Annotated in this window: 52 protein-coding genes and 1 tRNA gene (1 of these 53 running past the window's edge); 31 read left to right on the top strand and 22 right to left on the bottom strand. The window is 57.7% G+C overall.

Annotation, left to right across the window (positions count from 1 at the left end):
- The 9 genes from ACR0B0_RS11415 to ACR0B0_RS11375 form a co-directional block, all read right to left on the bottom strand.
- Positions 1–402 carry the beginning of a TRAP transporter large permease gene (locus tag ACR0B0_RS11415; protein ID WP_170350193.1) on the bottom strand. The gene continues 999 nt to the left of window position 1, outside the view, so only the first 402 of its 1401 coding nucleotides appear in the window; it begins with the start codon at positions 400–402; the stop codon falls past the left edge of the window.
- Positions 403–413: 11 nt separating this feature from the next.
- Positions 414–1046 (bottom strand): TRAP transporter small permease subunit, encoded by a 633-nt coding sequence (locus tag ACR0B0_RS11410; protein WP_170350192.1) that lies wholly within the window; start codon positions 1044–1046, stop codon positions 414–416.
- Positions 1047–1113: 67 nt separating this feature from the next.
- The gene (dctP, locus tag ACR0B0_RS11405; protein WP_170350191.1) at positions 1114–2124 is read right to left on the bottom strand and encodes a TRAP transporter substrate-binding protein DctP; all 1011 of its coding nucleotides are present in this window, start codon (positions 2122–2124) and stop codon (positions 1114–1116) included.
- 125 nt (positions 2125–2249) lie between these two features.
- On the bottom strand, positions 2250–3590 hold the full coding sequence (locus tag ACR0B0_RS11400) for a sigma-54-dependent transcriptional regulator (protein ID WP_170350190.1): 1341 nt from the start codon (positions 3588–3590) through the stop codon (positions 2250–2252).
- Positions 3587–5317, bottom strand: coding sequence for a sensor histidine kinase (locus ACR0B0_RS11395; RefSeq protein ID WP_480647854.1), 1731 nt, complete (start codon positions 5315–5317; stop codon positions 3587–3589). Before ACR0B0_RS11395 ends, ACR0B0_RS11400 begins: the two co-directional genes overlap by 4 nt.
- A gap of 358 nt (positions 5318–5675) precedes the next feature.
- Complete coding sequence (locus ACR0B0_RS11390; RefSeq protein ID WP_480647852.1) at positions 5676–7193, bottom strand: AMP-binding protein; 1518 nt, start codon at positions 7191–7193, stop codon at positions 5676–5678.
- 426 nt (positions 7194–7619) lie between these two features.
- The gene (locus tag ACR0B0_RS11385; protein ID WP_170350186.1) at positions 7620–8015 is read right to left on the bottom strand and encodes a hypothetical protein; all 396 of its coding nucleotides are present in this window, start codon (positions 8013–8015) and stop codon (positions 7620–7622) included.
- A 942-nt stretch (positions 8016–8957) separates the two neighbouring features.
- Positions 8958–9527: a chloramphenicol phosphotransferase CPT family protein gene (locus ACR0B0_RS11380; RefSeq protein WP_480647850.1), complete on the bottom strand. Its 570-nt coding sequence runs from the start codon at positions 9525–9527 to the stop codon at positions 8958–8960.
- Between the two features lie 35 nt (positions 9528–9562).
- Entirely contained in the window at positions 9563–10288 is a 726-nt protein-coding gene (locus ACR0B0_RS11375) for a TetR/AcrR family transcriptional regulator (RefSeq protein WP_480647848.1), read from the bottom strand.
- Between the two features lie 402 nt (positions 10289–10690).
- Between ACR0B0_RS11375 and ACR0B0_RS11370 the strand changes: the two genes are divergently transcribed.
- The 4 genes from ACR0B0_RS11370 to ACR0B0_RS11355 all read left to right on the top strand — a co-directional run bounded on the left by ACR0B0_RS11370 (position 10691) and on the right by ACR0B0_RS11355 (position 13604).
- Positions 10691–11884 carry an NAD(P)-dependent alcohol dehydrogenase gene (locus ACR0B0_RS11370; RefSeq protein ID WP_480647846.1) on the top strand — a complete coding sequence of 398 codons (1194 nt, stop codon included), beginning with the start codon at positions 10691–10693 and terminating at the stop codon, positions 11882–11884.
- 191 nt (positions 11885–12075) lie between these two features.
- The gene (locus ACR0B0_RS11365) at positions 12076–12378 is read left to right on the top strand and encodes a hypothetical protein (protein ID WP_480647844.1); all 303 of its coding nucleotides are present in this window, start codon (positions 12076–12078) and stop codon (positions 12376–12378) included.
- A 143-nt stretch (positions 12379–12521) separates the two neighbouring features.
- Positions 12522–13025 carry an outer membrane protein gene (locus ACR0B0_RS11360; protein WP_480647842.1) on the top strand — a complete coding sequence of 168 codons (504 nt, stop codon included), beginning with the start codon at positions 12522–12524 and terminating at the stop codon, positions 13023–13025.
- A gap of 81 nt (positions 13026–13106) precedes the next feature.
- A complete protein-coding gene (locus ACR0B0_RS11355; RefSeq protein ID WP_480647840.1) occupies positions 13107–13604 on the top strand; it encodes a GNAT family N-acetyltransferase in 498 nt (165 codons plus the stop codon).
- Positions 13605–13875: 271 nt separating this feature from the next.
- On the opposite strand, the gene ACR0B0_RS11350 is transcribed toward ACR0B0_RS11355, so the two are convergent.
- The gene (locus ACR0B0_RS11350; protein WP_170350179.1) at positions 13876–14568 is read right to left on the bottom strand and encodes a Crp/Fnr family transcriptional regulator; all 693 of its coding nucleotides are present in this window, start codon (positions 14566–14568) and stop codon (positions 13876–13878) included.
- A gap of 178 nt (positions 14569–14746) precedes the next feature.
- Between ACR0B0_RS11350 and hemA the strand changes: the two genes are divergently transcribed.
- Entirely contained in the window at positions 14747–15970 is a 1224-nt protein-coding gene (gene hemA / locus ACR0B0_RS11345; RefSeq protein WP_480647838.1) for a 5-aminolevulinate synthase, read from the top strand.
- A 56-nt stretch (positions 15971–16026) separates the two neighbouring features.
- Here hemA and ACR0B0_RS11340 read toward each other — a convergent pair whose 3' ends face one another.
- The 7 genes from ACR0B0_RS11340 to ACR0B0_RS11310 form a co-directional block, all read right to left on the bottom strand.
- The gene (locus tag ACR0B0_RS11340) at positions 16027–16275 is read right to left on the bottom strand and encodes a cytochrome C oxidase subunit IV family protein (protein ID WP_226688857.1); all 249 of its coding nucleotides are present in this window, start codon (positions 16273–16275) and stop codon (positions 16027–16029) included.
- Positions 16276–16280: 5 nt separating this feature from the next.
- Positions 16281–16829, bottom strand: coding sequence for a cytochrome c oxidase subunit 3 (locus ACR0B0_RS11335; RefSeq protein WP_170399987.1), 549 nt, complete (start codon positions 16827–16829; stop codon positions 16281–16283).
- Complete coding sequence (locus ACR0B0_RS11330) at positions 16826–18748, bottom strand: nitric oxide reductase activation protein NorD (protein WP_480647836.1); 1923 nt, start codon at positions 18746–18748, stop codon at positions 16826–16828. Before ACR0B0_RS11330 ends, ACR0B0_RS11335 begins: the two co-directional genes overlap by 4 nt.
- A 9-nt stretch (positions 18749–18757) precedes the next feature.
- Positions 18758–19567, bottom strand: a complete 810-nt coding sequence (locus tag ACR0B0_RS11325) for a CbbQ/NirQ/NorQ/GpvN family protein (RefSeq protein WP_170350174.1) — start codon at positions 19565–19567, stop codon at positions 18758–18760.
- A 5-nt stretch (positions 19568–19572) separates the two neighbouring features.
- Positions 19573–20940 carry a cbb3-type cytochrome c oxidase subunit I gene (locus ACR0B0_RS11320; RefSeq protein WP_170350173.1) on the bottom strand — a complete coding sequence of 456 codons (1368 nt, stop codon included), beginning with the start codon at positions 20938–20940 and terminating at the stop codon, positions 19573–19575.
- A gap of 16 nt (positions 20941–20956) precedes the next feature.
- The gene (locus tag ACR0B0_RS11315; protein ID WP_170350172.1) at positions 20957–21406 is read right to left on the bottom strand and encodes a c-type cytochrome; all 450 of its coding nucleotides are present in this window, start codon (positions 21404–21406) and stop codon (positions 20957–20959) included.
- Positions 21407–21505: 99 nt separating this feature from the next.
- Positions 21506–22687 (bottom strand): NnrS family protein, encoded by a 1182-nt coding sequence (locus ACR0B0_RS11310; protein ID WP_170377215.1) that lies wholly within the window; start codon positions 22685–22687, stop codon positions 21506–21508.
- Between the two features lie 237 nt (positions 22688–22924).
- Between ACR0B0_RS11310 and ACR0B0_RS11305 the strand changes: the two genes are divergently transcribed.
- From ACR0B0_RS11305 to ACR0B0_RS11210, 20 genes are all read left to right on the top strand, one after another.
- Positions 22925–24601, top strand: a complete 1677-nt coding sequence (locus ACR0B0_RS11305) for a cytochrome D1 domain-containing protein (RefSeq protein WP_170377212.1) — start codon at positions 22925–22927, stop codon at positions 24599–24601.
- A gap of 123 nt (positions 24602–24724) precedes the next feature.
- Positions 24725–26509 carry a NapC/NirT family cytochrome c gene (locus ACR0B0_RS11300; RefSeq protein ID WP_480647834.1) on the top strand — a complete coding sequence of 595 codons (1785 nt, stop codon included), beginning with the start codon at positions 24725–24727 and terminating at the stop codon, positions 26507–26509.
- A 56-nt stretch (positions 26510–26565) separates the two neighbouring features.
- Entirely contained in the window at positions 26566–26967 is a 402-nt protein-coding gene (locus tag ACR0B0_RS11295) for a cupredoxin domain-containing protein (protein ID WP_480647832.1), read from the top strand.
- Positions 26968–27155: 188 nt separating this feature from the next.
- Positions 27156–27917 carry a uroporphyrinogen-III C-methyltransferase gene (cobA, locus tag ACR0B0_RS11290; protein WP_425082366.1) on the top strand — a complete coding sequence of 254 codons (762 nt, stop codon included), beginning with the start codon at positions 27156–27158 and terminating at the stop codon, positions 27915–27917.
- A 46-nt stretch (positions 27918–27963) separates the two neighbouring features.
- The gene (locus tag ACR0B0_RS11285) at positions 27964–28272 is read left to right on the top strand and encodes a c-type cytochrome (RefSeq protein ID WP_254428531.1); all 309 of its coding nucleotides are present in this window, start codon (positions 27964–27966) and stop codon (positions 28270–28272) included.
- Positions 28269–29414, top strand: a complete 1146-nt coding sequence (locus ACR0B0_RS11280; protein ID WP_480647830.1) for a cytochrome D1 domain-containing protein — start codon at positions 28269–28271, stop codon at positions 29412–29414. Before ACR0B0_RS11285 ends, ACR0B0_RS11280 begins: the two co-directional genes overlap by 4 nt.
- 4 nt (positions 29415–29418) lie before the next feature.
- A complete protein-coding gene (gene ahbB / locus ACR0B0_RS11275) occupies positions 29419–30408 on the top strand; it encodes a siroheme decarboxylase subunit beta (protein ID WP_480647828.1) in 990 nt (329 codons plus the stop codon).
- Positions 30405–30854 (top strand): Lrp/AsnC family transcriptional regulator, encoded by a 450-nt coding sequence (locus ACR0B0_RS11270; protein ID WP_170377198.1) that lies wholly within the window; start codon positions 30405–30407, stop codon positions 30852–30854. The genes ahbB (ACR0B0_RS11275) and ACR0B0_RS11270 overlap by 4 nt, the downstream gene beginning before the upstream one ends.
- A complete protein-coding gene (gene ahbB, locus ACR0B0_RS11265; protein WP_170400006.1) occupies positions 30851–31333 on the top strand; it encodes a siroheme decarboxylase subunit beta in 483 nt (160 codons plus the stop codon). The genes ACR0B0_RS11270 and ahbB (ACR0B0_RS11265) overlap by 4 nt, the downstream gene beginning before the upstream one ends.
- 3 nt (positions 31334–31336) lie before the next feature.
- The gene (gene nirJ, locus ACR0B0_RS11260; protein WP_480647826.1) at positions 31337–32551 is read left to right on the top strand and encodes a heme d1 biosynthesis radical SAM protein NirJ; all 1215 of its coding nucleotides are present in this window, start codon (positions 31337–31339) and stop codon (positions 32549–32551) included.
- Positions 32526–34079, top strand: a complete 1554-nt coding sequence (locus tag ACR0B0_RS11255) for a cytochrome D1 domain-containing protein (RefSeq protein WP_480647823.1) — start codon at positions 32526–32528, stop codon at positions 34077–34079. The genes nirJ and ACR0B0_RS11255 overlap by 26 nt, the downstream gene beginning before the upstream one ends.
- Entirely contained in the window at positions 34036–34299 is a 264-nt protein-coding gene (locus ACR0B0_RS11250; protein WP_170350160.1) for a hypothetical protein, read from the top strand. Before ACR0B0_RS11255 ends, ACR0B0_RS11250 begins: the two co-directional genes overlap by 44 nt.
- A gap of 148 nt (positions 34300–34447) precedes the next feature.
- Entirely contained in the window at positions 34448–34852 is a 405-nt protein-coding gene (locus ACR0B0_RS11245) for a hypothetical protein (protein ID WP_480647821.1), read from the top strand.
- Between the two features lie 44 nt (positions 34853–34896).
- Positions 34897–37020, top strand: coding sequence for a NosR/NirI family protein (locus ACR0B0_RS11240; protein WP_174821517.1), 2124 nt, complete (start codon positions 34897–34899; stop codon positions 37018–37020).
- Between the two features lie 16 nt (positions 37021–37036).
- Positions 37037–38944 (top strand): TAT-dependent nitrous-oxide reductase, encoded by a 1908-nt coding sequence (gene nosZ, locus ACR0B0_RS11235; protein ID WP_170350157.1) that lies wholly within the window; start codon positions 37037–37039, stop codon positions 38942–38944.
- A gap of 3 nt (positions 38945–38947) precedes the next feature.
- Positions 38948–40204, top strand: a complete 1257-nt coding sequence (locus tag ACR0B0_RS11230; protein ID WP_170350156.1) for a nitrous oxide reductase family maturation protein NosD — start codon at positions 38948–38950, stop codon at positions 40202–40204.
- On the top strand, positions 40194–41087 hold the full coding sequence (locus ACR0B0_RS11225; RefSeq protein WP_170350155.1) for an ABC transporter ATP-binding protein: 894 nt from the start codon (positions 40194–40196) through the stop codon (positions 41085–41087). Before ACR0B0_RS11230 ends, ACR0B0_RS11225 begins: the two co-directional genes overlap by 11 nt.
- Complete coding sequence (locus ACR0B0_RS11220; RefSeq protein WP_170350154.1) at positions 41084–41905, top strand: ABC transporter permease; 822 nt, start codon at positions 41084–41086, stop codon at positions 41903–41905. Before ACR0B0_RS11225 ends, ACR0B0_RS11220 begins: the two co-directional genes overlap by 4 nt.
- The gene (locus tag ACR0B0_RS11215; protein WP_480647819.1) at positions 41902–42417 is read left to right on the top strand and encodes a nitrous oxide reductase accessory protein NosL; all 516 of its coding nucleotides are present in this window, start codon (positions 41902–41904) and stop codon (positions 42415–42417) included. Before ACR0B0_RS11220 ends, ACR0B0_RS11215 begins: the two co-directional genes overlap by 4 nt.
- Positions 42414–43316 (top strand): FAD:protein FMN transferase, encoded by a 903-nt coding sequence (locus ACR0B0_RS11210; RefSeq protein ID WP_170350152.1) that lies wholly within the window; start codon positions 42414–42416, stop codon positions 43314–43316. The genes ACR0B0_RS11215 and ACR0B0_RS11210 overlap by 4 nt, the downstream gene beginning before the upstream one ends.
- Positions 43317–43437: 121 nt before the next feature.
- On the opposite strand, the gene ACR0B0_RS11205 is transcribed toward ACR0B0_RS11210, so the two are convergent.
- Positions 43438–43527 (bottom strand) — tRNA-Ser (locus ACR0B0_RS11205).
- Positions 43528–44001: 474 nt separating this feature from the next.
- Between ACR0B0_RS11205 and ACR0B0_RS11200 the strand changes: the two genes are divergently transcribed.
- Positions 44002–44874 carry a FecR family protein gene (locus ACR0B0_RS11200; protein ID WP_170359384.1) on the top strand — a complete coding sequence of 291 codons (873 nt, stop codon included), beginning with the start codon at positions 44002–44004 and terminating at the stop codon, positions 44872–44874.
- 106 nt (positions 44875–44980) lie between these two features.
- Positions 44981–47215 (top strand): CHASE2 domain-containing protein, encoded by a 2235-nt coding sequence (locus ACR0B0_RS11195; RefSeq protein WP_480647817.1) that lies wholly within the window; start codon positions 44981–44983, stop codon positions 47213–47215.
- A gap of 18 nt (positions 47216–47233) precedes the next feature.
- Here ACR0B0_RS11195 and ACR0B0_RS11190 read toward each other — a convergent pair whose 3' ends face one another.
- From ACR0B0_RS11190 to ACR0B0_RS11180, 3 genes are all read right to left on the bottom strand, one after another.
- The gene (locus tag ACR0B0_RS11190; RefSeq protein WP_480647815.1) at positions 47234–50419 is read right to left on the bottom strand and encodes an ATP-binding protein; all 3186 of its coding nucleotides are present in this window, start codon (positions 50417–50419) and stop codon (positions 47234–47236) included.
- 136 nt (positions 50420–50555) lie between these two features.
- Positions 50556–51326, bottom strand: a complete 771-nt coding sequence (locus ACR0B0_RS11185; RefSeq protein WP_480647813.1) for a pyridoxine 5'-phosphate synthase — start codon at positions 51324–51326, stop codon at positions 50556–50558.
- Between the two features lie 9 nt (positions 51327–51335).
- Entirely contained in the window at positions 51336–51986 is a 651-nt protein-coding gene (locus ACR0B0_RS11180; protein ID WP_170350148.1) for a pyridoxamine 5'-phosphate oxidase family protein, read from the bottom strand.
- A 60-nt stretch (positions 51987–52046) separates the two neighbouring features.
- Between ACR0B0_RS11180 and pdxR the strand changes: the two genes are divergently transcribed.
- From pdxR to ACR0B0_RS11160, 4 genes are all read left to right on the top strand, one after another.
- Positions 52047–53483, top strand: coding sequence for a MocR-like pyridoxine biosynthesis transcription factor PdxR (gene pdxR, locus ACR0B0_RS11175; RefSeq protein ID WP_480647811.1), 1437 nt, complete (start codon positions 52047–52049; stop codon positions 53481–53483).
- A 139-nt stretch (positions 53484–53622) separates the two neighbouring features.
- The gene (locus ACR0B0_RS11170) at positions 53623–55542 is read left to right on the top strand and encodes a DUF3604 domain-containing protein (RefSeq protein WP_480647809.1); all 1920 of its coding nucleotides are present in this window, start codon (positions 53623–53625) and stop codon (positions 55540–55542) included.
- 126 nt (positions 55543–55668) lie between these two features.
- Entirely contained in the window at positions 55669–56490 is an 822-nt protein-coding gene (locus ACR0B0_RS11165) for a peptidyl-prolyl cis-trans isomerase (RefSeq protein ID WP_480647807.1), read from the top strand.
- Entirely contained in the window at positions 56487–57488 is a 1002-nt protein-coding gene (locus ACR0B0_RS11160) for a HupE/UreJ family protein (protein WP_480647805.1), read from the top strand. The genes ACR0B0_RS11165 and ACR0B0_RS11160 overlap by 4 nt, the downstream gene beginning before the upstream one ends.
- Here ACR0B0_RS11160 and ACR0B0_RS11155 read toward each other — a convergent pair.
- On the bottom strand, positions 57485–57671 hold a 187-nt coding region (locus ACR0B0_RS11155; protein WP_480647803.1), incomplete at its 5' end, for a hypothetical protein. The genes ACR0B0_RS11160 and ACR0B0_RS11155 overlap by 4 nt on opposite strands.

Genomic DNA, 57671 nt, shown 5'->3' with positions numbered 1-57671 from the left:
GGAAGTCGCGACCGAGGCTCCGGATACCGCAGCAAACCCAGCGGTTGCGAAAACGGTCGAAACCGCCAGCCCACCGGGGACCCAAGCCAGCCAACGCTTTGCGGCTTCGAACAGTGCTTTGGTCAGGCCCGCGTAATAGGCGAGGTAGCCAATTAGGATGAAAGTCGGGATAAGGCTCAACGCTTGGCTTGAAATCTTGGAGTGCGGCACCTGCCCCGCTGTTTTGACGGCCACAGTCACAGCCTTGCCGAACCGCGCCGGGTCATAACCAAACTTGGCCCAGAAGATCCAGATTAGACCAACCATGCCAGCTGTCGCGGCGGCGAAGGCCACGCGCATCCCCAGCACCACAAGAACAAGCATACCGCCCGAGACGATCAGACCAATATCAATGGGTTCCATCAGATTTAACCTCAGTTATCGTGGCCCGAGACGTGCTCGGCTTCCATTGCAGCTTGAGTGGCTGCGTCAGCTATCAGCGGGACGGCAATAGGTGCTTGATCGGGGTGCCGGATCGCGCGCCCGTAGGCCCAGAGCTGCAAAGAAAGCCTTAGGCAAAGCACGCTAAAGGCAACGGGGGCCAACAGCTTTGCGGGCCACAGCGGGATACCTATGTCGATGGAGCTGTCGCGGCTCCAGAGTGGGGCACCAAAGTCAAAGCTGCGTGCGAAATGCGCCCAGCTCCCCCAGATCAGCAAGACGATCAGCGCCAGAATGACAGCGGTTGTAATGAACTCAACGATATAGAGCGTCCGGCCTCTAAGCGCTCCAACAACCATGTCCATTCGGATATGACCGCCATCACGCTGCGCATAGGAAATCCCCATGAAGGCGATTAACGGCATGGCCTGCTCGATCCAATCCACGTAGCCGGGAAGTGGCGCATTGGCGAAATTCCGACCACCAACGGAGACTACGGCCATGACCATCAGCGAGAAAACCGCAAGACCGCTGATCAGGGCCAGAAAGCTTTCCAGTTTGTAGAGGTGTTGATCGAGAATGCTGAGACGGCTGTCGTCAGACAGCACCAGGGATGACCCGGCCATCGTTTTGCTCCGCTGTCAGGGGGAAAGGCACCCGACGCCAGGTAGGCGACGCCGGGCAGTGAGTGGATTAGCTGCCGTTTGCGATCTTCCCAGTCACAAGGTCATAAAGCTCTTGTGCTGGCAGGCCACGCTCGGTGTTTTCTGCAATCCAGGCCTCGGCCGCGGGGGCGGCAGCGGCTTCTTTGAACGCTGCGATTTCTTCATCGCTGAAAGTGACCCGTTCGATGCCGCGTTGATCCAGTTCAGGGCCCCACGCTTCCATCGTTTTGGTCTGGTAGTGGCTCACGTAGTGATCCAGTGCCTCATCCACCGACCCCAGCAGAACTTCGCGGTGTTCGTCAGACAGATCTTCCAGTGCCAGCGTGTTCACCACGACAGGGCAGTTGACGGTGCCGGGATTGAGGTTCGTCGTCCACCACGTGCCATTCTCAATGGTGCCGAAGGACATATGCGCGTGAGGCGCAAAGCTGACCGCTTTGACGATGCCGCTGTCCATTGCCTGACGCACTTCGGATGCAGACATCGAGGTCGGAACTGCTCCAACCGTCTCCATCGCCTTGCCGATGCCACCTGTCGCCCGAACGCTCAGACCTTCAAAATCGGTTAGGGATTTGGGTGCTTCACCGACACCAACAAGGTTGTACTGCGGCAGCGGAGACGGCATCAGCAGAGTCGCGTCCCAGCGGGCCAGATCTTCGACAACGGCCGGATGTTGATAAACGGCCATCGACAGGTCGACTTCCTGTTCAAGGGATGTCACGCCCAAAAACGGCAGTTCCAAGACAGTGATCGAAGGGTTCTTATCGCGGTGATAGCCAGCGCAGAACTGCGCCATTTCAAACGCACCAATCGAAATCCCATCGAGGTTTTCTTTGTTCTTCGACAGGCCACCATAGCTGATGTTGAGCGTGAACTCACCGCCCGTCTTTTCGTTCACCAACTCCGCAAGTTTCTCGACGTGTTCGGTAAAGGCGCGACGCTTGCCCCACAGGGAAACGTTCCATTCGACAGCCAGTGCTTCGGATGCAACGGTCAGCGACAAAGCTGCAATGGCCGCCCGGTTAAGATGTTTGCGCATAGTGGCTCCTCCCAGATCACGCAATGTGTTTGGGCAGAGTATTCAGGATGTGCAGCAGCCTGCCTATGAAGGAAAATGCGCGAGGAATTTCTGTTTCCCTGCGGATATCCGCAGAGTGGTTTCGCTTACAACAGCGCCTCTTTATCGAGACCGAGTTTGACGATCTTTTCGTTGAGCGTCCGTCGGCCGATTCCAAGCGCTTCGGCGGCGGCATCCATGCGGCCTTTATGCGCCTTGATGGCTTTGCCGATGAGCTCGCGTTCAAAAGCAGCAACCGCTTCGCGTAGGGTATCCGGCACTTCGTCGAAGTGCTGATCGCTTTGGATGGCCTGCGCCACCGACCCTCCTCCGCGTCGGGCCGCCAAAATGCGCCGTTCGCAGACATGGCGCAATTCACGCACATTGCCGGGCCAGCTATGTGAAAGCAGAGCGGCCAAATCGTCCTGATCGAGTTCTGGCGCGTCTATCTCATAAACCTTTGCGTATTCGTTCAAGAAATGCGTTGCCAAAAGAACCAGATCATCCCGTCTTTGACGTAGCGGAGGTAGAGACAGGACGACAGTATTCAATCGAAACAAAAGGTCCTGACGCAAGCGGCCTTCGTCTGCTGCCAGTACAACGTCTTCGTTGGTTGCTGACACGACTCTGAAGCTTACCGGCACCGGTGACACAGCCCCCACCGGCAGCACCTGCTGATCTTCGATGACCCTTAGTAGCTTGGCCTGCGCCGCTGGTGGGCACGAGCAGATTTCGTCCAGAAACAAGGTCCCTCCCGACGCCGCCGCAAGCCTTCCGTCGGATTCACCCGCGATGCCGAACATTTCCGCTTCAAACGTATCGGCCGACAATGCAGCGCAATTCAGTGCCAGAAACGGTGCCTCCGGCGAGCGGCCCAAATCATGTAAAGCGTGAGCAACCAGCTCTTTCCCGGTGCCCGTATCTCCCTGCAACAAAACCGCAACCGATGTATCAGCAAGATCAAGTACTTCTTGTCGCAAGTCTGTAATGGCGTCTGTTTGGCCCAGCAGGATGCGGTCAAGGCCTGACAGTTTGAACAGCCGGTCTTTGAGGCGGGCATTGCTTCTCCGCATTCTGTTTTGTTCAGCTGCGTGCCTCAGGACCGTAAGCAATCGCCGTGGTTCATATGGCTTTTCGATGAACCCGTACGCCCCGTCCTGTATGGCCTGAACCGCCATCGGGATGTCACCATGTGCCGAAATCAATACCACCGGAGGCGCCACTTGTCTGTCCAGACTGGCCAGCAAATCAAGCCCCGACATACCCGGCATACGCACATCGGACAGAATGACATCGGGCGACGCGCTGGCCAGATACTCCATCACGTGGGTCGCGCGCGACAGGGCGCTAACAGTCCAGCCGGCGGCTTCGAGCAACTCGAGAAGAGACTGTCTCATTGATTTGTCATCATCGACGACCAGAACTTTAAAGGGTTGCCGCTGGGTCATTCGTTCGTTTCGTTAGTAATTGAGGCCATCGGGAAGGTGACACGAAAAACTGTTCCGCCGCCATCACGATTTCGGGCCGTCATCTTGCCATCGTGATCTTTGACAATGCTGGTGGAAATGGCCAGTCCCAAGCCCATGCCTCTCCCGCTCTCTCTTGTGGTTACAAATGGCTCTTGCAACTCAGCCAGCGTTGCCTCACCCAACCCGTGACCGTTGTCCTGAATTTCCAACACCGCTTCATCATAAGTAGCTATGACAGCGATATGGATTTCAGGTGCATCCGCTTCGTCCATCGCGTCAATCGCATTGCGCAAAAGATTAGTGATGACCTGTTCGATCCGCAGTGCACTGCCCCGGATAAAAACCGGACCGGTCGGCGCATCAACTGAGATTTTCACCTTGCCCTGCTCGATGTTTGGCGCAACCAGAGCCAACGCAGCATTGACCGAAGTGCATAAGTCTACGTCGTCGAACGCCTCGCTCTCTGAGCGCGCGAAGAACCGCAATTGGCGCGTGATCCCTTCCATCCTGTCGACCAGACTTCCAATTTTTTGGGGTAGCTTGGACTCACCGGAAGATGAAATCTCTTCTGCCACCAGGTGATTGCGCATCGCAGCGATGGGCTGGCCCAGTTCATGCGTGACCGACGCGGATAATTGCCCCAGAGCCGCCAATCGGCTTGCGCGCTCCAACTCGCCCTGAGTGCGTTGGAGGCTCCGCTCGGCTGTCTTGCGGTCGTCGATTTCGATAGCGAGCCTTTCATTTGCCTCGCGTAGCTTTGCTTCTTCCTCTTCGGACCGCACCAAGGCTGCGCTTACGCGCCTTGCGCGTTGTATCTGGAAAAAGATAAATGTAAGCCCCGCCAAAAGGACAAAAACTGCTGTTACAAGCCAACTGCGCGCAACGGCTTGATCGTCACTTGCAAAATAGTGAAGCGACCAGCCATCGGGTAAATCCGTAGCTGCAAGATGCAGGCGCTTCGTCCCCGCAATTCTGGCCTGATCTCCCGGCAACTCAATCCAGTCCAACGCATCTAAGTCTTGCCCCGGAAACTGCCTGGCATCTCGAATCCGTTCTTGCTGTAGTTCTGACAATGGCGTCAACGCGCGATATTGCCAGTTCGAGTTCGAAGAAAGCAGAACGACGCCGTCTTCATTGGCCAAAAGAACCTGTTCGCCCGAGTTTTTCCAACTATCCTGAAGATTGGAGAAATCGATCTTAATCGCTATGACGCCAGTTGAAGCGCCTTGGTCGTCAAGCACTGCGTTGGCGATGAAGTATCCTGGCAGACCAGTCGTTGCCCCGATGGCATAGAAGCGGCCCTGTTTACCAGAAATGGCAGTTTGGAAATACGGACGGAAAGCGTAGTTCTGGCCAACAAAGCTCCCAGTGTCGCGGTAGTTCGATGCGGAAATCGTGATCCCGTCTTCGTCCATCAAGTAGATCGCATCCAGCCCCGCCTGTTCCGCAAAATCCTCGAGGCGTCGGTTCAAAGTACCGGTACCGTCTCCTTCAGCTGTTCCAATTACAAAGGAATCCTGTGACAGCACATATGTGAGGTGGGAAAATCGTTCGAGTTCGCTGTTTACCGAGCTTTGGTAAAGAGAGAGCCGGCCCTGAGCTTTCGAAAGCTCCTCCGAAACGAAGTACTGGTAAGAAACCAAATAAAGGCCAATGCTGGCGGCAATGGCTATCAAAATACCTACAATATACGAAGCTGATCGCATCGAATGCCCATGAACTGCGACGGCATAGGATCACAGCAGGTATTAGCCGTCCATCCCAAGAGTACTAAACTAACATTTGGATGTTTAGGCCAAACAAGAATGACCGAGTAATTAGAGAACGCGAAGCAATGAACGAACATGCCGAAACAACTATTTGCATTCCGCAAGCAGATTCGGCCCAGAGCCGACATCCAACCCTTTGTTTCGATGCTGCGGTCGCAGCCCGCATTGCAGACTTTCGCCGCGAACGCAAAATCCCGTTCAAACCGAACTTACACAACGCGGGATAAACCGTCGTTCTCTGCCTGGTCGAATTGGCATGCAGTTGAACGAAGGATCTTGCCTTCGAGAGGCTTGATCACGCACCGCTGACATTCGCTTGGCGAAGCAAAAATCTCTGAATTTTACCGCTGGGTGTCTTCGGCAGTTCTTTGACGAATTCGATAAGCCGAGGATAGGCGTGAGCAGAAAGGCGCTGTTTGACATAGTCCTTCAACTCCGCGGCCAACGCATCATTACCTTCTGTGCCATCCGCCAGTACGACTACCGCTTTCACTATTTCGGTCCGTTCCTTGTCAGGAACGCCTACGACCGCCGTTTCCGTTACAGAGGGATGTTCGATCAGAGCGCTTTCAACGTCAAACGGTCCGATGCGATAACCCGAAGAGGTGATAACGTCGTCGTTCCGACCAACGAACGTTATACATCCGTGTTCATCCCGCTCCACTGTGTCCCCAGTAAGGTAGTATCCGTTCTCGATCGATTTGGTGCCCATGTTTAGGTAGCCGCTAAAGAACAAGAGAGGTGAATCCGCAATGTTGACGGCCAATTGACCTGGCTCATTGAAGTCGGCGATGCTGCCGTCCTCAGCCAGAACCTCAACCCTGTATCCTGGCATCACATAGCCAGCCGATCCCGGGCGTACCGGATGTTCGAGCCCGTGATGATTATTCACCAGCATACCCGTTTCCGTCTGCCCATAATGATCCTTAATCGGCGCATTCAGTTCGGTCTCGAACCAACGGATGACTTCGGGGTTCAGTGGCTCGCCTGCGCTGCTGATGCAACGGATCTGATCGCGCAACTGTGACGCGCGCTCGGTTCCCGCGGCGATGATTAGTCGAAACGCAGTAGGCGCGCCTGCAAAGTTAGTCACGCCCAATTTCGAAATCACGTCATATGTACTGTCCACTGTGAAAGGCCCTTCGACCAGAGTGGTTGCATGTCCCAATAGTAGCGGGCCGATCAATGCATAGTAGAGTCCATAGGCCCAGCCTGGATCGGCTATATTCCAGAAAACATCCTCATGTTGCAGGCCGATCCCTTCGACCATGTAAGATCGAAAGGCAGCCAGAGCCTTTAGGGGCACGGGCACTCCTTTGGCGGGACCTGTAGTTCCAGATGTCGCCATCATGAACATCAGATCATCGCCGTTCCGCAAAACAGGGACGAACTCAGGCGATTGCGCGGCCATCACCTGGCGGAAATCAATGTCTCCCGCAATAACCCCTTGTCTCGCTTCCACAATCGTCGCGACAGGCGGACAACTTTCCACTCCGTCGAGCTTGATGCGGTTCGCGGCGTCAGTCACAACCAACTTCGCGCCACTCATGGTCAAACGGTCCTGAATGGCCTTGGGCCCAAAGGCTGTAAACAAAGGCTGATAGGCCGCGCCAGCCAAGAGGGTGCCGAGAACAACTGTCACAAGATCCGGGGTGCGAGGTAACAGGCCTGCCACGATGTCACCGGGTTGGATGCCTTGTTCTTCCAGCAAGTTGGCGAAACGCGCAGCTTCTTCGCGCAACTCTGCAAAATTGCGCGTCTCATGGTGCCCATCCAATGCAACCCAGTTCAAAGCACGGGGATTGCCCTGCAAATGGGCGTCACAACATTCTACGCATGCATTTATCCCGTCGCTGAAGTTGCCAAAAAAGGAAGACTTTACCAGCTCCAGGTCAAATTTCTCCACCGTTTTGGAGTATTCTGGGGAAGTCTCAGTGTCAGAACTCGTTTCCATCAAAACGTATTCCTCCAAGTGCAGCCCTTAATTACCTTGCACTTAAACAGGTCGAATTTCCACGTTGGAAATTACGCGAACATCAGCGCAACGTGAGTGGTCCATTTGTCCCGAACCAAAGCTCGGTTTGTGTTACATAGCAACCATCGGGTGTTGCGCAGCATCTGCATAGTTTCGGCTTCAGTTTGCGACGCCAACGGCCCATTTCAGACATTCGAGTAAAGCATAATTTGAGATGACCGCTTCCGCCGAGTTGACCTCCGAGTATCGCGAAATATCGGACGGCTACGGCCCTTCGCAGATCAGCGGGAAGGCACCGACTTCTGGTATCGTGAGTGTGCCCACGGTGACGAAATCGTCACCTTCGACGGCTGTTATCAATCGAACCGAGGCAACGATCCGGCTATATTCAGGATCGGCGAAGTCGATGACAGTGTGCATATCGACATCGGCCCCCTGCGCCACGATGATTGGTATCGCACCATCAACTTCTGTTAAGCTCCAGTGTTTGCTGTCTGCGTGAATGGTCGCACTCACGACCGCGAGTCCAGGGACAGTTCCCAATCCGACAGCAACAACTGCGCCTGATCCATCAGGGGCTTCGCAATACAACTCAACAGTTGCGAATGCCGAGGTTGCCGAGAAGAAAGCAAACAGCGCCAGCGCAGAAGTCCTGATCATGAAGATTTCCCTTCGTTCGCAATCCGACCTAAAATACATTTTGGGTTCACTGTTCTCAACAAGCGTGTCTCAACACGGGTCAAAGACAAGGAAACACCGGCATCCACAGACCACTACGTTGCCCCAAATCATTGGCATCGAACGGCTAGAAGTTAATTGAATCCGTTAAGAGTTTGAGCATTGTAGCGGACATTCGACTTCAGCACAGCGACCGAAGCAATAATACCCCAGGCTGCGACGTGGCACGACCCAAAAGAGACGTTGGCCAAGGGCTGTGGTGTTGCAGTGCAGCTTCCCGAAAGCAGACATTTCCAGCTCACATCAAACCAACTTCACCTCGGATAGACCAGCTTATCTGCGTTTGCTGCGGCCCACTCGTGCATCGCGCGAAGCAACCCGTCACGCATGAAATACTTGTCGGAGAAGCTCTAGAGCGCGGCAGCCTATGCCACGGCTGGTGCAGATGGAATCTTTGTTCCGGGACTGACAAATGTTTTGGTGAGTGCTGAATTCACTTTACAAACCGACCGCCGGTCTAGATATACAGACCTACGGTCTGTATTGATGGATTCGGAAAGCCACTAAAGCCTGACCGCCCTCTCGCCTCGTGAGTACTAAAAAACAAAAACGCCGGTCGCTCCACGACACCCATTTCGTGGACGCATTAGCTGTACCTGAAATCGAAAGCTTGAAACATGCACTATGATTCCCACCGTGCCCCACGAAGTATTTTGGAGTTCTGCGCCCGTCAGTTGCGTCGAATTTGGCAACACTCAGGAGATGTTCGAAAAAGAAATGGCTCAGTAGGAAATCCCAACACTTTAACGCCATTGTCCGACCACATGCGCCGAGACGTTGGGTTGATTGAGCGAGGGTCGGATGATCGTTCGCATTGGTGGTCATATTGACGTGGTCAGCGATGGGATTGTGTATCTTCGCAACCTACAGGTTCAATTTTGCCTTTATCAACTCTGCGCATGCAATTGGCGAGGCATCTTCTGTATTCACCGATAAGTCATATTTCATCCCATCATGAACACGCTCGAATTGCCATCTGGAAAGCCCGAGCGTCCGGTCGCCTCGCTTTCGTTCCCGTGCCTCCAGCACGTCCAGCGAAGCAAACAAACCAACCATGTAAAAATCATACGGCTCCAGTAAGCTTTGATATTCAGCTACCGCGCTCGCAGACCCGGCTTCCGTGTTTCCAAACAACACCTCGTCAACAATCAAATTATTCCCGACGCGCGCCATTGCAGCAACTGAACGGCGCATTCCGGAAAGTGCGCGACTGGCTGTTGGCCCGACCCGCGCGAAGGTCACTGCTTTCCCGCCCACCACACGCTTTTCAAAACTCAATCCATCTGGATCACCAGCAAGCCGCTCTGGCAACATTGCCAGGAAGGCATCCATTTCGATGTGAAGGAACGGTAGTGTCGTAATGTTCTGAAGCGCTTTTGCGATAGAACTTTTACCAACGCTCCCTACTCCGTTTAGGAGAATTACTGTCGCCATAGGTCTCGTGACTGAATGATCGCTGCCAAGGTCCGTTATTTGGCTGTGGAAGGGGGTGAAGGCACAGTTTCCATCGTAACATCCACCGCTTCCGGCCATCCAAAATCTGTTGTCCCATCCGGCAGACCCAGAATTCGGTCGAGTGTTAGAAATTGCATATCGATCGCCGCCTGTAAATTGCGTGCGGCTTCATCTGCTATGTCAGTTCCCCGGGCGTCGATGGCGCGCAGCAATGCAAAATCAAAGAAGTTCATAAGGAAGAGTATAAGCTCTGCCGCCGTATCGACATCGGCGACAGTGAACGTTCCTTCGTCACAGCCCTTCTGGATGATTTTGGTCAGGACCGGCATGGCACCAGTTCTGACCCTGCGCTTGAATTGTTCGAGCAGGAACAGGTTTTTGTCCTGGTTCATGATCTTGAACATCTCGACCTGGCCTGGGTAGTCATGCTCGCGCAGGTAGTTTGCCCTTAGATGGGTGAAGTTATGCAACAGATCGAGTGCCGAAGATTTCTCGTCAGAGGCAACAACAGACATTTGCGCGAACACGCCTTCTGCCATGCCATCCAATACCCCGAACAAAAGCTCATCCTTGGATTTGAAGTGGTGATAAAAGCCACCTTTCGAAACACCGGCCAGATTCAGTACATCCTGAATGGTCGTATCTTCGAAACCTTTCGAAAAGAACAACATTTGCGCACACCCCAGTAACTGCGCGCGCCGCGCCTCTGGCTGCATATTCTTCCGCTTCGTAGGTTTCATACATTTTCCTCTTGCAAACCGACCGACGGTCTGCAATTACAGACCCGCGGTCGGTTTATATCCCGACTCATCTGGCAGGACAACGAAATTCACCTGCCGCCCCGAATTAAATGATGCGCTGATGCAGCCCAAGACCGCAAGCTACAACGCTTCGCGCGCCCAGTTGAGTTGTGTCTACTACACAGGATCGAATGCCATGAATGCTCTTGTCTGCAGGGATATTTCAATATCCGAGCTACGCCAAACATCTCGGCTGGCTGGTATCCGGGATTTGCTTGAACTTCTGGTCAGGCTTTCCCTGGACTGGGACGGAGCTAGGCGATCTTTGTCTCAAACAAGTCCGCAGACTTGGCTCGTAAATCCGTTCTCCCTCAATTGATCCAAACCTCTCAGGAGAGAAACATGTTGGACAATGTAAGAGCGCTTTCTACGGTTTACCGCGCAGCCAAAAGCATGACGGCAATCGCTTTGACAGAGTTGCCTGAGCCTGGGAATGTCGCGGAAACATTGCAATTGGTGAACGTGCCCGTGCCAAGACCTTCGCGCCACCAAGTCGCGATTCAGCTGTTCGCTTCATCACTGCATGTCGATGAAATTTATGCGGCTCAGGGTACCGCTCTTGGTCGTTTCTTCGGGCCTAAACGCGCTTCGGCAAATTCCCCCTACGTCATGGGGACTTTGGTGTCAGGGGTCGTTGTCGCAACTGGTCAGGACGCAACCCGGTTCAATGTTGGAGACGAAGTGATCGTCGTACCCAACGAGCTTGGCGATAGCGGGTCTTGGGCAACATACAGATGCGTTTCGCACGACTATCTGATGCTCAAACCCCCGGCCTTGTCTCATGTCGAGGCGGCAGCCGCGACACTATCGGGTTGTGTTGCGTGGGGTGCGATCAACACCGCACGCGTCGAAAAAGGTGACCATTGCCTCGTTGTTGGGGCATCGGGTGCCGTCGAATCCATGATGGTTCAGTTTCTCAAATCAAAGGGCGCAATCGTGACCGGGGTTTGCAGCGGCGCGAATGCCGATCTGGTGCGCACGTTGGGTGCAGATCACACGATCGACTACAACGTCACCAGTTTTGGTTCGCAGGGCAAAAACACCTACGACAGGGTCTTTGATCTGGTAGGCGGTCGGGACATCGAGGCCGCAGCGTACCGAATACTCAAACGCAAAGGCCGGTTCGTCACGATTGTTGGCCCCATACGCCACATTGGTGAACGCAAGTTATCCAGGGGCGAGTTTCTTCTGGGTGTCGGCCACGTTACTTGCCGCAGTATCGCAACACGGTTCCGCGGTCCTCGGTATCGTTTTTGTGCCTCCTTGCCACGGAACAACGCCTATGCAGCAATACTGAGCATCGCAAAGCACAACATACGCTCTCCAATTGAAGCCGAGATTCCATTCGATTTGCCGCAAATCCGGGCCGCAATCAGAACTCTGATGTCCCATCGGACAAGAGGTCGGATCGTCATCAACTTTGAGGCCGAAAAACAACCAGGCCAGGCTGCAATCGGTTTTAGACCTGAAGCGCAACTCAATCGGTCATTGTTCTGGCAAAACTCACAACCCAATCAAGATACGGTAATAATATGAAAAACCTCTGGAAATTTCCGGGATCGGGAAATCCTAATTCTTCGGAATCCCCTCGCAACGAAAGCACTCCAGCTCAATGCACAGCGAACTGTGTTTGGCCCGTGCGGTCAATAGTGGTCGCGTTTACCCTTGGTGTCGCGCTGAGCGGGTGTGCAGCAAACATGGCCGCAAAAGGCAGTGATGGTCCAGACTTGAGCGTAGTCAGCCAGGAGGCCACCCGGATGGATGTCGAACGGCAGTTGGGGTCGCCTGAGCAGCTACAGCAACAAGCCAATGGTGATTGGGTGGCCGTCTATGACGTCGAACCCCGGACAAAGCCAAACCTTGCTCGGGCGGCAGGCCACGGAACGCTGGACCTCTTTACCTTCGGGCTCTGGGAGGTTGTCGGTGGGCCTTTGGAAGTGGCCCATGCGCGGCGGGTTCTCGTCACTGCACGATATGACGACGCGGGAAAACTGCTGCAACTGACCAGCAAGCACAAACCCATCCTTTGATCTGAGGGTGGGTCACCGCCGACCTGCAACAGGCCGGCGTTACATCCAACACCCCGACGAACAGCAAGCCATCCCCGTTGAACCATAGTGCAGGTTCAGCGGGCAGATACCCCTGTCCACACAAACAAGAAAACGGACTAAAAATGAAGACTATAACATTGATCACACTGGCCGCTATGGCTCCCACAATGTGTTTGGCAGACGAAGGCTGGACCGGCTTCAATGCTGGTTTGCAGCTATCCACGGTTGATGTTTCCCAAGACGAAAACGATAACGGAAACGCAGCGTTGGGCCTCCACGCCGGATATCTTCATAATTTTGACGGCTATGTAGTTGGCGGTGAACTGACTTATGATGCGGGCGCTGAGCTTGTGTCTGACAACAAAACCGAAAAGGTCGATACGATACGCCTGAAGTTCAAAGGCGGACACGTATTTGGCCGGACGTATCTGTACGGCGTCATTGGATATGCGAACATCGATGGCGGTTCCATCAGTGAAGATGGCTACTCTGCTGGCGTTGGCGTTACGTATCGCGCAACGGACAGAGTTCTGGTCGGCCTTGAGTACCTGCGAGACACATATGACACGTCAGCTGACGACATCACAGCTGACTCTGTCGCGCTTCGGGTGTCTTACAAGTTCTGACAGAAGGCGTTTGAGAGCCTGACACAAGCGGGGGACAGTCAATTGCCCCCCACTCATAATTCAATTCCCGGGAGCCACCAGGTGACTGAAATACCAACGCTTGAGACTGAACGACTGCTACTTCGACCACCTATAGTGGCAGACTGGCCCGACTATCTTGCGCTGATGACATCAGAGCGCTCAAAGTTCATGGGAGGCCCGGTCTCTGACCGCATGACCTGGGGGATTTTCTGTCATGACATAGCTCAGTGGACCCTCATGGGGCACGGGGCACTGATGATGGAAGACCGTGTTTCAGGAGCGTGCCTTGGGCAGGTTAGCATCAACTCCGGACCGCTTTTCCCCGAACCCGAATTGGGCTGGTTTGTCTATGCTGATGCCGAAGGAAAAGGCTATGCGTTTGAAGCTGCGCGAACGCTGCGAGATTGGGCCTGTACATGGAACGTAACCCAGTCGCTCGTCAGTTATATCGATCCGAACAACTTCCGCTCCTGCCGCCTTGCTGAGCGGCTTGGAGGAATTTTGGATTCAAATGCCGAGCGAAATGACCCCAATGATCTCGTCTACAGGTACCATTGAGCTGCGCAAACAACTCCCCGGACCATTCGAGCGAGGGTCACCTTCATCAGTCGCCCGATCAGACCGTCATCCCCAACATCCTTTGCTTTTTGATTGTCCCGGTATCAAGGGGCGCAACGCAGCCCTGTCTTCTTTTATCTGTTGGAAATACCGGATCACGGGCCGGGTTGTCGCAACCCATGCGCGGCAATACGGGGGCACAAAACCTCAGTCAGACAAGGACCAGCATCCTCAGCCCCCCGCGGAAAACCCGAAACGCCCGTCGGGCTGATCATTTGTCCGACGGATCACTTTCAGCATAATCCCGCAGGCGCTCGATATCAGAGATTACGGCGTGGTTGCGGTTGATTTGCACACCAACCGTTTTTAACCGCGAAAACGCCCGGCTAAGGCTTTCCGGCTTCATCCCTAGACGCCCGGCGATCAGCATTTTGTCATAAGGTAGCTCTACGTCGCAGCCATCGGGTTTGGCGTCACACAGGTTCAGAAGAAACTCTGCCACCCGCTGCGCACCCGTCTGCGCCTTGAGCTGCTCCAGCTGTGCAACCAGCGAATGCAGATGCGTGAACGTGGACGCCAGAATGGAAACGCCGATCTCGGGGTCTTCTTTCATCAACGACAACAGCAAAGGGCTTGGGATATGCATCACGTCGCAGGCCGAAACGGCCTCGGCAGAAACGGGGTAAGGGACGTTTCGCAGCGCGACGGCCTCACCAAAACTTTCGCCGCGGGTAAAGACGCTGACCACTGCCTCGGCCCCCGTTGGGGACATGCGGAACAACTTGACCCAACCGGCAAGAACTACGTGGACGGCCTTGGCCTCTTCTTCCTGTAGAAAGATCGTTTCGCCCCGATCATAGCTACGCCAAATTGCGTGGCTCAGCAGTGTATCGACATGCTGGTCCGGCAAACTCTTGAGCAAAAGCGATTGCCGCGCGATCGCTTTTTGTGCTTCGTGTGCCACGGAGTTTCCCCTTTTCCCTGGTCGATCGTCCGACCGGTACGTCCTTTTTCGCAAGGCTATGCCAAAGCTCTGCCCGGCGCGCCAGCCTTTTCCTGCTTCAACTTGACTATTGTCATGTCTTAGGCGTCACCATGGGCATAAATTCGGCCCAAAGCCAGCAATCCGGGGAGCCAGTATAATGGACTACGAGCGATTTTTCACCCAGAGCCTGGACGATCTGCGGGACGAAGGAAACTATCGTGTTTTTATCGACCTGCAACGCCGCTGCGGATCATTCCCAAACGCACGTCAAACCGACGGATCAGTGCAGCGCGATGTGCGGATCTGGTGTTCAAACGACTATCTGGGCATGGGGCAGCATCCGGCGGTGACCGGGGCGATGCATGACGCGCTGGACCGGTGCGGCGCTGGTGCTGGCGGCACCCGGAACATCTCGGGCACCACACACGATCACGTCCTGCTTGAGGCCGAACTGGCCGATCTGCACGGCAAAGAGGCCGCGCTTCTGTTCACCTCTGGCTATGTTTCGAACTGGGCGGCCCTTGGCACCCTTGCTGCGAAAATCCCCGGCCTTATCGTTTTCTCGGACGCGCTGAACCACGCCTCGATGATCGAAGGCATCCGTCATTCGCGCGCGCAAAAGGTGATCTGGAAGCACAACGACCTTGAAGACCTTGAGGCGAAGCTGGCTGCTGCCGATCCTGACGCCCCCAAGATGATCGCCTTTGAATCCGTCTATTCGATGGACGGAGATATCGCGCCGATCCAAGAGATTTGCGATCTGGCCGACAAATACGGCGCGATGACCTATCTGGATGAGGTTCATGCCGTCGGTCTTTACGGCCCGCGCGGTGGCGGCATTGCCGAACACGAAGGTCTGATGGATCGACTGACCGTGATCGAGGGCACGTTGGGCAAAGCCTTTGGTGTGGTTGGTGGCTATATCGCGGCCTCAGCCGCACTTTGTGATTTTGTGCGCAGCTTTGCCAGCGGGTTTATCTTTACCACCGCCTTGCCCCCGTCGATTGCGGCGGGCGCTGCGGCCTCGATCCGGCACCTGAAACAGTCGAATACCGAACGCGATCAGCAGAAGTCCCGCGTGGCGCAGGTGCGTGCCCGGTTGGATGCCGAAGGCATTCCGCATCTGCCCAACCCCAGCCACATCATCCCGGTGATGGTGGGTGATCCGGTGAAATGCAAATTCATCTCGGACACGCTGCTTGAAGAGTTCGGCATCTACATCCAGCCGATCAACTACCCCACTGTCCCCAAAGGAACCGAGCGTCTGCGGATCACCCCTTCTCCGGTGCATACGGACGAAGATATCGAACATCTGGTCGGCGCGCTGTCGGCCCTATGGCAACGCTGCCAGATCGCGCGGATGCCGATGGCCGCCCAGTAAACAAAGCGCTCCTTGCTTGAAAAACTGCCGCCCAGATCGGGCGGCTTTTTTCTGCTTCAAACGAGGTAGAGGGCAAAGATCAGCACCGAAAAGCCGGTTAGAACCATGGTGAATCCGCGCAACCAGGCTGGGCTTCTAGCAAGGTCCAGATACTGCGCAAGGATTACGCGCGTCTTGATCAGCGCAAGCAACAGAATCCCACCCCCCATGACCGCAGCCGGCACCGGCAACAAGGTCAATACCGCTGAGCCGACACTTAGCCCCAAAAGGGCAAGCCAGGCCCGTGTCAGAGTGTTGTCCCCCATCGCCCTCATCCCAACAGATAGATCACCGGAAAAAGCATGATCCAGACCAGGTCGACCATGTGCCAGAACTGTGCGCCCGCCTCGATATTGCGTGCGTCATCCCGCCAGGACACCAGTAACAGAATGCCGACCCCGGCCAGAACATGGGCCGCGTGAAAACCAGTCAGAAGGTAGTAGAACAGGAAGAAGGGGTGCGTTTCGTAATTGATCCCCTGCGCCATTTTATCCGCGTATTCCGTGCCTTTGATGATCAGGAAAACAACGCCCAGAAGGGCCGCGCCGATCAAGGCCATGCGCGCCGCCGCGCGCCGCGCGACCTGTCGCCAGTGCAGCGCCTGTGCGGCCAGATACCCCGATGTGACCAGAACCGCTGTGTTAAACGCCGCTCCAGTGCGATGCAGATGTGACTGCGCCTCGGCAAAACCCGCCGGGTCGGTCAGACGCACGCCCATAAAGGCGATCATCCCAGCGCCGAACACTAGCAGTTCCGAGACGATCAGAACCCACATCAGCAACTCGCCCGGAAGCTCGTCGATCACAGAAGCATCGCTCATGCGCCGACCAGTTGGCGATAGATTTGCGGCAAAGCCATCGTCAGACGGTGCGGGTCAGGGATCACCGCAAAACCGCCTTGCCCGAACATACGCGGGAACCAACTTTTGCCGGTTTTGTCGATGGTGACACCAAAGACCGATTGCCCGGCGCGACGCGCTTCGCGGACGGCCATGCACGTATCTTCGATACCATGGCGACCCTCATAGTGATCCAGGTCGTTCGGCTTGCCATCGGTGATCACCAGCAGCAGCCGGCGCTTGCTCGATTGATCCGCCAAATCGGCCGAGCAATGCCGGATTGCCGCCCCAAGCCGTGTGTAATGCCCCGGGCGCAGTGACGCGATTCGCTGTTCGACCGTTCCGCCCATTGGCTCATCAAACCGCTTGCAGCGCTGCACATAGACACGCTGACGTTTCAGAGAACTGAAGGCGTGGATCGCAAAGTCATCCCCACAAGCATTCAACCCCCACGCCAACGCGGCCAGCGCCTCGCGTTCAATATCGATCACGGCGCGGCCTGTGACTGCGCTTTCGGTGGATCGGCTGACATCCAGCAGGATCGAGACCGCCAGATCGCGAGCTTCGGGACGGGATTGCTGCCAGATGCGCTCGTTGGCTTCCCCACAAGCCCGACGTTCAGTCTCGGCACGCACGGCGGCTTCGATATCCAACTGGTCGCCGTCCAGATGGCCGCGTGTCATAACCCGACCGGGGCGCAGCGCCTCGAACTGGCGCTTCACCGCGCGGATGCGGCGGGCAGTGGCCGGGTCCTTGCCAAACTCGGCTGCGTCTTCGCGGATATCGGCATCCGACAACAGGACATTCACGTGGTCTGGCAAGTACTGACCGGTGCGCACGTCCCATTCGGGATAAAGGATACGGCCCGACAGACGCTCGCGATTCACATCCTCGGGCGCCAGATCCAGGTGCAGCTTCAGCTTGGTGGGCGGTGCCTTCGAGATTTGGCCCAGCCCGATCTCTTCCTGATCGTCGGCCGCCTTTTTGGCATTGTCGGGATCGTCATCATCGACCCGGCGGTTCAGGTTCAGAAACTCGGCCCAACTGAGGATCGCCTCGAATTTGTGCAGGATCAGGCTGTCTTTCCGTTCGGCCTGATCAGATTTACGGCGGCGGGCGCGGTGGGTTTTCTCACCCGATTCCTCGGGCGGGCCATCTGTATCGGGGTTTTCCACCTCGTTATGTTCCGAAAACCCGACGGCGCGCAGTTCGGGCCACAGGGGGACCGGGCGAAAACGCTGATACCCGCGCGGAGCAGACAGGCTGTCATCCAGCTCCAGCAGCTGTTCCGCCTTGGCAGACAGCGATGCCGGATCACCCAGCATATGGCGAACCAGTTCTTCTAGCGCGGCTTCGACCGGCGGCAGGTTAGGGATATCACGTTGGTGCAGCAGACCCTTGCACAGTTCGGTATAAAGGGGGAGCAAGCCGGGCGCGTTTTCCAGCGTGGCCTCGACCATCTGTCGCGCAGCGATCAGCGCATGCAGGTCGGCCCGCAGGGGGTCATCCTCATCAATTCGGGTGTCGGCATGGGCCGAAACGGCTGCCAGCCAGACATATAGCGCGCCGTTGGCTTCGCGCGCCGGGAAAACGGCCAGACGGTCCGGCAGGCGCAATACCTCGCCATCGAACGAAGCACGCGGCATCAGCTCGGCCTCAGTTCCCAAGCGGCGACGCCAGCTTAACCGGTGGCGTGAAATTTCGGGTGAGACCGGGCGTAATTCAACGCCCGGACTACCCCCAAGCCCTCGGAAGAGGACTGCCAGCCGCCCCGCGACCTCAGAAAGGTCGACCGCGGCTCCAACATGCACCTCAGGTGCATCGAGGCGGCTGGCAAGGGTGTGCCACAGTTTCCCGATCGTTTCTTCGGGTTCCCATGGCTCAAAATCGATCTTGACCATTGGCCGGCCTCACCCAAAGACAGCCGTGACAAGATCGAGGAGCCCGCGTTTGATATCCTCGTCATCAGTCAGAGGTTCGATCATTGCGGCAAGAATGGCGCGGTCCGTCGACATACCCTGTGCGATCAGCGTCGCAGCATAGACAACCAGTCGGGTAGAAACGCCTTCCTCAAGATCCTGACCCTTGAGCCCCCGTAGTTTGTTCGCCAACCGGATCAGCGGTTTGCAGCGTTCAAGCGCCAGGCCACTTTCCTGGGCGACAACCTCGGCCTCCATCTCAGGCGACGGAAAGTCGAATTCCAGCGAAATGAACCGCTGCCGGGTCGAAGGTTTCAGGGTTTTCAGGATATTCTGGTACCCGGGATTGTAGGATGCCACCAGCATGAAGCCGGGCGCGGCTGCCAGTTCTTCGCCGGTGCGATCAATCGGCAGGATGCGCCGGTCGTCAGTCAAAGGGTGAAGCACGACGGTCACGTCCTTGCGGGCCTCGACCACCTCATCCAGGTAACAGATTGCGCCTTCGCGCACTGCGCGGGTCAGCGGGCCATCGACCCAGACGGTTTCCCCGCCTTTCAGCAAATAGCGGCCAATCAGGTCGGCAGCGGCCAGATCATCATGGCAGGCGACAGTATAAAGCGGGCGGCCAAGCTGCGCGGCCATATGGGCCACAAAGCGGGTCTTGCCGCAACCTGTCGGCCCTTTCAGCAGAACCGGCAGATCGTTGTTATAGGCGGCGGTGAACACATCGCATTCATCGCCCTGGGGCAGGTAGAAGGGGGCGTTTGCCGCCCCCGTTCCCATTTGTATGGAGCCATCCATTTGCATTACTCCGCAGGGGTTTCGGCCGCGCCGGGTTCGATGACCTCTTTCCGGGGCACCCAGATCGAGTAGACGAACAGCAGCGCACCAAGGACCACGACTACACCAGACCCAAAGCGCATCCAGTAGAAGATCGCGATCTGATCCTGCACGTCCATGAAGTAGTCACCGATCACACGTTGCATGTGCGTCTGCACGGTTCCGCCGAAGGTCAGCACGAAGGTCATGAAGACCATACCGCTGGTCATCAGCCAGAACGAACCCATGTTCAGCACCTGATTATACGGATCACGGTTTTTCAGGATCGGCATGGCATAGGTGAAGATCGCCAGGTTGAGGCAGACATAGGCGCCGTAAAAGGCCAGGTGACCGTGGGCCGCGGTAATCTGCGTGCCGTGGGTGTAATAGTTCACCCCGTGCAGCGTATGCAGGAAACCCCAGACACCGGCACCAAAGAAGGCCAGCGTGGCACAGCCCAGCGACCACAGCAACGCGGCCTTGTTGGGGTGGTCCCGGCGGCCCTTCCAGACCATGACGAAGGCAAAGGCCATCATCGCAAAGAACGGGATCACCTCAAGGCTCGAGAAGATCGAACCGATCCACTGCCAATACGCTGGTGTACCGATCCAGTAGTAGTGGTGACCTGTCCCAAGGATGCCCGAGAACAGCGCTGCAGCGACGATGACATACAGCCATTTCTCAACCACCTCGCGGTCAACACCGGTCAACTTCAGCATCAGGTAGGCCAGGATCGAGGCCATGATCAGTTCCCACACACCTTCGACCCACAAGTGAACAACATACCACCAGTATTGCTTGTCCAAGGCCAGGTTGCCGGGGTTGTAGAAGGCAAACAGGAACAACAGCGCCAGACCCCACAAACCCAACAAGAGGATGTTGGTGATCGCGGTCTTTTTGCCCTTCAGAACGGTCATCGACACGTTGTAAAGGAAGATCAGCGCGGCCACGACAATGCCGGCCTTGACCCATTTGGGTTGCTCAAGGAACTCGCGCCCCTCTTTGCCCAGCAGCCAGTTTCCTTCGAACAGGTTGAAGGTATAGGTCAGCACCACACCCAACGTCCCCACAACCAGAATGATCAGTTGTAGATAGGCCAGCTTGGGTGAATGGATTTCACGTTCAGCCTCTTCCGGGATCAGGAAGTAGGCCGCGCCGAAGAAGCCCAGGATCAGCCAGACGATCAGCGCATTGGTGTGCAGCATCCGCACGATGTTGAACGGCAAAAGCTCGCTCAGGAAATTTGGTGATACATAGATCAGGCCAGCCAGAAGGCCACCCAGAACCTGTATCACGAACAGGGCCATGGCCACCGCAAAGTAGGCGTAGGCGATTTTTTGGGATTCGTATTTCATTGCTCCGTTCCCTTTCTCAGCCAGCCTCGTTGGGCGGCCAGTCCTGAGCGTCGATATTGTCCGTCCAGATCAGGAAGTTGGTCAGGTCGCGAATTTCTTCGTCGCTGAGGTTGAAATTGGGCATCTGCCGACGACCGGGAATGCCGGTCGGTTGTGCCTCCATCCAGCCCTTGAGGGACTCAAAGGCTGATTCCGGGTCGTCCAGCACACCCCAACGTGTCATCACGTTGCCGACTTCGGGGGCGAAATAGGCCCCTTCACCCAAGATCGTGTGACAGTTGATGCACGCGTGTTTTTCCCAGACGTGCTTGCCCCGAACCACACTTTCATCGAGTTTTGCCGAATTCTCGGAATTCACGATGTACCAGTGGGAATGGGCCGACAGGGCCAGAAATATTAGGATAAAGAACAGGGACCCGCCATAGAATATGTTGCGAGCCATGCTCTTGGTCATGACTTCTCGCATTGCGCTCTCCTTTGCGCAGTTTAGCTTGTCTAGCCAGAATGGCGGCTGGGCCGTAGGAGGGCCTTAACGAAAGTCAAGGCTGGCGGAAGTAAATGAAAATCATCCCTCCCGGCCCGTACGAGGACCCGTCAGCGCAGGCCACATGGCGATCAGGTAAAGCGCAAAGGCACAGACCCACAGGCCGTCCGACAATAGCATCGCCACCATATAGCCTGCGTTCAGCTCGGCCCCGATCCAGCGTGACAGGGCAGCAACCGCCATCAGACCATAGGCTACGACCATCGGGGCGGGCGCGATTAGTGCACGGCCGCTGTGACCCAGCGCGGCGCGGCTCATGACTGCCAGGGTCATACCGCCCACACACCCTATGCCCAATACGTGCAGGGCGGCGATTTCATTGCCCAGACCCAGCACTGCCAGCCCCCACAAGATCAACCCCATCGCCAACATGCCTAGACCCAAATGCAGCGCCAGCAGAATTGGCTGCCGGGCGGCCCAGCGGCTGCGCCAATTGGCCATGCGCAGTATCTGAACCACCCCAAGGGCAAGCGCCAAAACCCCGGCCAACGGCCCTGCACCGAGCACCAGAACACCCAGCGGCAAGATCAGGGCCAGAACCATGCCTGCCTTGTCGAACAAGGCGACCGAAACCGGCCAGTCCGCCTCTGGGACCCCAGCGCGTTTCATGGCATTGCGGGTAAAGGCCGGAGTAATCCGACCACCCAAAATGGCGATCATCGCACACAACGCCAACAATCCCGCGCGCAGCCCAGTTTGCAGAGTGCCTTCAGTGACCCCAATCCATTGCAGATGTGTCATCATGTCCGCGACCCAGATCAAGCTCAGCAACAGCAGGAAAATCATGTTCTGCGGCTTGGGACGGCGGATCAGCTGCGTAGCTATTTTGGCCCCCAGAACCGGCACAAAGGCCAGGTCGACCACCGCAACCAGAACTGGCGGCAATACACCTGAAAACCACATGGCCATCCGACCGGCCAACCACAGCCCGGCAGCCAGAGTGATAAAGTGCGCCCGCGCCTCGGGGGCGCCGGTCCAGTTCGGTACTGCGGTCAGAAAGAACCCGCCCAGCGCGGCCGTCGCATAGCCGAAAATCATCTCATGCGCGTGCCACATCGGCGGCGTCATACCGTAATCCGGCGCCATGTAAGGCACTGTCAGCCACAGCCCCCAGACCACGCCGACAAACAGGCCGTAGAGACCGGCAGACAGAAAGAAAACACGAAATCCTTCACCAAGAATGCGGGCGATGATTGTGGGCATGGCTGCTCTCCTCAACCGTTTTTTTCAGCCCTAGCAGCCAACCCGCGCAACGGACTTAACAAAAATCAATCCTCACGAAAAACATGCCTCTAAAACACAGATTTTATGACGGTTTTTTTCGCCATTTTTTCCTGCCGAACCCTTGAAATGGGCCCCTGGCGTTGACTTTCGTCAAGGAGCCGTCGGGCGCGATGTCTCACCCTTGGACCTGCCTCACCACGCAAATGGAGAGTGATCATGTCACTTGGAATCAGCTACAACAAAACTGGCCGCGCCTTTGGGGTCGGTTTGGCGATGCTGCTGGGCAGCGTCGCTGCGCCAACCTTCGCCGAAGAGCCAACCCTTAGCGAGGAAGCCTTTGAATCCTCCAAACAACTTTATTTCGAGCAATGCGCAGGCTGTCACGGCGTTCTACGTAAAGGTGCCACCGGTAAAAGTCTTGAACCGATGGTCAAAACCAAAAACGACGATGGCACCGTAACCGAATCCGGCACCCTAAAACTAGGTCAGGAACGGCTTGAAAAGATCATCGCCTGGGGTACCGAAGGCGGGATGAACAACTTCTCGGACATCATGACCGAGCAGGAAATAAAGGACATGGCGACCTACATCATGATGGAGCCGCCAAAGCCGCCTGAAATGTCACTTGAACAGATGATGGCGACCCGTAAGGTCTATGTCGAAGAAGCCGATTATCCAACCGAGCCGCTGCATGGCCGTAATTGGGAAAACTTCTTTGTTGTCATCGAACGCGATGTGGGCAAGGTGGCCGTGATCGACGGCGACACGAAAGAGGTTCTGACACACATCCCGACCGGCTATGCCGTTCACGTTCTGAAAGCATCTGAACACCACGCACTGGAAGAGCCAGAACAGCCCGGGCGTTTCTGGTACACCATGGGCCGTGACGGCAAGATGACTAAGATCGACCTCTGGCAGACGCCAGACAAGATGTTGGTTTCCGAGGTCAAGATTGCCTATGACGCCCGCGACGTTGCCGTTTCTGGTGACGGCAAATACGTCATCGGTGGGGGCTATTGGCCGCCGCATTTCGCAATCGTCGACGCCCAGACCATGGAACCGGTCAAGGTCGTATCAACCCGCGGTGTGAACGTGGACGGGGATTACGTGGAAGAGGCCCGTGTGGCCGCAATCTACACAACTCCGAACGAACCCACCTGGATCGTTGCCGTGAAGGAATTGGGGCAGTTGTGGCAGGTCGATTATACCGATCTGGACAACCTGCGGATCGACAAGATCGACAGCGCCAAGTTCTTGCATGACGGGTTCTTTGACCCGACAGGCCGATACTTCCAGATCGCCGCGAACGCGTCGAACAAGATGGTGGTTGTCGATACCGAAACCCACAAGCTGGAAGCGATGATCGACACAGCCGCGTTGCCGCACCCCGGCCCGGGTGCCAACTGGGTCGACCCAAATTGCGGCCCGGTTGCTGGTACGACACACCTTGGTGTGGGTACCGTAACCGTCTGGGGTAACGATCCCGAAAACCGCCCGGATGATGCCTGGAAGATCTGCTACGAAGTGGAAACCGACGGCCCCGGCCTGTTTGTCCGTACTCACCCGAATTCGGACTACATCTGGGCTGACCAGACCAAGCACCCGGAACCTGAAGTTCAGCAATCGGTGCAGGTCATCTCGAAAGAGACCGGCGAGATCGTGAAAACCATCCAGATCACCGAAGACGAAGGCAGCGCCGCTGTTCACTTCGAATTCAACGCGGATGGTACCGAGGTCTGGGTTTCCAAGTGGAACCTGTCGGACTCGAAAGAACCTAACGGTCAGATCGTGATCTTCGACGCCAAGACGCTGGAAGAAATCGGCCGCATCGAAGGGCTTTATGCTCCGACCGGCAAGTTCAATGTCTACAACCGTTCGAACCACGTCACCTGACGAGTTCGCAACCAAAACCGGAAAGGGCGGGCCCCTCGCCCGCCCTTTCCTCGTTTGACCAAACAGCCAAATCCACCGGCCTGCCACCCAAGGCCAGATAAGAAAGCCAAACGGAGCCCGGATATGACTTCCGAACCGGAAAAAAAGAAACCAATTTGGCGCCGGTATTTCCTGTGGGGAATGCCCGTGGCCGGAATAGCCGTGGCCTTTGTCGCGGGCATCGTCTTTTGGGGCGGGTTCAACACCGCCATGGAAGCCACCAACACAAAGGAATTCTGTGTCTCGTGCCACGAGATGCGTGATTTCGTCTATGAGGAATACACCGGCACGATCCACGACGTGAACCGGTCTGGCGTGGGCGCGGTCTGTTCCGACTGCCACGTTCCCAAGGACTGGACCCACAAGATGATCCGCAAGATCAAGGCGTCCAAAGAGCTGTATGGCAAGCTGGTCGGCACCATCAACACCCGCGAAAAGTTTGAAGCCAAGCGCGTACATCTGGCGATGAATGAATGGGAGCGGATGAAATCCACGGACTCACGTGAATGCCGCAACTGCCACGATTTTGAATCGATGATGCCCGAGTTCCAGAAACCGCGCGCACGTCAGCAGCACCTGAATGCGATGGAGATCGGCCAGACCTGTATCGATTGTCACAAGGGGATCGCCCACTCGGACGCCCGTGATCGGGCCGATGAGGACTATCTGGAAAAGCTTGAGGCACCCAACCCGGCCTTCATTCGTGAAATCCCGCAGGAATACCTAACCAGCCTTGCGAAGATCGAAGCCAAGGAAGCTGCCGAAGCCGAGGCTGAAAAAGCAGCCAAAACCGCCCAGCAAGAGGCCGTTCAGGCACAGATCGCGGCCGCCGTAGACGCAGCCGTCGCCGAAGAACGCGCCAAGGCAAACGGCGAAGAAGCCGCAGCACCGGCAGGCGGCGGCAGTGATGTTGGCAGCAGCGTCGACTGGAATGCCGTTGCAAGCGCCGATCTGAAACTGTTCTACCCCGGGCAAGCCTCTTTTGAGTGGGTGCAGAACGGCAAGTTCCACGGCGGGGCCCGTCCCCTGACCAAGGGCGGCGATCAATGCTCGACCTGTCACGCCAAAGAACTGGATACGATCGGCAACAAGATCGTTGCGGGCGGTGATCTGGAACCAACCCCGATCCCCGGCAAACGTGGTGTGATCGATGCGACCTTGCAGGCCGCGCATGATGACGAGAACCTTTATATTCGCATGCAATGGCCGGATGCAGGCCATAACCCTGCCCCCTTCGTCGATGGCGGCAAGATGGACCCCGACAACCAGATCAAGGTCGCAATGATGATCACCGGTACCGGGATCGAGTTGGGCGATCAGGTAGGCTGCTGGGCCTCGTGCCACGCAGACAACAGCTATATGCCATTTGATCCGGGCGCTGACGCGATTGCCGCCAATGGGGATATCGCAGGCCGCCTGAGCACTCAGGACACAGTGACCAAATACATCAGCGAAAGCCGGACCGAGGTCGAAGTCAAAGGTCGCCGCGGCAAGGCATTGGGTGGCTGGGACAAGTTGGAGGCCGAGGCGCAGATCCAGCAATACTTGGACGATGGCACTTATCTGGACCTGATGCGTGTCTATGCTGATGGCAGCGCCTCCAACGGTTATCTGTTGGAACAGCGCGTGGTCAATGACGGAGAAATTGCCGCCTCGGCCAATCTGTCCGGTGGCGTGTGGACCGTCGTCTTCTCGCGGCCACTGAACTCGGGTGCGCCCGGCGACGTGCCGCTGGAACCGGGTCAGACCTATACGGTGGGCTTTGCCATTCATGATGACTTTGCCGCCGCGCGGTTCCACCACGTTACGCTGAACACCAGCCTGGCGCTGGACGACGACAGCGCCAACATCAACGTGGTCAAACAATAACGGATAGGGGCCGGAAAACCCGGCCCCCGCCCTTTTTTGGAAAGGAGAGATGGATCATGAAACCCTACTGCCTTCTTCCTGCACTTCTACTTCTCGCCCCACCCGTCTTGGCGGATGAAACCGCCGAGATTTGCGCCGAGGCTGAGCAACGCTATGTCGACTTGTTCGGGCAACCTTCGTCAGCCGTCGAAGACGCCGAAGTGGTGCTGATGTACAAATACAATTTCTGCCCCGGTCAGTTGACCGTGAAAGCAGGAACGACAGTGCGCTGGATGAACGTGGACAAACGCACCAGTCACAGTGTGCTGCTGAAAGGCGGCAGCGAACCCGAAAGCGACCGTTTGTTCCCTGAGGAATCCGTTGATCTGACATTCCTTACTCCAGGCCCGCAGGAATACCTGTGCGGGCCGCATTGGGAAACGCAGAACATGATCGGAATGATCACCGTAGAACCCTGAGCCGAGGTAAAAAATACAGGCAAGTCAAAGGAGCGCGGGCGCAAATCCCGCGCTCCTTAACTTTAGTCAAGGAAGCCGCGAGCAGAATCCGCCAACCTGTTCTCATGACACGCCCGGTTCGCCCAGCAACGTCCCTTTTCGCAGGCAAACCCGGGCTCGGAAGACATTCAGACCAAGCGAGTTTGCACATGAGCGGTAAGGTTTTTCTGATTGGCGCCGGCCCCGGCGACCCCGAACTCATGACCCTGCGTGCCTTGCGCATGCTGCAAGAGGCCGACGTGGTCGTCTATGACCGGCTGGTTTCGGACGACATCCTTGCCCTGCATGCCGAAAAGGCGCGGCTGATTCCGGTCGGAAAGGCCCCTAAATGCCATACCGTACCGCAAGATCGCATCAATGAGATTCTGTTGGAAGAGGCCCGCGCCGGTCACACCGTTGCACGGCTGAAAGGCGGCGACCCGATGATCTTTGGCCGTGGCTCGGAAGAAGCGGCGTATCTTGTGGCCCATGGCGTCACGGTCGAGTACGCACCCGGCATCACGGCCGCGCAGGGGGCATCCTGTTCGACCGGCGTACCGCTGACCCATCGCGGGCTGGCAACCTCGGTCCAATATGTCACTGGCCACCGGCAGGAAGACAAGGTGCTGGACCTGGATTGGAAGCGGTTGGCCGATCCCGACTCGACGTTGGTCGTCTACATGGGCGTAGCCAACATTGGCCAAATCGCCATGGGGCTGATGACCGAGAACCTGCCCGGATCGACCCCCGTGCTGGCTGTCAGCAAAGCCACCACACGGGCCGAACGTCGAATCGTGTCCCGGTTGGACAGGCTGGCCACCGACGTGCGCAGCGCTGCACTTGAGGCACCCACTTTGTTTATCATCGGACAGGTGGTTTCGCTGTATGCCGAACGTTCGGTGGCCGAATTGATGGAACAAGCGCATGGCTAGGCTAGGTCACCGGACTGTTGCGCCTGGCAGGCAGAGCAGCCAACCGTTGACTTCGGTTCTGCTGGCCGGCGCGGTTGTGATCGCCACCTCGGCATTTGCCGCCGACACCTTGAACCCCGACGCCCTGAGACGGCTTGTCCATCAGGATTGCGGGTCGTGCCATGGGCTGTCGCTGAAGGGTGGCCTTGGTCCCGATCTTCGGTCCCAAACGCTGCAACACTATGATCCGGACGTGTTGACCGGCGTCATTCTCGATGGGATTCCCGACACGGCAATGCCCCCCTGGCGCCCCCTTATTACCGAGGAAGAGGCCGAATGGATCGCCCGTTACCTGCTGCAACAGGAGGCACAATGAAACAGCTTATTCTTGGCCTTGCCGCCACCCTGATAATGACCTCGGCGCATGCTGAACCAACCGCCACTGGTGATCTTGGTCTTGTGATCGAACGCGCCAAGGGTTCGGTCCTGTTGGTAGATCAATCCGACCGGGCCGCGCTGGCGCGGATCGAAGGGCTGGGCGATCTGTCCCATGCCTCGCTGGTCTATTCGCCCGACGAACGCTTTGCTTATGTGTTCGGGCGCGATGGTGGTTTGACAAAAGTCGATATCGTCACCCGACAGATCGTGAACCGCGTCGTACAGGCCGGTAACGCAATTGGTGGCGCAATTTCAGACGACGGACAGCTAGTCGCCGTGTCGAACTATGAACCCGGCGGCGTCCGTGTGTTCGACGCCAATACGCTTGAGTTGGTCGCAGATATCCCAACGGGTAGCAAAACAATCGGTCTGGTCGACGCGCCGGGCCGCAGGTTCGTCTTCACCATGTGGGACTCTGGCGAAACCTGGATTGCCGATTTCGCGAGAGGCACGCCCGAGATCACCAAGATCCCCGATATGGGCAAAAACCCCTATGACGCGCTGATCACTGCCAATGGCCGCACCTATATCACTGGCCTTTTTGGCGAGGACGGGCTGACCGCGCTGGATCTCTGGGCCGAGGCCCCGGAACCGATCCGCGTCCTACCGGATTACGGGCGCGGGCAAGAAGAAATGCCTGTCTACAAGATGCCCCACCTGGAAGGTTGGGCGCTGACAGGCCGCGAATTCGTTCTACCCGCCGTGGGCCATCACGAGGTTCTTTGGATCGATGCCGACACTTTGACCGAAACCGGACGCACACAGACCCACGGTCAGCCGGTCTTTGCCATGGCCCGGCCCGACGGGCGGCAAGTCTGGGTGAATTTCGCCCATCCGCTGAACGATACGATTCAAGTGATCGACAGCGTCACCAAGGACATCATCCACGAATTCAAACCCGGTCCAGCCGTACTGCATATGGAATTCACCCCGCGTGGGCACGAGGTCTGGATCAGCGTGCGCGATGCCAACAAGGTCATGGTCTATGACACGCAAACCTTTGAAAAGCTACGCGAGATTGAAGCGGACAGCCCATCAGGCATCTTCTTCACGGCACGTGCGCACAGAACGGGGCTTTGAGACGATGGATCACATCACTGACCCGATCGACTGTCGCTTGCTGGACGAGTTTCAGCGCGATTTTCCCATAACCGACCATCCGTTTGAGGTACTTGGCGCAGCGTTGGGTCTGGACGAGGCCGAGGTCATCGATCGCCTGACCCGGATGCGCGCAACCGGTCGGATCACGCGGGTGGGTGCGACGATTGCACCGGGGGCAGTATCGGCCAGCACCCTGGCCGCCGTTGCCGCCCCCGAGGAACAGTTGGAAGAAATCGCCGCCCTGATCGACTCAGAACCCGGAGTGAACCACAATTACCAGCGCGAGGATACGTGGAACCTGTGGTTCGTGACCACCGGGCCGGACCGGGTGCATGTGAACGATACCCTTGCCAGGATCGCCCGACGTACTGGGCTGCGGGTACTGGACCTGCGGCTGGTACGCCCATTCAATGTCGATCTTGGTTTTCGAATGTCGGGCAATTCCCGCAATGTGCCCGGCCCCCGCAAGGTGGATCGCTCGGCCATGCGGGACGGCGACCGCGCCCTGCTACAGGCGCTCAGTTCCGGCTTAGAACTGGTCGCGGAACCCTATACCGCGCTGGCTCGATCAATGAACCGTTCCACGCCCGAGGTTCTGGCGCGGATCAAGGCGCTGCACGATGCCGGCATCATCTCGCGCCTCGGTGTCATCGTACGTCACCGGGCGCTGGGTTGGTCGGCCAATGCGATGGTGGTTTGGGACATGCCCGCCAGTCAGATCGACACCGCCGGCCCGGCGCTGGCCGCACATCCCGGCGTGACCCTGTGCTATGAACGTAACCCCGTCGAGGACGTCTGGCCTTACCGCCTGTATTCCATGATTCACGCCCGCTCGCGCAGCGAGGCGCAAGAAGTTCTGTCCGGCGCCGTTGCCCTGCCGGAACTGGCCGGTGCGCGCCACAAAGTTTTGTTTTCGACCCGCTGTTTCAAACAGACCGGCGCATTGATCCAACCGAAAGAGGCCGCCGCATGAGACTGGACGAAACCGACCGTGCAATCCTGAACCGAATGCAGGACGACCTGCCGTTGATCCCTCATCCCTATGCCGCGATTGCCACCGAACTTGGCATTCCGGAAAGCGAATTGCTGCACCGCCTCAGCCGCATGAAAGAGGAACGCATCATCACCCGCTTCGGTCCGTTTTTCGACGCGGCCGCCATGGGGGGTGCGTTCTGTCTGTGCGCCATGGCGGTGCCGGTCGAAAATTTCGAAACCGTCCTGACCAAAGTCAATGCGCACGCGGAGGTTGCCCATAATTATGAACGTACGCACCGGCTGAACATGTGGTTCGTACTGGCCACCGAAACGCCCGAGGGGATCGAGGCCACCGCTGATGCGATCGAACGGGAAACGGGGATCGAGGTTCTCCGTTTCCCCAAATTGCAGGAATTCTTCATCGGCTTCCGGGTAGCGGCATGATCGACGCAAAAGACAGAGAGATTATCGAGGCGCTGCAAGGCGGCCTGCCCCTCGTGCCCGCGCCCTATGCGCGGGTGGCCGAGCGTCTTGGCATCGACGAAGACGCGTTGCTGTTCCGCCTGGCCGAACTGAAATCGCGCGGCGTTATCCGTCGAATTGCCGCTGCTCCTAATCACTACAAACTGGGCATGACCTCGAACGGCATGACCGTGTGGGATGTGCAAAACGACCGTGTGACTGAACTGGGCACCCAGATCGGCGCGCTGCCCTTTGTCACCCACTGCTATGAACGCCCCCGCGCCCTGCCCGACTGGCCTTACAATTTGTTTGCCATGGTTCACGGCGCGGACCGTGACGAGGTCGAAGAAAAGCGCGCCGAGATCACCGCAATTCTCGGCGATGCCTGTCGGGCCAAAGACATCCTCTATTCCACGCGCATTCTGAAAAAGACCGGGCTGCGCCTGAAAGCGAAAGGCTGAAACATGTTCCGCCTGACCGAATACATGCACCAACTCGTCACCCCGACCCCGGTGCGAAAACGCCGCCCCGGACCGGTGAAACCTGTGGTGATCTGGAACCTGACGCGGCGCTGCAATCTGAAATGCCGCCATTGCTACACCGTCTCGGCGGATGTTGCGTTCCCCGGTGAGCTTAGCCACGAGCAAGCCATGGTAACCCTTGAGGATCTGGGCCAATTTCGCGTCCCGGCCCTGATCCTCTCGGGTGGGGAACCGCTGGACCGATTTGATTTCTTCGACATTGCCAAACGCGCCCGCGATCTGGTGCCGATGCTGGCGCTGTCGACCAACGGCACGCGGATTTACGATGAAACCGCTGATATGATTGCCGATGTGGGATTCAACTATGTCGGCATTTCGCTGGACGGGATCGGGGCCACAAATGACTGGTTCCGCGGCGTTGAAGGCGCCTTTGCCGACGCATTGCGCGGTGTGCGCGAATGTAAGAAACGCGGGATCAAAGTGGGCCTGCGATTTTGCCTGACCGAGGGCACTCAGCATCACCTGCCCGACCTGCTGCAACTGTGCGATGACGAAGGGGTCGACAAGTTCTACCTGTCGCATCTGGTCTATGCTGGGCGCGGCGACAAGAACCGGGGCGAAGATGCTGAACACCTGCGCACCCGTAACGGGCTGGACCTGCTGCTGGAGCGCGCGTGGGAGGCCGCCTCGGGCGGGCGCCCGCTGGACATTGTGACCGGCAATAATGATGCAGATGCGGGGTTCTTCCTGAACTGGGTGCGCACGCATTTCGATGCCGACAAGGCCGCTCATGTGCGCGAACATCTCGCCGCGTGGGGCGGGAATTCCAGCGGGTTGGGCGTGGCCAATATCGACAATCTGGGGCGCGTGCATCCCGATACGTATTGGTCCGACTACACGGTCGGCAACGTGAAGACCAAACCGTTCTCAGAACTGTGGGCCAGTGAGGACCAGATGCTCTCTATGCTGCGCACCCGACCACGTCCGCTGAAAGGGCGCTGCGGGGCCTGCCAATTAAAGGACGTCTGTGGCGGCAACACTCGTATCCGGGCTTTGCAGGTGACCGGCGATCCCTGGGCCGAAGATCCGGCCTGCTATCTTTCCAATCAAGAAATCGGCGTGGATGACGCGGGCGAACGCCTCAAGGTCACGCCGTTCCGGGGGAAACGTCATGATCCAGCACATCAGTTCTTTTGACACGCTGAAAATAGGCACGCTCTGCTCGCTGCTTCTGGCTGGTTCAGCATGGGCCGACGCCCCGTCGGACTATGCCGAACACTGCGCCTCGTGCCATGGCGAGAACCGTTTGGGCGGTGTTGGCCCGGCCCTGATCCCCGAGACGCTGAAACGCATGCGCGGCCCGCGTGTGGCCGCCGTGATTGCCGAGGGGCGTACAGCCACCCAGATGCCCGCCTTTTCGCATGAACTCGACGCCTTGCAGATCGAAGAACTGGCGGGTTGGCTGAAATCCCCGCTGGAAACCAACCCCGAATGGGGCGAGGCCGAGATCATGGCCAGCCGTACGCTGGACGCAGAATACAGCCCGGTCGATGCTCCCGTCTGGGACAGCGACCCGATGAACATCACGCTGGCCGTCGAAACCGGCGATCACCACGTGAGCGTGTTGGACGGTGATACGTTTGAAGTATTGGATCGGTTCGAAACTCCGTTCGCCGTCCACGGAGGCCCGAAGTTCAGCCCCGACGGGCGCTATGTTTTCATCATGTCGCGCGATGGTTGGGTTCAGAAATACGATATCTGGGCTCTGAAACAGGTGGGCCGCGTGCGCGCGGGGCTGAACAGCCGCAACATCGCCATGTCAGGTGATGGAAAATGGGTAGCCGTCGCCAATTACCTGCCCAACAGCCTGACCCTGCTGTCGACCAGCGACCTTTCGGTCGCCAAGGTCATCGAGATCAAAAGCAAAAAGGGCAATCCCAGCCGCGTTTCTGCCGTTTATCAGGCCCCGCCACGCGAAAGCTTTGTGCTGGCCCTGAAAGACGTTCCCGAGATTTGGGAGGTCTTCTATGGCGACAACCCACCTCAGTTCGGACTGGGTCACGATTTCCGTATCGAAGGGCAGTTCAAGAACCCAAATCCCTTCCCGGTTCGCAAGATCACCACGCCTGACTATCTGGACGACTTCTTTTTCGACCAAAGCTATGAATACGTCATGGGTGCCTCGCGCGACGGCAAGGGCGGGCAGGTTATTGATCTGGTCATCGGTCAGAAAGTGGCTGATCTAGACCTGCCAGGTATGCCGCATCTGGGATCAGGCATCACGTGGCGGTACGGCGATACAACCGTGATGGCCACGCCGCACCTGACCGACGGCACCGTGTCTGTGATCGACATGCAGACATGGGAAACGGTCAAACGGATCAAGACCGAAGGGCCGGGTTTCTTCATGCGCAGTCATGAGAATTCTCCTTACGTCTGGGCCGATGTGTTCTTTGGGCCCAACAAGGATGCGATGCACGTAATCGATAAGCAAAGCCTTGAAATCGTAAAGACTTTACGCCCAGCGCCAGGCAAAACCGTGGCCCATGTCGAGTTCACCAAGGATGGGCGCCATGCACTGGTATCGATCTGGGAAGATGATGGTGCCGTGATCGTCTATGACGCGCAAACTCTGGAAGAGGTTCGCCGCTTGCCCATGCGCAAACCTTCGGGGAAATATAATGTCTGGAACAAAATCACCTTCTCGGAAGGTACCAGCCACTGAGGGCAAATGGCCGGTCTGGAAACTGGCCATCCTGCTCTACCCCGCCACGGCACTAACCGTGGCCATCAACCTGTTTCTGGCGGGTCTGGTTGCCAATGGCATGGGGCTTGGCGTGATCGCACCTGTAAGCGCAATCCTGTGGTCGATCCCGCTGGGCTTGCCCGCATCCTGGCTGGCCGGGCGCTGGTTGCGCGGGTTGATGGATGAAGCCGACGATTAGTCACAAATTTCGGATACCTGACCTAAGTCAAGTATCCGTCTGAGAGAATCCCGTAGGACAAAGGAAAGAACGCCGAGTTGGATTCTCCATGTCTGCCCCAGTCCCACTGCACACACTGTCTGTCCGCGCTTTACGCGCGGCGTGCGCCATGGCAGGCACCCTTCTTTTGCTGTTGCAACTGCTTAGTCCGGCGCTGGCGAGTCCCGGACGAAGCATGTGGGTTGAGATCTGCTCGGAGGCAGGCGCGGTCTGGGTTCAAGTGGACCTCGAAGAAGGGACCGAAGACCCAACCGCGCCCTGCCCGAAATGCGCCGACTGTGCCTTGTGCGCCGTCACCGCTGCGGCACCCCTGCCAAACCTGCCGGAACTGAAATCGGACGGGATTGTTCAGGTCGCTCGCTGCGATGACCGCAACCTGGTCAATTACTACCAAGTTAGGCGGTTATGGCCCGAAACCAGAGGCCCCCCGCACGCGCCCCAAGAAACATCCGAACGCGCCCCGCGCGCGTCCATGGCGTCAATCCAAGTAACCGGAGGTGCGCCGTGGTCGTAAGTCGCGCAACCCATATCCTGCTGGCCTTTGTCCTGTCCTGCCTGATGGCGATCAGCGCCCATGCCGACAGCCTTGCCAGCTTCCTGCCCGAGATTGAGCCCTCTGACCTTGCCCCCGGTGCCGATGCCTTTGGCCCGGTGCGCGATGACGTGCCTGTTGCCCCGGTTCTGAAGGGGGGCGAAACCGTCGCCTGGGCTTTCCTGACTTCGGATTTCGTGGGCACCACCGGCTATTCGGGCAAACCCATCCATGTGGTTGCCGCAATAAACGCGGATGCCGTGCTGACCGGTGTGCAACTGGTCAAACACTCGGAACCCATCGTACTGATCGGCATTCCCAATTCGCGCATGGTCGAGCTGACCGAAGGCTACACCGGTCTGGACCTGAAACACGAGGCCGCAACGGGTGGTGAGGGGCATGACCTCGACATCATCTCGGGTGCCACCGTGACCATCATGGTGATCGACGACAGCCTTGTGCGCGGCGGTATCAAAGTGGCCCGCGCGCTGGGTTTAGGTGGGCTGTCGCCATTACAGGCCGACGGGCCGAAACGCGAAGTCGATATGGCTAAGAACGCCATCTATGACTGGACCACCCTGTCGGGTGACGGCTCGATCCGGCGGCTGACGCTGGATGTCGGTCAGGTCAACGCCGCTTTTGAAGCTACCGGAGATCAGCGCGCCATCAAACGCCCGGAACCGGGCGAACCGGATGACACGTTTATCGATATGCATATGGCGTTGGTCTCGGTTCCCTCGATCGGGAAATCCCTGCTGGGTGAAGCCGAGTATCAAAACCTGGTCGAGTGGCTGGACGACGGCGAACAGGCCATTCTGGTACTGGGGCGCGGGGCTTACAGCTTCAAAGGCTCAGGCTATGTGCGCGGTGGGATCTTCGACCGGATTCAGCTGATCCAAGGCGACAATTCGGTCCGGTTCTTTGACAAGCAACAAGAGCGCCTAGGCAAGGTTGCGGCCGCTGATGCGCCCAGCTTCACCGAACTGGATATCTTTAAAATCCCAGCCGAGGCGGAGTTTGATCCCGCCGAGCCGTTCCGCCTGCAACTGCTGGTACAGCGGGCCGTGGGCGCAGTTGAGAAAACCTTCCTGACTTTCGATCTGGGCTACAAACTACCCGAGCAGTACCTACTGCCCGTAACCGCCCCAACCGTTGTTGACGACGCCACCGGCGAGGCCGCCGCCAAAGCCGCCCTGTGGAAGCGCATCTGGAAGGACCGCACAGTCGAAATTGGCGTCCTTGGCGTCATGCTGCTGGTCCTGACGGCGACGTTCTTCTTCCAGTTCCACGTGACGATGAACGCGAGGGTCTTCTATTGGTTCCGCATCGGCTACCTGACCATGACCCTGTTCTTCATCGGCTGGTACGCCAATGCGCAGCTGAGTGTGGTGAACCTGATGGCACTGGCTGGCAGCCTGCGGACCGGGTTCAGCTGGGACGCCTTCCTGCTGGATCCGCTGGTCTTCATCCAATGGTTCGCGGTCGCCGCCGCGCTGCTGTTCTGGGGGCGTGGGGCCTATTGCGGCTGGCTGTGCCCGTTTGGCGCGCTGCAGGAGTTGACCAACAAGATCGCTCGTGCGCTGAAAGTGCCGCAATGGACCCTTCCCTGGGGTCTGAACGAACGGCTTTGGCCCGCGAAATACATGATCTTCCTGGGTCTTTTCGGCCTCAGCTTCGTCTCGATCCCGCTGGCCGAAACATATGCCGAGATTGAGCCCTTCAAGACTGCCATCATTCTGAAATTTATGCGCGACTGGCCGTTTGTGGTCTTTGCGCTGACCCTGCTGGGGATCGGGCTGTTCATCGAACGGTTCTACTGCCGCTACCTCTGCCCGCTGGGCGGAGCGCTGGCGATCCCCGCCCGTATCCGCATGTTTGACTGGCTGCGCCGCTACAAGGAATGCGGCACCCCCTGTCAGACCTGCGCCAACGAATGCCCCGTTCAGGCAATCCACCCCACCGGTGAGATCAATCCGAACGAGTGCGTCACCTGCCTGCATTGTCAGGTGCTCTACCAGTCCGAGGACAAATGTCCCGTCGTTATCCGCCAACTGAAACGGCGGGCCAAGACAGGGTCGGTCGACCTCAAGACCCCCCTCGGACAGCCACCGGCGAACCATCCGAACGCCAAACCGCAATCCGTTTCCTAAAAAAGGAGGAACGAACATGTCGGAACATGACAACAAGCTGAACATCACACGCCGTGGGATGCTAGGTGCAACCGCAACTGGCGCGGTGCTGGCCGGGACCGGTCTGGGCTCGACCCTGATGACCGCGAAGCAAGCCAGCGCTGCGGCCAACGCCAACCTGCAGCCCGGTGAGTTGGACGAATATTACGGTTTCTGGTCCTCAGGTCAGACCGGCGAGCTGCGCATCCTGGGCTTCCCGTCCATGCGCGAGTTGATGCGCGTGCCAGTGTTCAACCGCTGCTCGGCCACCGGCTGGGGTCAGACCAATGAATCGTTGAAAATCATGACCGACGGCCTGCTGCCTGAAACCAAAGAGTTTCTCGCCAAGCGTGGCATGAAAACCTATGACAACGGCGACCTGCACCACCCGCATATGTCGTTCACCGATGGCACCTACGATGGCCGCTACCTGTTCATGAACGACAAGGCCAACACCCGTGTCGCTCGTGTGCGCTGTGACGTCATGAAATGCGACAAGATCACCGAGATCCCGAACGCCAAGGCGATCCACGGTCTGCGACCGCAGAAATTCCCGCGCACCGGTTATGTCTTTGCCAATGGTGAAGATGAAACTCCGCTGGTCAATGATGGCAGCGTGCTGGACGATCCGTCGCAATACGTGAACATCTTTACCGCGCTGGACGGCGACACCATGGAAGTGGCATGGCAGGTGATGGTGTCGGGCAACCTCGACAACACCGACTGCGACTATCAGGGCAAATACGCCTATTCGACCTCCTACAACTCGGAAATGGGTATGAACCTGGCCGAGATGACCGAGAACGAGCTGGACCACGTGGTTGTTTTCAACATCGCAGAAATCGAGGCGGGTATCGAAGCCGGTGACTATCAGGAGCTGAAAGGAGTCAAGGTTCTGGACGGCCGTAAGGGTCAGAACAAGAAGTACACCCGTTACATTCCGATCCCGAACTCGCCGCATGGCATCAACACCGCGCCCGACGGCAAGCACGTCTGCATCAACGGTAAGCTGTCGCCGACCGTGTCGATCATGGACGTCACCAAACTGGACGCCTTGTTCGAAAGTGATGCCGACCCGCGGTCCTGCATCGTGGGTGAGCCGCAACTGGGTCTTGGCCCGCTTCACACCGCCTATGACGGCCAGGGCAACGCGTTCACCACGCTGTTCCTGGACAGCCAGATCGTGAAGTGGAACATCGAAAAGGCAATCGAGGCTTACGGCGGTGCCGATGTGGATCCGATCATCTCGAAGGTCGACGTGCACTATCAGCCGGGCCACAACTCGACCTCCATGGGTGAAACCAAGGATGCCGACGGAAAGTGGCTGATTTCGATGAACAAGTTCTCGAAAGACCGCTTCCTGAACGTGGGTCCGCTGAAGCCCGAGAACGAGCAGTTGATCGACATCTCGTCCAACGAGATGAAAGTGGTTCACGACGGTCCGACCTTTGCCGAGCCGCATGACTCGATCATCGTTCGCAGCGACATCGTCAACCCGGTAAACGTCTGGGACCGCGCCGATGTTACATGGGAAGACGCCCGCAAACAGGCCGAGGCCGATGGCATTGATCTGGAAGAAGGCGCCGAAGAACCCATCCGGGACGGCAACAAGGTGCGGGTCTACATGACATCGCAGGCTCCAACCTTCAGCCTTGAGAAGTTCACCGTCAAACAGGGAGACGAGGTGACGGTCTACATCACCAACCTGGATGACGTTGACGACGTGACCCACGGCTTCTGCCTGGGCAACTACGGCATCGCAATGGAAGTTGCACCGCTGGCAACTGCCTCGGTCACCTTCACAGCCGACCGTCCGGGCGTACACTGGTTCTATTGCCAGTGGTTCTGCCACGCACTGCACATGGAAATGCGCGGTCGGATGTTGGTCGAACCGCAGGGAGCATAACCCATGCGTTGGCCTCTGCTCATACCGCTCCTGCTTGGCTCGCCCCTATGGGCGGCGGACTGGGATGTGCCCAATCGGGCGGGGGCCATCAATGAAATACTGGCGCAGGCGGCGGATGGGGACACCCTCCGCCTGAGCCCCGGTGTTTACACCGAAACGCTTGTGCTGGACCGGCCCGTCACCATCGATGGGCTGGGACAAGCCACCATTGACGGCCAGAGCACGGGAAGCGTCATCACCGTGACCGGACCGGGCGTGACCGTACGCGGTCTGACGGTGATCGGCTCGGGCTCAAGCCATGACGGGATCGACAGCGGCATCCAACTGACCAAAACGGCCAAAGCGCCGGTGGTCGAAGACAATGTGTTGTTGGGCAACCTTTATGGCGTCGACATTCACGGTGCCAAGGACAGCATCGTGCGTGGCAACCGGATCGAAGGTCGGCAGGACCGGCGGATGAATGACCGCGGCAATGGCGTCTACGTCTGGAACGCGCCGGGTGCGCGAGTTGAAGACAACGACATCCGGTACGGGCGCGACGGGATCTTTGTGAACTCGTCGAAAAAGAACACCTTCACAGGCAACCTGTTCCGCGACCTGCGGTTCGCCGTGCATTACATGTATGCGGACAATTCGGTCGTCAGCGACAATGTCTCGATCGGTAATGATCTCGGCTACGCGGTTATGTTCACCACAAACGTGACTGTGGCCAACAATGTCTCGATCGGTGACCGCGAACATGGCGTCATGCTGAACTACGCCAACAAGAGCGTCATCACAGGCAACGTGGTAAAAGGTGCCAAGGAAAAGTGCACCTTCCTGTATAATTCCAACAAGAACGAATTCACCGACAACTGGTTCCAGGGATGCGGCATCGGCATCCACTTTACCGCTGGCAGCGAACGCAACCGCATCGTTGGCAACTCTTTCATCGGGAACCGGACACAGGTGAAATACGTCTCGACCAAATGGGTCGAGTGGTCCGAAGACGGGCGCGGCAACTACTGGTCCGATTTCGCCGCATATGATGTGGATGGCAACGGCATCGCCGATGCCCCCTATCGCCCCAACGACTCGATGGACCATGTGCTGTGGACCCAACCCTCAGCCAAACTGCTGCTCGGCTCCCCCGCCGTGCAGCTGGTGCGCTGGTCGCAATCTGCCTTCCCGGCCCTGTTGCCGGGCGGCGTGATGGACAGCAACCCATTGATGCAAGCCCCTGAACCCCCAGCTATGAAAAAGGTGCCTCATGACGGATAAGGCCCTAGTTATCGACCATGTCAGCAAGGACCGCGGAAAAACTCGCGTTCTTGACGATATCAACCTGTCTCTTGCCCCCGGACAGCGCGTGGCGCTGCTGGGCCATAACGGCGCGGGCAAGTCGACCCTGATCAAATCCATCCTCGGCCTGACGCCGATCCATGGCGGAGCCATTCGGATCGGAGACGCCACCCCCGGCAGCGAACAAGCGCGGCGCGAGACCGCGTATCTACCCGAGGCGGTGTCGTTTCATCCCGCTTTAACCGGACGGGAACAGCTAACACTGTTTGCGAAATTGTCGGGAACCAAAGCTGATGTACCCGGCCTGCTGAACCGTGTCGGTCTCAGCGATGCGCTGGATCGCCGGATCGGAACGTATTCCAAAGGGATGCGGCAACGTCTGGGCTTGGCTCAAGTTCTGTTGGGTCAGCCGAAAGTGGCGCTGCTGGATGAGCCCACCTCGGGGCTAGACCCCATTTCGCGGCAAGACCTTTACGCCATCATTGACGAGTTGGCAGCGAAAGGTACCGCTGTCCTGATCGCATCCCACGCCCTGACCGAAGTTGAGGCGCGCACCGACCGCATCGCCATCATGCGCAAAGGCCGGATGGTGGCTGATGATACGTTGACTAACCTGTCGGCCCTAGCTGGTCTACCGATCCGCCTGCGCGTGCGCGCCAGCACCAACCCCGAAGCGCTGGCCGCGGCATTGGGTGGCGACCGGATCAATGGCGCATCCGTTGAGTTGCTGTGTTCCCCAGATGACAAAATGGAGGCCCTGCGCCGGATCGCTGGAATGGGCGATGCCGTGGCGGATGTGGAAATGACCCCACCCAAGCTGGAAGACCTTTATCGCCACTACGCTCAGGAGGAGATGCAATGACCCGCTTCCTCGCCATTACCCGCACGGAGATGCTGATCCTGCGCCGCAACCGCTGGCTGCTGGTGGCCACCCTGATCATGGTGCTGTTCGCCTTGGCGCTAACCTTTGCAGGCAGCGCGCCTACCGGTACGCTGGGCGTCGATATGCTGACCGTCTCGGTTGCCTCGATGACTACGTTGTCAGTATATCTTGCCCCCTTACTGGCGTTGATGATCGCTTTTGATGCCATCGCAGGTGACGTGGACCGGGGCAGCTTATCGCTGCTGCTATCCTATCCGGCGGGGCGTGGAGAAATCCTGTTGGGCAAATTCACCGCCCATCTGGCCGCACTTGCCTTTGCCATGACCGTCGGCTTTGGCACCGCTGGTGCAGTGGCCGCATGGTTCGGCGGCGCGGGGCCAGAAAGCCTGATGGCATTGCTACGCCTAATCCTCACATCCATCCTGCTGGGCGCCGTGTTTCTGGCGCTGGGTTACCTGCTGTCTGCCCTGGCTAGGGGCGCCACGGCAGCAGCAGGTTTGTCGGCCGGGCTCTGGCTGGTCTTTGTCGTCCTTTATGATCTGGGCTTGTTGGGAGCCGTCGTCATGGACAAGGGCGGCACCTTCACCCAATCCGTCTTTCCGTGGGTGATGGTAGCCAACCCGGCCGACGCATTCCGTTTGTGGAACATCGCCGCGACCGAAGGCGTTGCGATGGCGTCCGGCATGACCGGGGCCGCGCAGGCACTGCCCGTCTGGGCCGCTCCTGCCTCCCTGCTGATCTGGCCGGTATTGGGCTTTATCCTCGCCCGCGCCGCGTTTCGGAGGGTCGAGCCATGAAACGTCTTGCTTTGATCGCGTTTGTCGCGCTGGCGGCCTGCAAGGAAGAGATCGCCGAGGCCCCTGATCCAGTGGACCTGACCCCCGATGCGCTAAGCTTTTTCTGCCAGATGAACATCGCTGAACATGGTGGCCCCAAAGGTCAGATCCATCTGGAAGGCTACCCTACACCTCTGTTCTTCGCCCAAGTGCGCGACATGGTGGCCTACCTAAAAAGCCCCGAGCGTGATGCACCCATTGCAGCGGTCTATGTCAGCGATATGGGCGCCGCGCCCAACTGGCAACAGCCGGGTGTTTCCAACTGGATCGCCGCCGAGGGCGCAACCTTTGTGGTCGGAGCCAATGTTGCGGGCGGCATGGGCGCGCGCGAGTTGGTGCCCTTTGCAGACCCCGCTGCCGCTGAAACCTTTATTGGCCAGTACGGTGGCAACCTGCTGCCTCTGTCCGGCATCCCCGACACCGAGGTTCTGGGCCCCGTTGATCTGGACCTGAAACTGGAGACCCCCTCATGACCGCCCTCTCCCGCCGCCGGTTTCTGACCATGTCCGCCGCTTGTGCCGCCTTTCCCGCGGGTGCCAATTCTGCCCCTACGTCTCACTGGCACGGGGTCGCGCTGGGGGCCTCGGCCAGCTTGCGACTTGAGGGGCTGACGGACACACAGGCCGCGCCAATCATCACCGCGGTCGAAGCCGAAGTGAACCGGCTTGAGAACATCTTCAGCCTGTACCGACCGCAATCCGAACTCAGCCGACTGAATCGCGACGGGCAACTGCCAGCCCCAGCTCCCGAACTGCTGAACGTCCTCAGCCTGTGTTCGGCCTTGCACGAGGCCACAGACGGCGTTTTCGATCCTTCAGTTCAACCGCTCTGGTCCGCGCTGGCTAACGGGGCCACCGCGCAAGAGGTCCATTCCGCCCGAAAATCCATTGGATGGTCTCGCGTTTTAATCGGGTCCGACATGATCCGCCTGCCCCAACCCGGTGTTTCAGCACTGACGCTGAACGGTATCGCACAAGGCGCCATTACCGACCGCATCGCGGCTTTGCTGGCCTCGCACGGTCTACGCGATGTATTGGTAAATATGGGGGAAATCGCCGCCCTTGGCCATCGCCAAGACGGGCAAGCCTGGCAAGTCGGACTGGCCGGACCCGGCAGAGAAGTTCTCAAATCCATCGAATTAAGCGATCGTGCCGTTGCAACCTCGGACGCAGGCAACCTCATGCTGACCGATGATCAAGGCCACATCCTGAACCCGCAAGACGAGGTAGCAACGAACCACATAGTATCGGTCTCAGCCCCCAGCGCAGCCATCGCCGACGGGCTGTCCACGGCCTTGTGCGCGTTGCCTGAAACGCGCGTTGACGCCGCGATCAGGTCATTCCCCGAGGCGCGCAAAGAAATGTACATCTGAAAAAACTTCGGTGGTCATCCTAGTAAGCGAGGCCATTGGCTTTCCAATAAGCCAAACCATCAAGTGCCCACAACGGCTTACAACATAAGCCGTTGTTCCGACCGCATCTAAAAATGGTGGGTGGCGGAGACGAAGGGATTCGAACCCTCGAGACCCTTCCGGGCCTACTCCCTTAGCAGGGGAGCGCCTTCGACCACTCGGCCACGTCTCCGCTGGCGGGTATATCCTTGCCTGTCACCCGGATACAAGGCGATTTTCTATGCCTTGCTCACTTTTCTCAAATTCGTCGCAAACGCACACGCAATCAGCGAAATTTCGACGCTTTTGAAGACGGATATAGGCAGTCGTAATTGCGCGAAGGAATTCTTCAAACTACTCAATATGACGCGCTCTGAACTGAAAACTTGCCAAATACACGGGCTATAAGGCATATTTGTATAGATTTATTAGCGTATAATTCAAAAATACGAATTTATTGAGGGGCAAACCGAGCGGTGGGCGCGATGCGCTCAGTACCTATCTGTGGGGGAAGGACGTTAGGTTGGCTTGGTTGAAATCGTTACTCGTTATTTGTTGTGTTTTGCTTCTGCCTTCGCAGGCCTTAGCCAACATAGGAAAAGTCATCGGCGTCGAACAAGGCGCTGAAATAACACGCGCAGGGAAATCGCAGCCGTTGCGCACAGGGATGGAAGTTGCATCTGGCGATTCCATATCCACCGACGGCAGCGGTCTGGTTCAGTTGGTTTTCGTCGATGAAACCAAGATCGCGATTGGCCCGAATGCTCGGATGACACTGGATGTGACAATGCTGCGCGGCAACAAAAAGGCCAAGAACTTCGCGGTTCAGGCCCTTGGCGGCAGCTTTCGCTTTATCTCTGGCAAAAGCAAAAAGCGCGCCTACTCGATTCAAACGCCCACTGCGACCATGGCCGTACGCGGAACGACTTTTGACATATGGGTCGCGCCCGGCGCGCAAAGCGCCATGCTGATTTTACAGGGCCGGGTAGAAATGTGTGGTCAGAACGGCATTTGCCAAGAGACCGGGCGCAAATGCAACCTTCTCGCCACCACACAGAGTGGACGTATCGGGCGCTCTGTAGATCAGGAAAGTTACGAACAAGCGGTGAAAGAAGGGTTCCCCTTTGTTCAGTCACAAGAGCAATTGCTGATTCCATTGCAAACAGATGTGACGGGCTGCGGCAGGGACGCCGTGCCACCTCTGCCGCAACGATCAGAGGTCCCTGCATCCGGCCCTGACTGGGGGCCGCGTGAAGTGCAAAGCGCTGGGGCCTCCGGGTCGTCCCCGTCAAACAGCGTCGGCGTCGGCAGCGGCAATGGCGGCAGCGTCGGCAGCAGCACTGGCAGCAGCAACGGCAGTGGCGGCAATGTCGGAAACGGTAGCGGCAGTGGCGATGGCAGTGGCGGCTCGATCGGCGGCGGTTCCGGCAGCGGCGGGCCAGGCAGCGGTGGCACGATTGGTGGTGGCGGAACAGGGGGATTTGGCGGCGGTAGCGGCAGTGGCACCACTGGCGGTAACGGCGGCAATAGCGGCGGTTGAGCAAACACAGGCCCCGCTGCATGACATCAGATCAGTCGTTGCCGCAGAAAAATGCGCACATCCCGTTCAGGTCCGTCCGGGCTGACCACGACATTCGGAGGCAAACGTGACCGGGAAGCCCAAAGAACGAACAGGGCGGCGGCGGGCCTTCCAGCTGGTAGGGCTGGGCCTGATCCTTTTCGGATGTTTTATCCGGGTTCTCGATCCGTATCCGGTGCGGATGACGCGGCTGATCTATTTCGACATTCTGCAACGCATCTCACCACGCGAATACAACCCTGATCTGCCTGTCCGCGTTGTGGATATCGACGAACAGTCGCTGGCAAACTGGGGGCAATGGCCCTGGCCCCGAACCCTTTTGGCACAGATGGTCCAGAACCTGGGCGAATATGGTGCCGCCGCTATCGCCTTTGACATTTTGTTCGTCGAACCTGACAGGTTCTCGCCTGCGCGGTTGCTGGAAGAACCCTCGCTCTCTGGGGTGCTGTCAGTTGAGCGCCACGCCGAGAAGCTGGACCATGACGTGCTGTTCGGAATGGAGATCGCCAATTGGCCGGTTGTATTGGGCGCGGCAGCCCGACAATCCAGCGACGGCAGGCACGTTACGCCGATGGCCGGGATCATCGAAATAGGGGAATCGCCGACCTCGGGGCTGGTTACTGTTCCTTATTGGACCCCACCAGCCTCACCGCTGGATCGAACGGCAGCAGGCATCGGAGGGGTCAATGTCTCACCCCTTGGCGGTATGGGCATCGTGCGCCGCGTGCCTATTTTGTGGGGCGGGCCGGATGGTGCGCTGCCGGGGCTGGGGATTGAGGCGCTAAGGGTTGCCATAGACGAACCCGTCATCATTGCCGAAGGTATGCCGGATGAGGCCGGTATCATGCTGGCGGTCGAGATTGGTCAATTCCGCCTGCCAACCACCGAAAACGGCGAGGTCTGGGTCAGATACAGGCGCGATAACCCGGACCTGTATCTGTCAGCTGATGATATCATGCAGCCACAGGACAATCCCGATCTGCGCGCCGAAATCGAAGGGCGGATCATTCTGGTCGGCACGTCGGCCGCCGGATTGTTTGACATGCACCAGACACCTTTGGGTGAATCTGTTCCGGGCGTGTCGATCCATGCGCAAATTCTTGAACAGGTCCTGACCGACGAAATGCTAAGCCGCTCGGATGTGACGTCGGCGCTCGAACTGCTGTCTTTCGTCATTCTTGGCGTAGTGGTCACGGCCGTCATGGCGCGGTTCGGGGCGGTTGCGTCATTTGTTGCAGGTGGCGTTGCTGCGGCGGTTGTCCTTGGCATCAGTTGGCTGGCATTCCAGCACCAGTTGGTTCTGTTCGACGTTACCTTTCCGCTGATGGGGGGCATGGCTAATTTCGGCCTGCTGGCGGGCTATCTGTTCATCTCGACCGAGCGCGAAAAACGTGTGATCCGACAGATCTTTTCCCACTATGTCGCGCCCGAGATTCTGGACGAAATTGAGGTGTCTGGGCATCAGCTTCAACTGGGCGGTGAAACACAAGAGATCACCGTCATGTTCTCGGATATACGAGGCTTTACGCCTTTGTCCGAGTCTGTTTCGGCCACCGATCTTGTCACCTTGCTGAATCAACTTTTTTCTCAGATCGGCGACCAGATATTGCTGGAACGGGGCACCATAGACAAATTCATCGGCGATGCGGTAATGGCGTTTTGGAACGCTCCCCTGCCAGTCGAAGATCACCCATGCCGTGCCGCAAAGGCGGCGCTGTTGATGCGACGGGCGCTGGTAGAGTTCAACGCCTCGGACGTCATGCAGGGGCGGCCGCCGATTGCGCTGGCGACCGGTTGCGCCACGGGTCGGGCCTGCGTCGGTAATATCGGGTCAAAGCGCAGGTTCAACTATACCGTCATCGGGGATGTGGTGAACGTCGCCGCACGGATCGAACAAAGCTGCCGCCATGTGGACTATGACATCGTTGTCTCAAGTTCGGTGTATGAGAAAACGCGGCACGAAATGGCGATGCTTGAGGCCGGGTATGTCGACCTTAAGGGACGAACTGACCTGGAACCCGTTTTCGTGCTGGTTGGCAATCAAGACGTACTGGAAACCCCTGAATTTCAGAAATTGGAAACAACCCACCAAAGGCTGATCGCGGCTATTCGGGACCGGCACCCTCAGGATCGGATTGAACGAATATGCGAGGATTGCATCGAACAAGCCCACCATATCGAACCCGGATTGATGAAGTTTTATTACGCGCTGTCCGGCAGGGCTGCCGATTTCCGGTCGGATTTCCAATCCAATCAGTTGATCTTCAGCCACCAAAGACGCGCCCGGAAACCATCAGCCTGAGCAATTTGAATGGAAAGGCTATGCCAATTCCGCCAGCGCCGCATCAATGCGTGTTAGCATCGGAGATCGCCCTGCAGACTCGACGATGACGCGGGCCCGGCTTAGATGCTCGATAGCCTGCGCCTTCTTTTTCTTCGCCTTGTACAGCAGCCCCATGATCATATCACAGCGCGCGATATAGTGGCCCTTTTGGTCGAACTGAGGGTTCTTGCGCACCTGCTCAACCATCGCGATCAGACGTTTTTTTCCAAACAGCATAACCCAAAGGATCGACCGGAAATTTCGAAACAGAACCCCCAGCGAACCGCCGCCTTCACCTGTTAGGATGGCCAGATACATCTCGCACAGAAACAGACGGGCCCAGTCAGCGGATATCTGAGTGCCCTCGTCGGTACGTTTCTGAATGGCGCATTCAATCTGGCGCAACCCGTCCGTAATCCGACCGTTCAGCGCATAGGCCACCCCCAGCATCGCCGCGGGCCCGAAGGTGAACAGCGTCCACCCCTTTTCGTTGCAGGCCTTGATGTGGTTTTGGACCACCTCAGTCGCCCCTGGCATTTCCAGCGGCACCATGGCTCCTACTCTGGCTGCTTCGGCTATGGCCAACTCAAATTCGACCTTTGATGCTTTGCGCGCCTTCTCAGCCATTTCAAGCGCCAGTTCGTGATCATCGGTGACCATCGCGATCAGCGCCTTCATGGCGGTTCCATAGCCCAGCGCACGCGGGTCGTTTTTGGCTTTTCCCAAGGCGATCATCCGATCTGATGCGGCATGCGCCCGCGCCACCCGCCCCCGCGTCAGTTCGTTCCAACCAACAGTGGCCTGATAAAAATTGTGGATATAGGCGTCGTCGATCTGTTCCAGCACAGCCTCGACATCGCGTTTTCGCGCCTCGAAACGGTCATTGTCGATCGGCGCGTGATAGATTGAGACCGAAAGCTCATTCACCATGGCATACGCCTTAGAGGCCGGATCATTCAGACGACCTGCCATGTCTGTCAGTTCCTGCTGAACCCAATGCGCCTCGTGATACTTGCCGTTGCAGACCAGACAAGAAACATAGTGGTGCAGGAACAACGTGTGATCCTGACTGTCACCAGCCTTTTGCAGGATCGGGCGAACTGTCCCGGCCAGTTCGATAATCTTTTTGACCCGCAGTGAGATATTGGAACACAGCGCGAAACTGGCCATGAATCCGGCAAATTCTGCATCTGTGGCGCAACTTGGGTCGTTTTGGTACAGCTCAAGAGCGTCCACAAAATACCGGTTGGCTTCGTCCAGTGAATAAACGCCGAGGCATTTATCACCAGCCATGGCACTGTAGTGAAACGCCTGATCTGCCCGATCCGTCTGTCCATAGTGAAAGGCCAGCACCTCGGCGGCCTCGTGCAACCGGTTGGCGTTGCGCATCACCAACGCCTCGGCAATGGCAAGATGCAGGTCGGACCGGCGGGACAGAACCAGGCTTTGATAAACCGAATCCCGCAGCAGAATATGTTTGAAGATGTAATCCGACGAGTTCGGCTCGCGGTACAGCACATCCTGCGCTTGCAGCCGTTGTAGGGTGGCGCCGGTTGACTTGGTCGTCTCGGTGATCTGGGACAACAGACCGGGATCAAAACGCCGACCAATCACGGCTGCAGCCTGCAGCAAGGCGCGATCTTCGGGATCAAGCCGTTCAATTCTGGCTGTCAAAAGGCTGCGCATGGTGACGGGCAATCCGCTGTCGCTGATATCCGCTTCGATATGGGCGCGGCCATTTTCGACGCGCAAAACTCCCTGATCCTGCAGAAAGCCCAAGATTTCTTCGCCAAACAGTGGATTGCCCCCAGCACGGTCAGCCAGCTGTTCTGCCAACCCATCGGGCAGAGCGTCCACCCCAAGGCGGTTTTGCGCTAGAGCGGCAAGGTCTTCGACCCTCAGCGGGCGAAGCGCCACGGTTATCACCCCGGCCATGTTTTGCCAACTGGGTGTGTATTCGGGTCGCCGTGTCTGGATGATCAGCAGGTTCGACAGGCCCGAAGCCTCGATCATATTCGCCAGCAAATCCTTTGACGCGCTGTCGATCCAATGTCCATCTTCGATCAGCAAAACAACCTGGCCCCGCGCGCATTTCAGACGCAGCAGTTCGGTCAGCAACTCGCGAATACGCAGACCGATCAGAACACCGTCGAGACCGTCCAGAACCCCCTCGGGCGGTGTGAGACCCAGAAAATTCATCATTAACCCAAGGTTCTGTTGCGTGAACAGCCCGGATTTTTTTAACCCGGCCTCAAGCTTGGCCCGAACCCGCAGCGGGTTGTCGGCATCGGTGATGAGAAATGAATTTCGCGTGATTTCCAGGAAGGGCAGAAACGGAACCTGCTGGCCATCTGCAAAGCAGTTTCCCGTCAGGACCGACACCTCGTCCGCAGGTAGGCGATGAAGAAACTCGAAAACCAGCCGCGTTTTGCCCAACCCCGGCTCGGCAACCAGGTCAATCACGGACCGGGTGTCTTTCGCCCGCTCCAGCGCGGTGGAGATCGTGCTTAGTTCATCTGTTCGGCCAACATAGCCGCTCAACCCTTGCGCTACTGATGCGTCGAACCGGGTTGCGTCGGGGTGAACGGCCTGCAACTGCCACAGCTTTTGCGGCGCGGACAGACCCTTGATCTGATGTTCGCCGAAAAAGCCAAGTTCGGTCACCCATTGGACCAGCCCCCGTGTGGTGTCGCAGATCAGGCTTCCACCCGACGGGGCAAGATTTTCAAGCCGCGCGGCCAGATTCACTGTGCTGCCCACAGCAGTCGTCGGGCCGCTCTCGCCCTGGACAGCCGCCATCAGAACCGTACCGGAACTGATCCCCACACGCACCTTCGGGCGCACGCCGAAACGCGCTTCGATATCCGCGGCGGACGCTTCGAATGCCGCATGGATCGCCATAGCGGCCCGGCAGGCCCGCAGTGCCGTATCTTCGGTCGCGTCGGGAATGCCGAACAGCGCCATTATGCTGTCGCCAGCAAAATCGCGCACCGTTCCACCGTGGGCCTCGACCGCCCGGACCAGCGTATCGTAGGTCAGCCGAACAAAGCCCAACGCCTGTTCTTCCCCAAGCGATGCAACAATTGCGGTATAGCCGACCATATCGGCAAACAGCACCGTGACCTGACGCCGTTGCTCGCTATCTGCTTGTTCCCGCTTAGGTTTATCCGCAATCTTCCCCATACCTGCAAAGGTGTACTACAGCCAATCCAGGCTCGCCAGTATTTGCAGATGAATTGCCGCAAAGGCTTATTCAAATAGCAGTGAAAATGTCACGCCCAAAGCCGGGTGCGACCATAGTCGGCGACACCTGTCTGTTTCAGACAGTTTCCGCCCAAAGATCATCTGCCTGAGGGATGCTGCAGACCCCAAGATACCGACGAACCGTCTCAGTCATTCCAAAGTTCAGAGCATCGCAAAACAACGCGTGCCCGATGGACACTTCGGCAATCGACGGGATCCGAGCGATCAGTTTGCGCGTGCCACTGACCGTGAGATCGTGGCCCGCATTGACCTTGAGCCCTTGCGCCGCAGCCGCGGTCGCTGCAGCCGCCAGACGGTCAAGTTCCCGCGTCTCGGCCACTGGGTCGTCATAAGATCCGCCGAACGGGCCGGTATAAAGTTCAACCCGATCTGTTCCGGTCATCGCGGCATGGGGCATGTGCGCTGCCTCGGGATCGCAGAACAGCGACACGCGGTGACCCTTCGCCTGTAACCCGGCAACCACATCCGCAAGCATCGCGCCCTGTGCCGGGAAATCCCAACCATGATCACTTGTCGCCTGACCCGGATCATCGGGAACCAACGTCACCTGGTCCGCGCGCACCTGCTGAACCAGCGACAGAAACCGTTCATCTGGATAGCCTTCGACATTCAATTCCCGGTCTGGAAATTCCGCGTCAAGCATAGAGCGTAGCCCGCGCACATCATCGGGCCGGGTGTGACGCTCATCCGGGCGAGGGTGCACCGTCACGCCCGCCGCGCCCGCGTTCAAGGCGATCCTTGCCAGACCTATCAAATCCGGCCAGGGGTGCTCACGCCTGTTGCGCAGCAGGGCGGCAACATTCAGATTTACCGAAAGGTCCGTCATCACCCTGCCCTACAGCCGAAAGGATTGCACATGTTCGGGCGTCGGCACGCCATCGATGTTTCGGGGATCAGGAATAGGATCACCAACCGACGTGTGAACGGGAATGACCCCGGCCCAGATGGGCAGATCATAATCCTCTTCCTCGTCATTTGGACCGCCCGTGCGGACCTTGGCGCTACCTTCCGATATATCCATGCCCAGCACCATTGTTGCCTTCAGATCCTGCGCGTGATCGGGCCGCAGGCTTTCATATCGCCCCGGGAACAGGCCGTTCACAAACCTGCCTAGCTTGTCCAGCTTTTCTGCCGGGTCTTCAACCTTGACCGCGGTGCCAAACAACGTGACCGACCGCGAATTAACGGAATGATGCATACCGGACCGAGCTAGGACAAACCCGTCAAGAATTGCGACCGAGAGACAAACCTGCGCATTGCGAGAATTGCGCAGCGCACGACTGGCCGAGGACCCGTGCCAATAGATGCGATTGCCCTCTCGCCATTGCAACGTCGGAGTGACAAAGGGCTTGCCATCAATCACATAACCCACGCTGCACATGGGTTGCGCGTCCAGGATACTGTTGATGGTGGCACGGTCGAAATGCCCCCGCTCATGGGATCGACGCAGGCGGGATTTGTCGGTGATGTTCAAAGTCTCATTCATGGTCATAGCTCGGGTTTGATCTTGCTATGTCTGTAGTGCCCGGGTATTGGATGTTTTTAAATGTCCAATTTTAAAACTTTTCCTAAGGCCAATTTGAATCGAGATCTTTTTGCGATCTCGGTGGATGCATCGCTGAAGACCTCGCTTCAGGCGCAACTGCTTGAGGCGCTGCGCGGTCTCATATCTAAGTCCTCTGACCTGGTCGGGACGCGGCTGCCAGCCAGCCGCACACTGGCATCCGAGTTGTCGATATCCAGAACAACGGTTCAGGCGGTTTATGACCAGATGATCAGCGAAGGGTATCTGGTCACCCGGCAAGGCAGCGGCACATTTGTGGCCAGCGAGATCACCCACCTGTCGCAACCGCAGCCCATCCCCCGCCCGGCGGGTCCAAAGACCCAGAAATGGCTGCCCTTTCAAACCGGTCTGCCGGATCAATCCCTGCTGCCGCACAAACAATGGGCACGCCACCTTGAACGCGCATGGCGCAACCCAACACCCGAGCTTTTGGCGCGAGCGGACCCTTTGGGTTGGTATCCGCTGCGCGCGGCCATCTCGGACCACGTTGCCGCGTGGCGACACTTGTCCTGTGATCCGGGGCAGGTTGTGATCACCTCGGGCGCGCGCGAAGCCTTCGAGGTTATATTCCACGGGCTGCTTGGTGCGGGCAAACAAGTTGCGATCGAAGACCCATGCTGGCCGAAACTTCACACGATTCTGAGGGATACAGGAAACTTAGCCTGCCCCGTGCGTATCGATCAGGACGGGCTGGATGTGACACGCCTTCCAGACAAGGCCCATGCCACTATCGTCACGCCTTCGCGGCATTATCCAACAGGGGTCAGCCTGCCCTTGCCCCGCAGGGTCGCCTTGCTGGATTGGGCCAGACAGACCGGTGCGGTGGTGATCGAGGACGACTACGACAGCGAATTCCGCTATCGGGGGCAACCTTTGCCATCGCTTTCGGGGTTGGATGGCCTCAATAACACGATCTACCTTGGCAGCTTTTCAAAACTCGTCAGCCCGGCACTGAGGATCGGGTATCTAGTTGTGCCCAAACACATGCTGCAAAGCACGCGGACCTATCTTGATCGTGTGGGACCACGCGCCTCGCTGATCCCGCAACCCGCCTTGGCGACATTCATGAACAGCGGTGAATTCGCTATGCATTTACGACGCATGCGACGTGTTTATGCGCGACGTCAGAGCCATCTGCTCAGCGCGCTCGCCCCCGCCTGTGACCTACTGGAGCTTCAGCCGGACTCGTCGGGCATGCATCTTTGCGTTGCACTTCGAGCGGCACTTGCAGACAGAATGTCCGACATTGAAATCAGCCAGCGTGCCGAGGAAAACGGACTGCGCATCAGCGCACTGTCTGACCAATGTGTGTTGCCGCAAAAGATGCAGGGCTTACTGCTGGGGTACGCGGCGTTTGACGAAGATACACTTTCAGACGCGGCGGATCGGTTGGTTTCTCTTATACAGCTGCCACTTTGAAGCAAGCCACGCTGCCCACTGGTAATGGTCAAAAAGTTTTTCACACGTGAAGCACACAACATGATATCGTCAAATTAGAATATATATTCTCGGTATTTCACACGCTGAATCCACGAACTCTGTGAATGGGGAGGTTCACATGCTTCGACTGTCTGTCTGCTTACTTACTTTCGTCTCTGTCCCGGCAAGCGCTTTTGCCGATGCCGTTCCCACCAAGGAAGCCGCCGAGGGAACCTTTGCCGAGCGTCCCTTTTCACCCTACGCCAACCGCACTTTCCCCGAGCGCCCGCTTTGGGGCGACACGCATCTGCATACGGGGCTGTCACTAGATGCGGGCGCATTCGGCAACACGCTGCTGCCTGACGACGCATGGCGATTTGCTAAAGGCGAGCAGGTGATTTCCTCCACCGGGCAACCAGTCAGACTGGCCAGACCACTGGATTGGATGGTTCTGACCGATCATACTGACCTGATGGGTTTCGCGCCCGATCTGCAGGCGGGCAAACCCGGTGTGATCTCAGACCCGAAGGGGTTGGAATGGTACGAAGGATACAAGGCCGGTGGCGAAGAAGCTGGTAAAGCAGCCTTCGATATCATCACAAATTTTTCTCAGATGACGTTGCCGGAGATTTTGCTGGAGTCCTACAGCCCGGGGGCCGATGCTTTTGCGTTCACCTGGGAACATATTGTCCTGGCCGCGGAACGGCACAACGATCCCGGTCAATTCACCGCGTTTATCGGTTTCGAATGGACCTCGGTGCCCAAGGGCTTCAACCTGCACCGGAATGTTATGTTGCGCGACGGACCAATCCGCGCGTTGCAGGTTGTTCCGCCGGTAACACAGCCACCCTACGGCGACACCGATCCCAAGGCGCTTTATTCTTGGCTGGAGGATTACGAAGCCAAAACCGGCGGCCGGGCGGTGGCTTTCGCCCATAATGGCAACCTATCAAACGGCTGGATGTTCCCAACCGAAGACACGTATCACGGTGGCCAGGTTGACGAAGAATACGTCCAGAACCGCGCCAGGTGGGAGCCTCACTACGAGGTCACCCAAATCAAAGGAGACGGCGAGGCCCACCCGTATCTCAGCCCGGATGATCCCTTTGCCGACTATGAGAACTGGGATATTGGCAACCTCGATATCACCGAATTGAAAACCGAGGACATGCTGGCGGGCGAGTATGCGCGCGAAGCCCTCAAGCGCGGCCTGATGCTTGAAGAAAAGTTCGGCGTGAACCCCTATAAATTCGGCATGGGCGGCGCGACTGACAGCCATACTTCGCTGGCAACCGCCGAAGAAGACAACTTTTTTGGCAAATCTGTAAGTGTGGAACCGTCGCCCACCCGGATACAACATCCCTTTATTGCCAATGAGCTGGGCGAGATACCGGGCGATCTGCTGGTCGCTTCGGGCTACACTGCCGTTTGGGCCACCGACAACACACGCTCAGCCATTTTCGATGCGTTCAAGCGCCGCGAAACCTATGCGACCACCGGTCCTCGGATCGGTTTGCGTTTCTTTGGAGGCTGGGCGTTTGACGAGGGCGACCTTGAGACGCGCTTTCTGGCGGATGTCGGTTACACGAAAGGCGTACCCATGGGTGGTGACCTGCGCCCGCGCGAAGGGGATGGCGCACCGAATTTCCTGATTGGCGCCTTGCGCGACCCGATCGGTGCAAATCTGGATCGGGTTCAGGTCGTCAAAGGATGGCTGGATGCAGACGGGGCGATGCAGGAAAAGGTTTATAATGTCGCCTGGTCTGATGATCGGTCACAGGATGCAGATGGCAACCTACCCGAGGTCGGTAATACTGTGGATGTGGAAACCGCGAGCTGGAGCAATACCATCGGCGCGTCCGAGTTGATCACTGTTTGGTCCGACCCGGATTTCGACCCGAATGAACGGGCCTTTTATTACGTCAGGGTTCTGGAAATCCCCACCCCGCGTTGGTTGCTATACGACAAGTTGCGGTTTGGCATTGATCTGCCGGAAGACGCACAACTGATACATCAGGAACGCGCCTATTCCTCACCGATTTGGTACACTCCGGGGTGAATGGCCTTTTTCGAAGAACCACCACTGCGTTGGAATATAAGCGTAATTATTCTGCAGTCTGTTTGACTTATCCAAGGACCCGCCACTACTATTAAGGCGGGTCTGAAAGCGTCTTCGGAACTAAGCATGCATATTTTGAAAGAACCCCTGCTCCACTTTATTCTGATCGGAGCCGCCATCTTTGGCTGGTTTGCCATTGTGGGCCCAAAGGACGAAAGCGCTGAACGGGGTGATGCAATTGTTATCGACGACGCTGATGTCACGCTTTTGGTCACCCGCTTTGAAACAACCTGGAAACGCCCGCCCAATGACGCAGAGTTGCAGGTGCTGATCGACGCCCTGGTGCGCGAGGAAATCTTGGTGCGCGAGGCGCGCAACCTGGGGTTGGATCGCGGGGATCAGGTAATCCGGGCACGGTTGGCACAAAAGATGGATTTCCTGTCGGATGCAATCGCCGCCTCGGTAGACCCCGAAGATGCAGTGCTTGAAACTTATGTCGCAGCAAACTCGGCACGTTTTACTAAACCTTGGCAGATTGCATTCGATCAGGTGTATCTGGGCGATCAGCCGGTGCCCGAGGATGTGGACACCGCGCTTACCGCACTAACAGCGGGCAGGGAATGGTCAGAGTTTGGTGTACGATCCCTGATGCCTCGATCAATGCCGCTGTCGCCCGCCGGCGCCGTCGATGCCGCATTTGGCCTGGGGTTTTCGTCTGCGCTGGCCCCTTTAGAACCGGGCGTCTGGGCTGGGCCGATTCAATCGGGATATGGGATGCATCTGGTCCGTATCACCGAAACGCGCCCTGAATATCTGCCGCCACTTACGGACATTCGCGATGCGGTTCTGATAGCATGGCGTCGGGACACGGCCGAGGAACTGGCGCAGGCGCAATACGAAACCCTTGCCGCGCAGTACCGGGTTGAAACACCGGAGTCCGGTGAATGAGGGCCCTGTTTTGCTTGATAATAGCGATCTGGTTGGCCTGCACCCCAAAGACCGGCAATGCACACGCGCTTGACCCCGGATATCTGGACCTTCGCCAATTGACGCCAGGCACCTGGCAAGTGATGTGGCGCATACCGGATGTGAACGGCCAACCCATGAGGATTGACGCGATCCTGCCCGAAGCTTGCGCCCCATCGCACGGTCCACCGCCGATCTTCGACTCGGTTGCTTGGGTGTCCTCTTGGGTTGCAGAATGCGGGGCTGAGATCGAAGGACACACAGTCACAATCCGGGGCCTCGAACGACAAAACAACGATGTCCTTCTGCGCGTTCAGCCACTGGGATCTGCGATTGCCACCCTCCGGTTCACACCTGAAGAACCCGCCCTGACTTTGCCAATAGATCCGACCACATGGTCCGTTTTCATCAGCTATTTCTGGCTTGGCTTCGAGCATATCCTGGAAGGGTGGGACCACCTTCTGTTTGTTTTCGCCTTGTTCATTCTGGTGCGTGATCCTTGGCGGCTGGTCGGCGCAGTGACAGCCTTTACAGTCGCGCATTCGATCACGCTGGCATTGGCAACGCTGGGGGTGCTGCGCGTTCCTGCCGCCCCGGTCGAAGCGGTGATTGCCCTTTCGATCGTTTTCCTGGCCCTGGAAATTCTCAAACACAAAGAAGGGCAGATCAGACTGTCCGAGCAATACCCATGGATTGTTTGCTTTTGTTTTGGCCTGCTACACGGGCTGGGTTTCGCCGGTGCCCTGTCCGAGATCGGCCTGCCCTCTCAGGATATCCCAGCTGCACTTCTGGCCTTTAACCTTGGGGTTGAGGCCGGACAACTTACCTTTATTGCGGGCCTGTCAGTAGGAATGTTTCTGTGGCGTCAGGTGGCGCGCTTTAATCCATCACGGCTGAGCGGGGTTACCCGACCAATCACTGGCTATGTCATCGGCAGCGTGTCGGTCTATTGGCTGGTCGAGCGTGTCAGTGGGTTTTAGGTTATTGGCCTCGCATCGCTGAGGTCAATTTGGTTTTCCGGCATTGAAGCTTTGTTTTGGATGGGGTTATTGCCTCTCACCCTATTGTTTTGTGGTTCTGACGGGTTGAGGGTGTTAAGCGATTGATCTTGGGGATCAATTGTAGTGTGACCGGGCTGTTCTGAGATTTTCTGACGCTGGTTG

The organism is Ruegeria sp. BA12, assembly GCF_056539625.1.
This window is presented reverse-complemented; position numbering and strand designations above follow the sequence as displayed.

What these genes read in the sequence shown, in the direction of transcription:
- ACR0B0_RS11270 (WP_170377198.1), top strand. Translation starts at nt 30,405, where the DNA reads ATGAGACTGGACGAAACCGACCGTGCAATCCTGAACCGAATGCAGGAC.
- ahbB (WP_480647828.1), top strand. Translation starts at nt 29,419, where the DNA reads ATGGATCACATCACTGACCCGATCGACTGTCGCTTGCTGGACGAGTTT.
- nosZ (WP_170350157.1), top strand. Translation starts at nt 37,037, where the DNA reads ATGTCGGAACATGACAACAAGCTGAACATCACACGCCGTGGGATGCTA.
- ACR0B0_RS11230 (WP_170350156.1), top strand. Translation starts at nt 38,948, where the DNA reads ATGCGTTGGCCTCTGCTCATACCGCTCCTGCTTGGCTCGCCCCTATGG.
- ACR0B0_RS11315 (WP_170350172.1), bottom strand. Translation starts at nt 21,406, where the DNA reads ATGCGAGAAGTCATGACCAAGAGCATGGCTCGCAACATATTCTATGGC.
- ACR0B0_RS11325 (WP_170350174.1), bottom strand. Translation starts at nt 19,567, where the DNA reads ATGGATGGCTCCATACAAATGGGAACGGGGGCGGCAAACGCCCCCTTC.
- ACR0B0_RS11240 (WP_174821517.1), top strand. Translation starts at nt 34,897, where the DNA reads ATGGCGATCAGCGCCCATGCCGACAGCCTTGCCAGCTTCCTGCCCGAG.
- ACR0B0_RS11160 (WP_480647805.1), top strand. Translation starts at nt 56,487, where the DNA reads ATGAGGGCCCTGTTTTGCTTGATAATAGCGATCTGGTTGGCCTGCACC.
- ACR0B0_RS11245 (WP_480647821.1), top strand. Translation starts at nt 34,448, where the DNA reads ATGGCAGGCACCCTTCTTTTGCTGTTGCAACTGCTTAGTCCGGCGCTG.
- ACR0B0_RS11180 (WP_170350148.1), bottom strand. Translation starts at nt 51,986, where the DNA reads ATGAATGAGACTTTGAACATCACCGACAAATCCCGCCTGCGTCGATCC.
- nirJ (WP_480647826.1), top strand. Translation starts at nt 31,337, where the DNA reads ATGTTCCGCCTGACCGAATACATGCACCAACTCGTCACCCCGACCCCG.
- ACR0B0_RS11400 (WP_170350190.1), bottom strand. Translation starts at nt 3,590, where the DNA reads ATGACCCAGCGGCAACCCTTTAAAGTTCTGGTCGTCGATGATGACAAA.
- ACR0B0_RS11410 (WP_170350192.1), bottom strand. Translation starts at nt 1,046, where the DNA reads ATGGCCGGGTCATCCCTGGTGCTGTCTGACGACAGCCGTCTCAGCATT.
- ACR0B0_RS11210 (WP_170350152.1), top strand. Translation starts at nt 42,414, where the DNA reads ATGACCGCCCTCTCCCGCCGCCGGTTTCTGACCATGTCCGCCGCTTGT.
- pdxR (WP_480647811.1), top strand. Translation starts at nt 52,047, where the DNA reads ATGTCCAATTTTAAAACTTTTCCTAAGGCCAATTTGAATCGAGATCTT.
- ACR0B0_RS11300 (WP_480647834.1), top strand. Translation starts at nt 24,725, where the DNA reads ATGACTTCCGAACCGGAAAAAAAGAAACCAATTTGGCGCCGGTATTTC.
- ACR0B0_RS11370 (WP_480647846.1), top strand. Translation starts at nt 10,691, where the DNA reads ATGTTGGACAATGTAAGAGCGCTTTCTACGGTTTACCGCGCAGCCAAA.
- ACR0B0_RS11335 (WP_170399987.1), bottom strand. Translation starts at nt 16,829, where the DNA reads ATGAGCGATGCTTCTGTGATCGACGAGCTTCCGGGCGAGTTGCTGATG.
- ACR0B0_RS11280 (WP_480647830.1), top strand. Translation starts at nt 28,269, where the DNA reads ATGAAACAGCTTATTCTTGGCCTTGCCGCCACCCTGATAATGACCTCG.
- ACR0B0_RS11380 (WP_480647850.1), bottom strand. Translation starts at nt 9,527, where the DNA reads ATGGCGACAGTAATTCTCCTAAACGGAGTAGGGAGCGTTGGTAAAAGT.
- ACR0B0_RS11170 (WP_480647809.1), top strand. Translation starts at nt 53,623, where the DNA reads ATGCTTCGACTGTCTGTCTGCTTACTTACTTTCGTCTCTGTCCCGGCA.
- ACR0B0_RS11375 (WP_480647848.1), bottom strand. Translation starts at nt 10,288, where the DNA reads ATGAAACCTACGAAGCGGAAGAATATGCAGCCAGAGGCGCGGCGCGCG.
- ACR0B0_RS11305 (WP_170377212.1), top strand. Translation starts at nt 22,925, where the DNA reads ATGTCACTTGGAATCAGCTACAACAAAACTGGCCGCGCCTTTGGGGTC.
- ACR0B0_RS11385 (WP_170350186.1), bottom strand. Translation starts at nt 8,015, where the DNA reads ATGATCAGGACTTCTGCGCTGGCGCTGTTTGCTTTCTTCTCGGCAACC.
- ACR0B0_RS11185 (WP_480647813.1), bottom strand. Translation starts at nt 51,326, where the DNA reads ATGACGGACCTTTCGGTAAATCTGAATGTTGCCGCCCTGCTGCGCAAC.
- ACR0B0_RS11360 (WP_480647842.1), top strand. Translation starts at nt 12,522, where the DNA reads ATGAAGACTATAACATTGATCACACTGGCCGCTATGGCTCCCACAATG.
- ACR0B0_RS11190 (WP_480647815.1), bottom strand. Translation starts at nt 50,419, where the DNA reads ATGGGGAAGATTGCGGATAAACCTAAGCGGGAACAAGCAGATAGCGAG.
- ACR0B0_RS11215 (WP_480647819.1), top strand. Translation starts at nt 41,902, where the DNA reads ATGAAACGTCTTGCTTTGATCGCGTTTGTCGCGCTGGCGGCCTGCAAG.
- hemA (WP_480647838.1), top strand. Translation starts at nt 14,747, where the DNA reads ATGGACTACGAGCGATTTTTCACCCAGAGCCTGGACGATCTGCGGGAC.
- ACR0B0_RS11200 (WP_170359384.1), top strand. Translation starts at nt 44,002, where the DNA reads ATGGAAGTTGCATCTGGCGATTCCATATCCACCGACGGCAGCGGTCTG.
- ACR0B0_RS11225 (WP_170350155.1), top strand. Translation starts at nt 40,194, where the DNA reads ATGACGGATAAGGCCCTAGTTATCGACCATGTCAGCAAGGACCGCGGA.
- ahbB (WP_170400006.1), top strand. Translation starts at nt 30,851, where the DNA reads ATGATCGACGCAAAAGACAGAGAGATTATCGAGGCGCTGCAAGGCGGC.
- ACR0B0_RS11330 (WP_480647836.1), bottom strand. Translation starts at nt 18,748, where the DNA reads ATGGTCAAGATCGATTTTGAGCCATGGGAACCCGAAGAAACGATCGGG.
- ACR0B0_RS11165 (WP_480647807.1), top strand. Translation starts at nt 55,669, where the DNA reads ATGCATATTTTGAAAGAACCCCTGCTCCACTTTATTCTGATCGGAGCC.
- ACR0B0_RS11310 (WP_170377215.1), bottom strand. Translation starts at nt 22,687, where the DNA reads ATGCCCACAATCATCGCCCGCATTCTTGGTGAAGGATTTCGTGTTTTC.
- ACR0B0_RS11395 (WP_480647854.1), bottom strand. Translation starts at nt 5,317, where the DNA reads ATGCGATCAGCTTCGTATATTGTAGGTATTTTGATAGCCATTGCCGCC.
- dctP (WP_170350191.1), bottom strand. Translation starts at nt 2,124, where the DNA reads ATGCGCAAACATCTTAACCGGGCGGCCATTGCAGCTTTGTCGCTGACC.
- ACR0B0_RS11295 (WP_480647832.1), top strand. Translation starts at nt 26,566, where the DNA reads ATGAAACCCTACTGCCTTCTTCCTGCACTTCTACTTCTCGCCCCACCC.
- ACR0B0_RS11220 (WP_170350154.1), top strand. Translation starts at nt 41,084, where the DNA reads ATGACCCGCTTCCTCGCCATTACCCGCACGGAGATGCTGATCCTGCGC.
- ACR0B0_RS11320 (WP_170350173.1), bottom strand. Translation starts at nt 20,940, where the DNA reads ATGAAATACGAATCCCAAAAAATCGCCTACGCCTACTTTGCGGTGGCC.
- cobA (WP_425082366.1), top strand. Translation starts at nt 27,156, where the DNA reads ATGAGCGGTAAGGTTTTTCTGATTGGCGCCGGCCCCGGCGACCCCGAA.
- ACR0B0_RS11340 (WP_226688857.1), bottom strand. Translation starts at nt 16,275, where the DNA reads ATGGGGGACAACACTCTGACACGGGCCTGGCTTGCCCTTTTGGGGCTA.
- ACR0B0_RS11255 (WP_480647823.1), top strand. Translation starts at nt 32,526, where the DNA reads ATGATCCAGCACATCAGTTCTTTTGACACGCTGAAAATAGGCACGCTC.
- ACR0B0_RS11250 (WP_170350160.1), top strand. Translation starts at nt 34,036, where the DNA reads ATGTCTGGAACAAAATCACCTTCTCGGAAGGTACCAGCCACTGAGGGC.